The sequence below is a fragment of the Marinomonas foliarum genome (genome assembly GCF_003337275.1).
Taxonomy (GTDB): Bacteria; Pseudomonadota; Gammaproteobacteria; order Pseudomonadales; family Marinomonadaceae; genus Marinomonas; species Marinomonas foliarum.
On the sequence record NZ_QPJQ01000002.1, the window covers coordinates 1 to 57,671 of the forward strand.

54 protein-coding genes (1 of these 54 running past the window's edge) are annotated in these 57,671 nt (G+C 43.7%); 17 read left to right on the forward strand and 37 right to left on the reverse strand.

Annotated features, from left to right (window positions below; translation table 11 throughout):
* Nucleotides 1–401: 401 nt before the first annotated feature.
* The 9 genes from DFP77_RS01040 to DFP77_RS01080 all read right to left on the reverse strand — a co-directional run bounded on the left by DFP77_RS01040 (nucleotide 402) and on the right by DFP77_RS01080 (nucleotide 10,674).
* Nucleotides 402–1,508 (reverse strand): TRAP transporter substrate-binding protein, encoded by a 1,107-nt coding sequence (locus DFP77_RS01040; RefSeq protein ID WP_114410452.1) that lies wholly within the window; start codon nucleotides 1,506–1,508, stop codon nucleotides 402–404.
* A gap of 301 nt (nucleotides 1,509–1,809) precedes the next feature.
* Entirely contained in the window at nucleotides 1,810–2,919 is a 1,110-nt protein-coding gene (locus DFP77_RS01045; protein WP_114410453.1) for a TRAP transporter substrate-binding protein, read from the reverse strand.
* A 152-nt stretch (nucleotides 2,920–3,071) separates the two neighbouring features.
* A complete protein-coding gene (locus DFP77_RS01050) occupies nucleotides 3,072–4,184 on the reverse strand; it encodes a TRAP transporter substrate-binding protein (protein ID WP_114410454.1) in 1,113 nt (370 codons plus the stop codon).
* A 264-nt stretch (nucleotides 4,185–4,448) separates the two neighbouring features.
* Complete coding sequence (locus DFP77_RS01055; protein WP_114410455.1) at nucleotides 4,449–5,507, reverse strand: oxidoreductase; 1,059 nt, start codon at nucleotides 5,505–5,507, stop codon at nucleotides 4,449–4,451.
* Nucleotides 5,508–5,753: 246 nt separating this feature from the next.
* Nucleotides 5,754–6,386, reverse strand: coding sequence for a TIGR00725 family protein (locus DFP77_RS01060; RefSeq protein ID WP_114410456.1), 633 nt, complete (start codon nucleotides 6,384–6,386; stop codon nucleotides 5,754–5,756).
* Nucleotides 6,387–6,559: 173 nt separating this feature from the next.
* Nucleotides 6,560–7,813 (reverse strand): extracellular solute-binding protein, encoded by a 1,254-nt coding sequence (locus tag DFP77_RS01065; protein ID WP_114410457.1) that lies wholly within the window; start codon nucleotides 7,811–7,813, stop codon nucleotides 6,560–6,562.
* Nucleotides 7,814–7,881: 68 nt separating this feature from the next.
* On the reverse strand, nucleotides 7,882–8,709 hold the full coding sequence (locus DFP77_RS01070; RefSeq protein WP_114410458.1) for a carbohydrate ABC transporter permease: 828 nt from the start codon (nucleotides 8,707–8,709) through the stop codon (nucleotides 7,882–7,884).
* Entirely contained in the window at nucleotides 8,706–9,605 is a 900-nt protein-coding gene (locus DFP77_RS01075) for a carbohydrate ABC transporter permease (protein WP_114410459.1), read from the reverse strand. Before DFP77_RS01075 ends, DFP77_RS01070 begins: the two co-directional genes overlap by 4 nt.
* Nucleotides 9,589–10,674 carry an ABC transporter ATP-binding protein gene (locus DFP77_RS01080; RefSeq protein WP_220235510.1) on the reverse strand — a complete coding sequence of 362 codons (1,086 nt, stop codon included), beginning with the start codon at nucleotides 10,672–10,674 and terminating at the stop codon, nucleotides 9,589–9,591. The genes DFP77_RS01075 and DFP77_RS01080 overlap by 17 nt, the downstream gene beginning before the upstream one ends.
* 431 nt (nucleotides 10,675–11,105) lie before the next feature.
* Here DFP77_RS01080 and DFP77_RS01085 point away from each other — a divergent pair, with 431 nt between their 5' ends.
* Nucleotides 11,106–11,882 carry a DeoR/GlpR family DNA-binding transcription regulator gene (locus DFP77_RS01085; protein ID WP_181858473.1) on the forward strand — a complete coding sequence of 259 codons (777 nt, stop codon included), beginning with the start codon at nucleotides 11,106–11,108 and terminating at the stop codon, nucleotides 11,880–11,882.
* 107 nt (nucleotides 11,883–11,989) lie between these two features.
* Here DFP77_RS01085 and uvrD read toward each other — a convergent pair whose 3' ends face one another.
* The gene (uvrD, locus tag DFP77_RS01090; RefSeq protein ID WP_114410462.1) at nucleotides 11,990–14,203 is read right to left on the reverse strand and encodes a DNA helicase II; all 2,214 of its coding nucleotides are present in this window, start codon (nucleotides 14,201–14,203) and stop codon (nucleotides 11,990–11,992) included.
* A gap of 186 nt (nucleotides 14,204–14,389) precedes the next feature.
* Here uvrD and DFP77_RS01095 point away from each other — a divergent pair, with 186 nt between their 5' ends.
* The 3 genes from DFP77_RS01095 to DFP77_RS01105 all read left to right on the forward strand — a co-directional run bounded on the left by DFP77_RS01095 (nucleotide 14,390) and on the right by DFP77_RS01105 (nucleotide 16,798).
* Nucleotides 14,390–14,584, forward strand: a complete 195-nt coding sequence (locus DFP77_RS01095) for a PA3496 family putative envelope integrity protein (protein WP_114410463.1) — start codon at nucleotides 14,390–14,392, stop codon at nucleotides 14,582–14,584.
* 240 nt (nucleotides 14,585–14,824) lie between these two features.
* Nucleotides 14,825–16,021: an amino acid aminotransferase gene (locus tag DFP77_RS01100; RefSeq protein WP_114410464.1), complete on the forward strand. Its 1,197-nt coding sequence runs from the start codon at nucleotides 14,825–14,827 to the stop codon at nucleotides 16,019–16,021.
* Between the two features lie 153 nt (nucleotides 16,022–16,174).
* Nucleotides 16,175–16,798: a DsbA family protein gene (locus tag DFP77_RS01105; protein ID WP_114410465.1), complete on the forward strand. Its 624-nt coding sequence runs from the start codon at nucleotides 16,175–16,177 to the stop codon at nucleotides 16,796–16,798.
* 34 nt (nucleotides 16,799–16,832) lie between these two features.
* Here the strand turns inward: DFP77_RS01105 and DFP77_RS01110 are convergent, their stop codons facing one another.
* Nucleotides 16,833–18,404 carry an aminotransferase class I/II-fold pyridoxal phosphate-dependent enzyme gene (locus tag DFP77_RS01110; protein ID WP_114410466.1) on the reverse strand — a complete coding sequence of 524 codons (1,572 nt, stop codon included), beginning with the start codon at nucleotides 18,402–18,404 and terminating at the stop codon, nucleotides 16,833–16,835.
* Between the two features lie 207 nt (nucleotides 18,405–18,611).
* Here DFP77_RS01110 and DFP77_RS01115 point away from each other — a divergent pair, with 207 nt between their 5' ends.
* Nucleotides 18,612–19,829, forward strand: a complete 1,218-nt coding sequence (locus DFP77_RS01115; RefSeq protein ID WP_114410467.1) for an aminotransferase class V-fold PLP-dependent enzyme — start codon at nucleotides 18,612–18,614, stop codon at nucleotides 19,827–19,829.
* 6 nt (nucleotides 19,830–19,835) lie between these two features.
* Nucleotides 19,836–20,240: a SufE family protein gene (locus DFP77_RS01120; RefSeq protein ID WP_114410468.1), complete on the forward strand. Its 405-nt coding sequence runs from the start codon at nucleotides 19,836–19,838 to the stop codon at nucleotides 20,238–20,240.
* Nucleotides 20,241–20,270: 30 nt separating this feature from the next.
* Here DFP77_RS01120 and DFP77_RS01125 read toward each other — a convergent pair whose 3' ends face one another.
* The 4 genes from DFP77_RS01125 to tcdA all read right to left on the reverse strand — a co-directional run bounded on the left by DFP77_RS01125 (nucleotide 20,271) and on the right by tcdA (nucleotide 22,908).
* Complete coding sequence (locus tag DFP77_RS01125) at nucleotides 20,271–20,855, reverse strand: LysE family translocator (protein WP_114410469.1); 585 nt, start codon at nucleotides 20,853–20,855, stop codon at nucleotides 20,271–20,273.
* Between the two features lie 54 nt (nucleotides 20,856–20,909).
* Nucleotides 20,910–21,740, reverse strand: a complete 831-nt coding sequence (locus tag DFP77_RS01130; protein ID WP_114410470.1) for an AraC family transcriptional regulator — start codon at nucleotides 21,738–21,740, stop codon at nucleotides 20,910–20,912.
* Between the two features lie 73 nt (nucleotides 21,741–21,813).
* Nucleotides 21,814–22,125 carry a N(4)-acetylcytidine aminohydrolase gene (gene yqfB / locus DFP77_RS01135; RefSeq protein ID WP_114410471.1) on the reverse strand — a complete coding sequence of 104 codons (312 nt, stop codon included), beginning with the start codon at nucleotides 22,123–22,125 and terminating at the stop codon, nucleotides 21,814–21,816.
* 3 nt (nucleotides 22,126–22,128) lie between these two features.
* Entirely contained in the window at nucleotides 22,129–22,908 is a 780-nt protein-coding gene (gene tcdA / locus DFP77_RS01140; RefSeq protein WP_114410472.1) for a tRNA cyclic N6-threonylcarbamoyladenosine(37) synthase TcdA, read from the reverse strand.
* 114 nt (nucleotides 22,909–23,022) lie between these two features.
* Here tcdA and DFP77_RS01145 point away from each other — a divergent pair, with 114 nt between their 5' ends.
* Complete coding sequence (locus tag DFP77_RS01145; protein ID WP_110576200.1) at nucleotides 23,023–23,763, forward strand: TrmB family transcriptional regulator; 741 nt, start codon at nucleotides 23,023–23,025, stop codon at nucleotides 23,761–23,763.
* A gap of 84 nt (nucleotides 23,764–23,847) precedes the next feature.
* On the opposite strand, the gene DFP77_RS01150 is transcribed toward DFP77_RS01145, so the two are convergent.
* The 14 genes from DFP77_RS01150 to DFP77_RS01215 all read right to left on the reverse strand — a co-directional run bounded on the left by DFP77_RS01150 (nucleotide 23,848) and on the right by DFP77_RS01215 (nucleotide 37,354).
* Complete coding sequence (locus DFP77_RS01150) at nucleotides 23,848–24,267, reverse strand: F0F1 ATP synthase subunit epsilon (RefSeq protein WP_114410473.1); 420 nt, start codon at nucleotides 24,265–24,267, stop codon at nucleotides 23,848–23,850.
* Nucleotides 24,268–24,330: 63 nt separating this feature from the next.
* Nucleotides 24,331–25,707: a F0F1 ATP synthase subunit beta gene (gene atpD, locus DFP77_RS01155; protein ID WP_114410474.1), complete on the reverse strand. Its 1,377-nt coding sequence runs from the start codon at nucleotides 25,705–25,707 to the stop codon at nucleotides 24,331–24,333.
* Nucleotides 25,708–25,736: 29 nt separating this feature from the next.
* Entirely contained in the window at nucleotides 25,737–26,597 is an 861-nt protein-coding gene (atpG, locus tag DFP77_RS01160) for a F0F1 ATP synthase subunit gamma (protein ID WP_114410475.1), read from the reverse strand.
* A gap of 81 nt (nucleotides 26,598–26,678) precedes the next feature.
* Nucleotides 26,679–28,223: a F0F1 ATP synthase subunit alpha gene (atpA, locus tag DFP77_RS01165; RefSeq protein ID WP_114410476.1), complete on the reverse strand. Its 1,545-nt coding sequence runs from the start codon at nucleotides 28,221–28,223 to the stop codon at nucleotides 26,679–26,681.
* Nucleotides 28,224–28,261: 38 nt separating this feature from the next.
* Nucleotides 28,262–28,798: a F0F1 ATP synthase subunit delta gene (locus DFP77_RS01170; RefSeq protein WP_114410477.1), complete on the reverse strand. Its 537-nt coding sequence runs from the start codon at nucleotides 28,796–28,798 to the stop codon at nucleotides 28,262–28,264.
* 11 nt (nucleotides 28,799–28,809) lie between these two features.
* Complete coding sequence (locus DFP77_RS01175; protein WP_110576211.1) at nucleotides 28,810–29,280, reverse strand: F0F1 ATP synthase subunit B; 471 nt, start codon at nucleotides 29,278–29,280, stop codon at nucleotides 28,810–28,812.
* A 57-nt stretch (nucleotides 29,281–29,337) separates the two neighbouring features.
* Nucleotides 29,338–29,595: a F0F1 ATP synthase subunit C gene (gene atpE / locus DFP77_RS01180; protein ID WP_087610906.1), complete on the reverse strand. Its 258-nt coding sequence runs from the start codon at nucleotides 29,593–29,595 to the stop codon at nucleotides 29,338–29,340.
* A gap of 66 nt (nucleotides 29,596–29,661) precedes the next feature.
* Nucleotides 29,662–30,489: a F0F1 ATP synthase subunit A gene (gene atpB / locus DFP77_RS01185; protein ID WP_114410478.1), complete on the reverse strand. Its 828-nt coding sequence runs from the start codon at nucleotides 30,487–30,489 to the stop codon at nucleotides 29,662–29,664.
* Nucleotides 30,490–30,543: 54 nt separating this feature from the next.
* A complete protein-coding gene (locus DFP77_RS01190) occupies nucleotides 30,544–30,945 on the reverse strand; it encodes an ATP synthase subunit I (protein ID WP_114410479.1) in 402 nt (133 codons plus the stop codon).
* Nucleotides 30,946–31,108: 163 nt separating this feature from the next.
* Complete coding sequence (locus tag DFP77_RS01195; protein ID WP_114410480.1) at nucleotides 31,109–31,993, reverse strand: ParB/RepB/Spo0J family partition protein; 885 nt, start codon at nucleotides 31,991–31,993, stop codon at nucleotides 31,109–31,111.
* Between the two features lie 45 nt (nucleotides 31,994–32,038).
* On the reverse strand, nucleotides 32,039–32,806 hold the full coding sequence (locus tag DFP77_RS01200; RefSeq protein ID WP_114410481.1) for a ParA family protein: 768 nt from the start codon (nucleotides 32,804–32,806) through the stop codon (nucleotides 32,039–32,041).
* 3 nt (nucleotides 32,807–32,809) lie between these two features.
* Nucleotides 32,810–33,436 (reverse strand): 16S rRNA (guanine(527)-N(7))-methyltransferase RsmG, encoded by a 627-nt coding sequence (rsmG, locus tag DFP77_RS01205; RefSeq protein ID WP_114410482.1) that lies wholly within the window; start codon nucleotides 33,434–33,436, stop codon nucleotides 32,810–32,812.
* Nucleotides 33,437–33,487: 51 nt separating this feature from the next.
* Nucleotides 33,488–35,377 (reverse strand): tRNA uridine-5-carboxymethylaminomethyl(34) synthesis enzyme MnmG, encoded by a 1,890-nt coding sequence (mnmG, locus tag DFP77_RS01210; protein WP_114410607.1) that lies wholly within the window; start codon nucleotides 35,375–35,377, stop codon nucleotides 33,488–33,490.
* Between the two features lie 918 nt (nucleotides 35,378–36,295).
* Complete coding sequence (locus DFP77_RS01215) at nucleotides 36,296–37,354, reverse strand: NAD(P)-dependent alcohol dehydrogenase (protein WP_114410483.1); 1,059 nt, start codon at nucleotides 37,352–37,354, stop codon at nucleotides 36,296–36,298.
* A gap of 186 nt (nucleotides 37,355–37,540) precedes the next feature.
* On the opposite strand from DFP77_RS01215, the gene DFP77_RS01220 reads away from it, so the two are divergent.
* The 3 genes from DFP77_RS01220 (at nucleotide 37,541) to acuI (ending at nucleotide 40,240) form a co-directional block, all read left to right on the forward strand.
* Entirely contained in the window at nucleotides 37,541–38,419 is an 879-nt protein-coding gene (locus DFP77_RS01220; protein WP_181858474.1) for an AraC family transcriptional regulator, read from the forward strand.
* 91 nt (nucleotides 38,420–38,510) lie between these two features.
* Nucleotides 38,511–39,182, forward strand: coding sequence for an acrylate utilization transcriptional regulator AcuR (gene acuR / locus DFP77_RS01225; protein ID WP_258861040.1), 672 nt, complete (start codon nucleotides 38,511–38,513; stop codon nucleotides 39,180–39,182).
* A gap of 74 nt (nucleotides 39,183–39,256) precedes the next feature.
* Nucleotides 39,257–40,240, forward strand: coding sequence for an acrylyl-CoA reductase (NADPH) (acuI, locus tag DFP77_RS01230; RefSeq protein WP_114410485.1), 984 nt, complete (start codon nucleotides 39,257–39,259; stop codon nucleotides 40,238–40,240).
* A 71-nt stretch (nucleotides 40,241–40,311) separates the two neighbouring features.
* Here the strand turns inward: acuI and mnmE are convergent, their stop codons facing one another.
* The 4 genes from mnmE to rpmH form a co-directional block, all read right to left on the reverse strand.
* On the reverse strand, nucleotides 40,312–41,691 hold the full coding sequence (gene mnmE / locus DFP77_RS01235; protein ID WP_114410486.1) for a tRNA uridine-5-carboxymethylaminomethyl(34) synthesis GTPase MnmE: 1,380 nt from the start codon (nucleotides 41,689–41,691) through the stop codon (nucleotides 40,312–40,314).
* A 137-nt stretch (nucleotides 41,692–41,828) separates the two neighbouring features.
* Complete coding sequence (gene yidC / locus DFP77_RS01240) at nucleotides 41,829–43,484, reverse strand: membrane protein insertase YidC (protein ID WP_114410487.1); 1,656 nt, start codon at nucleotides 43,482–43,484, stop codon at nucleotides 41,829–41,831.
* Nucleotides 43,485–43,578: 94 nt separating this feature from the next.
* Nucleotides 43,579–43,977 (reverse strand): ribonuclease P protein component, encoded by a 399-nt coding sequence (gene rnpA / locus DFP77_RS01245; protein WP_114410488.1) that lies wholly within the window; start codon nucleotides 43,975–43,977, stop codon nucleotides 43,579–43,581.
* An 8-nt stretch (nucleotides 43,978–43,985) separates the two neighbouring features.
* On the reverse strand, nucleotides 43,986–44,120 hold the full coding sequence (gene rpmH / locus DFP77_RS01250) for a 50S ribosomal protein L34 (RefSeq protein WP_084035504.1): 135 nt from the start codon (nucleotides 44,118–44,120) through the stop codon (nucleotides 43,986–43,988).
* A 513-nt stretch (nucleotides 44,121–44,633) separates the two neighbouring features.
* Between rpmH and dnaA the strand changes: the two genes are divergently transcribed.
* The 4 genes from dnaA to gyrB all read left to right on the forward strand — a co-directional run bounded on the left by dnaA (nucleotide 44,634) and on the right by gyrB (nucleotide 50,943).
* A complete protein-coding gene (gene dnaA / locus DFP77_RS01255) occupies nucleotides 44,634–46,184 on the forward strand; it encodes a chromosomal replication initiator protein DnaA (RefSeq protein ID WP_114410489.1) in 1,551 nt (516 codons plus the stop codon).
* A 32-nt stretch (nucleotides 46,185–46,216) separates the two neighbouring features.
* Nucleotides 46,217–47,314, forward strand: a complete 1,098-nt coding sequence (dnaN, locus tag DFP77_RS01260; protein ID WP_114410490.1) for a DNA polymerase III subunit beta — start codon at nucleotides 46,217–46,219, stop codon at nucleotides 47,312–47,314.
* 98 nt (nucleotides 47,315–47,412) lie between these two features.
* Entirely contained in the window at nucleotides 47,413–48,519 is a 1,107-nt protein-coding gene (gene recF, locus DFP77_RS01265) for a DNA replication/repair protein RecF (protein ID WP_114410491.1), read from the forward strand.
* Nucleotides 48,520–50,943, forward strand: a complete 2,424-nt coding sequence (gyrB, locus tag DFP77_RS01270) for a DNA topoisomerase (ATP-hydrolyzing) subunit B (RefSeq protein ID WP_114410492.1) — start codon at nucleotides 48,520–48,522, stop codon at nucleotides 50,941–50,943.
* 105 nt (nucleotides 50,944–51,048) lie between these two features.
* Here gyrB and DFP77_RS01275 read toward each other — a convergent pair whose 3' ends face one another.
* Both DFP77_RS01275 and DFP77_RS01280 read right to left on the reverse strand, forming a co-directional pair.
* Complete coding sequence (locus tag DFP77_RS01275; protein ID WP_114410493.1) at nucleotides 51,049–52,044, reverse strand: FRG domain-containing protein; 996 nt, start codon at nucleotides 52,042–52,044, stop codon at nucleotides 51,049–51,051.
* A gap of 80 nt (nucleotides 52,045–52,124) precedes the next feature.
* Complete coding sequence (locus DFP77_RS01280; protein WP_114410494.1) at nucleotides 52,125–52,970, reverse strand: SDR family oxidoreductase; 846 nt, start codon at nucleotides 52,968–52,970, stop codon at nucleotides 52,125–52,127.
* A gap of 83 nt (nucleotides 52,971–53,053) precedes the next feature.
* On the opposite strand from DFP77_RS01280, the gene DFP77_RS01285 reads away from it, so the two are divergent.
* Nucleotides 53,054–53,467, forward strand: a complete 414-nt coding sequence (locus DFP77_RS01285) for a winged helix-turn-helix transcriptional regulator (RefSeq protein ID WP_114410495.1) — start codon at nucleotides 53,054–53,056, stop codon at nucleotides 53,465–53,467.
* Nucleotides 53,468–53,622: 155 nt separating this feature from the next.
* On the opposite strand, the gene DFP77_RS01290 is transcribed toward DFP77_RS01285, so the two are convergent.
* Both DFP77_RS01290 and DFP77_RS01295 read right to left on the reverse strand, forming a co-directional pair.
* Complete coding sequence (locus DFP77_RS01290; protein ID WP_114410496.1) at nucleotides 53,623–54,906, reverse strand: NAD(P)/FAD-dependent oxidoreductase; 1,284 nt, start codon at nucleotides 54,904–54,906, stop codon at nucleotides 53,623–53,625.
* A gap of 118 nt (nucleotides 54,907–55,024) precedes the next feature.
* The gene (locus DFP77_RS01295) at nucleotides 55,025–56,515 is read right to left on the reverse strand and encodes an aldehyde dehydrogenase (protein ID WP_114410497.1); all 1,491 of its coding nucleotides are present in this window, start codon (nucleotides 56,513–56,515) and stop codon (nucleotides 55,025–55,027) included.
* A gap of 213 nt (nucleotides 56,516–56,728) precedes the next feature.
* Between DFP77_RS01295 and aguB the strand changes: the two genes are divergently transcribed.
* Complete coding sequence (gene aguB, locus DFP77_RS01300) at nucleotides 56,729–57,607, forward strand: N-carbamoylputrescine amidase (RefSeq protein WP_114410498.1); 879 nt, start codon at nucleotides 56,729–56,731, stop codon at nucleotides 57,605–57,607.
* An 8-nt stretch (nucleotides 57,608–57,615) separates the two neighbouring features.
* Nucleotides 57,616–57,671, forward strand: partial view of an agmatine deiminase gene (aguA, locus tag DFP77_RS01305; RefSeq protein WP_181858475.1) — the 5' end (the start) only. It continues 1,021 nt past the right edge of the window; 56 of the gene's 1,077 nt are visible here — the first part of the coding sequence; the start codon lies at nucleotides 57,616–57,618; its stop codon lies beyond the right edge, outside the window.

Here is a 57,671-nt window from a genome sequence, read left to right on the forward strand (position 1 = left end):
CGGTATCGGCGAAGGAAAGCTGATTCATGTCATTCGGTCTTGAGGTAATGGTCAGATCGGCATTGTCTCATATTGGGGACTTAATCGCAGTTTCCCTAACTTGCCCCACGATTTTATTGTTCTCATTTATTATCCCTAGGAGACTAATTTACCTTTATTTTTATAAGAAACTTGGCTCGACACTACAAGCAAGCAACAACGAGTTAAAACTAACTCTATAGCCATACCTTATGCGCTAAGTGGTTTTAATAGTATTAATTGCAATATAAAGGCTCAAGGCTTTTTTATGGGTATTGTTCATCTAAATTAATAATACCCATAAAAAAAGCTCCGTTATATTTGCTAACGAAGCTTTTTATATCAATGACCTAGGTATGCCTGCAATATCCTATAACAAGTAACTATTCAAGCTCACGAGCATTGATATAAGCGCGCTCAGATACTTCGTGCCACGCTCTTACTTTCGCGCCAAACTCCTTAAATGAGTCATAGACTTTCTGACTTAATGGATCTGCAGCTGCTACTTCTTCTAATGTTTCAGTAGAAGCTTTTTTCAGCGCTATCAATACATCATCAGGGAAAGATTTCAACGTCACGTTATGTTCATTGATTAACGTCTGGAGTGCCGCGTTATTCAATGCGGTGAATTCATCCAACATTTCTGCGTTTGCTTGGCGAGTCGCAGCACGTACGATTAGCTGAAGATCTTTTGGTAAGGCTTCAAACGCTTCTTTATTGTAAAGCGCTTCCATTGTAGAACCTGGCTCATGCCAACCTGGGTAGTAATAGTATTTAGCTGCTTTATAAAGACCGAATGCAAGGTCGTTATATGGGCCAACCCACTCGGTTGCGTCAATCGCGCCCGTTTGCAAAGAGGTGAAAATCTCTCCGCCAGGCAAGTTCACAGGTATGCCACCAATTTTTTTAATAACTTCACCACCAAGGCCTGGAATACGCATTTTTAAACCTTGAAAGTCTGCCAAAGAATTTACTTCTTTGTTAAACCAGCCACCCATTTGTACACCGGTATTACCCGCAGCCATTGGGATCAAGTTAAATGGTGCGTAAATTTCTTCCCACAGTTTCAAACCGCCACCGTGATGAATCCAAGAATTGATTTCTTGTGCAGTGAAGCCATAAGGAACCGCAGTAAAGAATTGCGCTGCAGGGGCTTTGCCTTTCCAGTAATACGCTGCACCGTGACCCATTTGTGCTGTGCCACGAGAAACCGCATCAAACACTTCCAATGCAGGAACCAATTCACCTGCCGCATACACTTTTACATTGATACGACCGTTAGACATCTCGTTGATGCTTTTTGCTAGGCTTTCTGCGCCAGTCCCTAAACCAGGCAGGTTTTTAGGCCAAGTTGTGACCATTTTCCAATTAACGACATCGGCTTTTTTCTCGACTTGAGCAGTTTCTTTTTCTTCAGATCCACCACAGGCAACCAACGTTGCTGCAGCCAAACCGACTATTGCCAGTTTACCCCACGCTTTTATTATCATTTTTTATCCCTCAGGAGACTGATTACATTTATTGTTATAAGACTTAGCTTTCAAACCAAAGCAACACTAATTACTTTTCATTTCTTCCTTTTGTATTGAGGAAGAAATTCGAACTTTTATACATATTTTCTGCACTAAGTATTTTGAATAGTATGAATTGCGCTGTCAGCGCTCAAGTCTTTTTTGATATTTCTTTCTTTCATCGCTCGATTCATCCCCTCAGTAAAACAAAAAAGCCCCGTTATCAAAGATAACGAGGCTTTATCAACATTAGTGCTTTTAAAATATAAAGCTTAGCGTCTTAATCGTCCGCACGCGCATTAATATAAGCTCGCTCGGACACATCATGCCATTCACTTACTGGAGCCATAAAGTTTTTGAAAGACTCATAAACTTTTTGGCTATTAGGGTCATTAGCCGCGACTTCTTCTAATGTTTCAGCCGACGCTTTCTTAAGTGCTTCCAACAGATCTCGTGGGAACGGCTTAAGAATCACATTATGTTCATTGACCAAGGTTTGCAGTGCATCATTATTGCGCGCGGTAAACTCGTTAATCATGTCTAAGTTAGCCTGTTTAACCGCTGCACGAGCAATAGCTTGTAGATCCTTAGGCAAAGCCGCAAACGCGTCTTTGTTAAAGATAACTTCAACAGCAGAACCTGGTTCATGCCATCCCGGGTAATAGTAGTATTTCGCCGCTTTATACAAGCCAAATGCTAAATCATTATAAGGGCCAACCCATTCGGTTGCGTCAATCGTACCCGTTTGAAGCGCCGTAAATACTTCACTACCCGGTAAGTTGATAGGTGATGCACCGACTTTTTTCAGTACTTCGCCACCTAACCCAGGCATACGCATTTTCAAACCTTTGAAATCCTCTAGGGAATTGATTTCTTTATTGAACCAACCACCCATTTGCACGCCAGCATTACCAGCAACCATAGGGATCAGGTTAAAGGGAGCGTAGATATCCTCCCACAACTCTAAACCGCCGCCATAGGCAATCCACGCATTAAACTCTTGTGCATTAAAACCAAAAGGGACAGTTGAGAAAAACTGCGCCGCAGCCACCTTCCCTTTCCAGTAATACGCCGAGCCGTGGCCCATTTGTGCCGTGCCACGAGAAACGGCATCAAACACTTCTAATGCAGGTACAAGCTCGCCAGCAGCATAGACTTTAATATCCAAACGCCCGTTAGACATTTCTTTAATATTCTTCGCCAGCGCCTCTGCACCCGTCCCCATTCCTGGGAGGTTTTTCGGCCAAGTTGTCACCATTTTCCAATGAATAACATCCACTTTTTGCTCTGCCTTTGCGGTCCCTTTTTCTTCTGTCCCGCCACAAGCAGCCAATGTTGCTGCCATCAAGCCGACAAGTAAGGCTTGATTCCACTTTTTAATTTTATTCATGCGCTTATCCATTAATGAGTGAATCACACTCAATATTAATGACTTAGCCTAATGAGCTGCATTAGGCTAGCAATATAAAATAAGCCCTACCATCAATGGATAGCAGGGCTTATCAAGATCACTTGTTCTCTATTCTATGAATAAGAAAAGCATTAGTCGGTTGCGCGAGCATTAATAAAGGCACGCTCAGAAATATCATGCCATTCGCTCACAGAGTGTAAGAAGCCGGTAAAAGAGTCATACACTTTTTGGCTCATTGCATCGTTAGCCGCCACTTCTTTAAGTGTTTCGTCTGATGCAACACGCAAAGCTTCCAAAAGATCTTTCGGGAACTTTTTCAAAGTAACATTATGCTCATCAACCAACGTCTGCAAAGCCGCATTGTTACGTGCTGTTAGCTCGTTCAGCATATTCAAGTTAGCTTGCGCAGCTGCAGAGCGAACAATCTCTTGCAAATCTACAGGCAAGGCATTAAAGGCGTCTTTGTTGATCAGCGCTTCAACTGCAGAACCTGGCTCTTGCCAACCTGGGTAATAGTAGTATTTCGCCGCTTTATACAAACCAAAGGCTAAATCGTTGTAAGGGCCAACCCACTCTGTCGCATCAAGAGCACCAGTTTGAAGAGCGGTAAACATCTCGCTACCAGGAAGGTTAACCGTCACAGCACCAACCTTTTTAAGCACTTCGCCACCTAGGCCAGGCATACGCATTTTCAAACCTTGAAAATCCGCTAAAGAATTGATTTCTTTATTAAACCAACCGCCCATTTGCGCACCTGTGTTACCTGCCGCCATAGGGATAATGTTGAATGGAGCATAAACTTCTTCCCACAGCTCTAATCCACCGCCAAATTCAAGCCAAGCGTTAAACTCTTGTGCTGTCATACCAAATGGTACAGACGAAAAAAACTGTACAGCAGGCGCCTTACCTTTCCAGTAATATGCAGAACTATGACCTATTTGCGCAGTACCACGGGAAACAGCATCAAATACTTCCAGTGCTGGAACTAACTCTCCTGCTGAGTAGACCTTAATGTCCAAACGACCATCAGACATTTTTGTAATATTTTTTGCGAATGCTTCAGCACCCGTTCCCAAACCTGGAAAGTTTTTAGGCCAGGCTGTGACCATTTTCCAATGAATGGTTTCTACTTTCTTTTCAACTTTTGCCGTTTCTTCAGCTTTCTCTGATCCACCACAAGCAACCAAAGACACAGCTAGCAAACCAGCGAACGCCAATCTGCCCAATCCCATTAAATTACGCATTATTTTCCCTCAGGAGCTAGATACTTGATAACAATAACTCTGTCTGTGACACAAGAAAGAGATGCCCTACATCAATCAATCTTAGAGACAGGATCAATAATCCACGAATGCTAAAACACCGCTCATTATTGTATTTTTATTATAAAATCAGACAGAAAAATGCCCTTTTGATGCATAAAACATCAAAAAGGCAAAAGATGATAAGAATTGTAAGAACCTTGCTCAACCCTTTTTTGCGATTTCTTTCGACTAAATTGACGAAAGTTAGAAATTCGGCGTATAACCCCAAGACATGCGCTGACCGCTTTCTGCAGATTGCTCCGCCAAACAAATCAAATAAATCAACTGGCAGGCTTGTTCCATAGCAACAGGAGCCTCGCCTTTCCCCAGAATGGCATCACGTAACTGGGCATAAAACGCCACATAATCACCTTGTGTTGACGCTTCGTTAATCCTCTCTATATCATCTTGGGAATGCGCCACAAAACGAGTATTGCGCTGCTGTGTCGCTTTGGATGGAAAGTCTGCGTCCCAAGGCATTTGACCTGCTCGTAAGGCCTCTTCTTGTGGATCCAACCCCACACATTGCCAACTGCCCTTGGTAAATCTTGCATTGAAACGGCGCATTTCACCTGCCTCAAACGGCGTTGATGCTAAACGCACACGCTTATCGTCATAACCCAACTCCACCTCAAACCAGTCATGGGCTTGGCTACCTTCACGTAGCTTATCGATACTCGCGTGTAACCACTTCGGTGGACCAAATAAACATAACGCCTGATCTAAAATATGCGGGCCTAGATCCCAGAAAATCCCAGTACCAACACCCGGCTCCTCACGCCAGCGAGCTTGAGCGGCAGGACGAAAGCGATCAAAGCGCGAATCCAAATGCTTCAACTCACCTAATTCACCACTTTTGATCAACGCTTTAAGACGCAAAAAATCACCATCAAAACGACGATTTTGATACACGCAAAAGACCAAACTTTTTTGTTTAGCAAGAACACACAATGCTTCTATCTGACTTAGACTGGTCACAGACGGCTTCTCTAACAAAACATGTTTGCCGTTTTCCAATGCCTTTTTTGCTTGATCAAAATGCAACGAATTCGGTGTAGTGATCACCACCAAATCTACATCCGATGCAGCAAACACAGATTCTGCAGACGATACCACCGACACGTCTGGCAACACAGCCCTAACCTCATCTACCTTAGAGCTGCAAACATACGCCATCGTCATGTCAGGATCATTCATCACAAAAGGCGCGTGAAACACCCGCCCCGACAAACCAAAACCAATCAAACCAACACGAATAGACATGCCACACTCCTCATCAGCCAAATACTTACAACTCTAAATAGTCTACATCCAATTGAAAAAAATTGCCGTAAATAAAAATCCCCGCAGTAAGCTCTGCGGGGATTTTAGTGAAGCCCCTACAACAGTTGAGATTGCTGCTACTTAGACTTCTCCCTGTCTAGCTGCTTATATAATCGACAGGTTTACATGAAAAAAACTATTAATCTATACTGAATAGGAATGTTGGAAAATACAAATCCTCATAAGTTACAGATGCAACCCAAACCAAGCACGAACGGCAGCATATAATGCATCGTTAACCGTATTGAATTTTACCACTCCTTCAACCTCCGGAGCATCCGACAAAGCTAGAACGCAACGATCAAAGTGCATTCCAAATGCCATTTCAGTTAATGTGCCATAACTTCCACCGATTGCTATCAGCACCGGACAAGTACGACCAATAATAGCATTACGAGCAGGACCTAATCCTGTCACGATAGGGATAGTGATATAAGCATTCGCAGCTGACCAGCACTCATCTGGCAATATACCGATTGTTAATCCGTTAGCATTGAAAGCTCCTCTACTACTGGCTTCCATTACGCCAGTTTTACCACCAGTTAGGAGCGGAAGTCCCATTTCTGCGACAGCACGACCCACCTCCTCGGCAAAGAATAGTTGTTCATCTGTAGCATTTACCTTTGGTCCAATGACTCCAATCGGTAATGAGACCGTCCCCATTTCCAGTGCGAGAAGAATAGCCTTGTGATCTTCTACGTATTCAGCATTGTTAGGGATATCTTCATCACGGATCCATGTTCTGGATTTCGGCTGCCAACATTGGCCAGAGTAATAAATTTTATTGTTGACAGAGTCGTATTTAAATTGGTCGAGCATGAACAGTCCTTGAGATTGTAAGGATATTTACTTCCAAATTTATTAATTTAATATACGTAAGAGCACTTACATTTTTGACGATTACTTTTTATAGCCGAAGACTATTTGTAGCTTAAGAAAGGTGAGAACCTATAGGGGTTGTAAAATTAACGCCTACCGGACTCACCATTTTATTACTTCATACCAAGAAGATCTCGCATGGTTTCAGCCAATCCTTTCATTTCCTTGGATGGATCAGCACCCTCAGTTACTTCAACCAGAGAAGCGCTGACTAATTCAGTAGCAGCAACCCCTTCAGCACCAGGGTAGGCAAACCAAGGGCCGGCATAGTTTGCAATCTGGGTATGTGCAACAAGCGCGTTAGGGTTCTTTTTATAGAAATCACCAAGATATACTTTATCTTCAATCAATATCGAATTGGCTGGCGCGTAACCTGTATTTTCAACAATGATTTTTTGCCCTTCTGGGCTGGTCACAAAAGCCATGTATTTCCATACAGCTTGTTGCTTAACTTTGTCTTTTGCCAACATGACGATAGCAGAGCCTCCGGTAGGGAAATAAACCTTTGATTTATCATCTGAGGCGATAGGAGTAGGCTTAACTGTAAGATTAAACTTGTCACCTGCTCCTTCTGTAAAGCGAGCCTGTAACGATGAACTCTCGAACATTATGCCGAGAGCTCCAGCAGGAAAAGCTTGACGGGCGTCATTTTCCGAATAAGTCTTCATACCAGCTTCTTTAGAGAAACGCTGATAAAGACCAGCCGCAGTAATACCTTGCACGTTATCAAACGTAATATCCGTTTCATCTTTATTCATAGGTCGACCACCATATGAGCCAAGTAACGATTGGAATCGCCAGTCATGAGGGGAAACCCAAATCCCATCAATATTGCTCCCAAGCGCATTTATCTTAGCCGCTAAGTCGATAACACCATCAAAGGTCGTGGGGAAATTATCCATTGAGCCACCCGCCTTTTTAACCAACTCAGGATTAACATACATCACCATCGTAGATGCTGAAGTGGCTAAAGCATATTGTGTATCTTTATAGCGTCCCAGAGATAAAAGCGCAGGCGTGTAGCCCAATAACAAAGGGTCATCTCCAATGAAGCTATCAATTGGCTGAGCCAGTCCGCGGTCTTCTAGCACTCGCCATAAATTAAGCCCCACATATGCAACATCTGGTGCTGTTCCAGCAATGGACTCACGAAGTAGTCGCTGAGAGCCATCACCATAACTCTCTGCTGGACCATCAATAATGACATTTATATCTGGATTCTTATCCATGAATGCCTTGGACAATATCTGTTGCGTGTCCGACCAAATGGTAGGGATCGCGTAATGAACACGAATTTCAGTCTCAGCCGCTTGTACTGATATAACATTAGATAAAGCAATTACAGTCGATAACAGAATTTTTTTCACGTGTGTAACTCCAGTATTTTAAGAAAGACAAGGCACAGTCGTTTCTGGGCCAATTAGACTTACGAACTTCACCCTTTTATCCCCCCAGAAGCGAGACCTTGAATGAATTTGCGTTGCGCCATAAGGAAAAGAATGACTAGTGGTGCTGTGACGATAAATGCAGCGGCCATGAGCGGACCAACGTTGTCACCAGACTCCTCATCACGAAAGTACAAAATACCCCGTGGAGGGGTCGCTAGATTGGGATCCGTTGTGGCAATCATTGGCCAGAACAAATCATTCCAATGAGTTGTCACCGAAAAGATAGCGAAAGCGGTTGCGGCTGGAAGCGCCAAAGGAAAAGCAATACGCCAAACAATGGCTGTTTCACTAAGCCCATCAACCCGCGCAGCATCAAACAAATCAGACGGCAGCTGCGCAAAGAACTGCCGGAAAAGAAAAATGCCAAACGCTGTAGGGATGAAAGGCAAAATCAGAGCCCAATAGGTGTTGAGGATGCCAACTTGAGCAAATCCAAGAAAGATTGGAATCGCCGTCACATGAAAAGGCACCATCAGCGCAATCATAACCAAACCAAAAATCAGCTTACGCGCAAGAAAGCGTCGTTGCGTCAAAGCGTAGGCACACGGTACAGCAAACATCACCTGAAACACTAATATGCCAAGTACGACCACCGTACCATTCCACAGAAATAACGGGATATTGGTTTCCGTCAGAGCAAAGATAAAGTTGCTCCATTCTAGACGTGAAGGCAAAAGCTGTATTGAGGTCGAAAAAATTTCGTCACGTGGCTTAAAAGCCAGAGACAACATCCACACAAAAGGTAATAGAATCACGGCGGCACCGGCCACCAAAAAGCTTGACGAAATAATGCGGCTAATAAAAGTTGGTTTCATTTGTAGTGCACTCGCTTTTCAATGACCCAAAACTGCAACAAGGTTAACATCAACAAAAAAGCGAAAAACACCATGGTAATCGCACTGGCATAACCAGCCTTGAAATAGACAAAACCCTCGCGATATAACGCATAAACAAGTGTATCGGAGGCAAAAGCAGGACCGCCTCGAGTCATGGTAGCAACTGTTTCAAATACACGAAATGCATTGGTTGCCGTAATTACCATAACGAACAAGGTTGTGGGCCCCAACATTGGCCAAGTAACAGTCCAAAAGCGCGACCAGCTACTGCCAGCTCCATCTACTTCGGCAGCGTCATACAGCTCAGATGGGATAGCAGCGAGACCAGCCAAAAACAGGATCATGTTGTAACCAACGCTGCTCCAGACACCTATCATAGACAAGGTATAAAGCACCAAACCACGATCACTCAGCCAATTATGAGGCTCAGCACCAAAAGCAACTAATACCTGATTAATAAGACCAAGTGACGGATGCAACAGCATTTGCCATGCGACTGACATAGCCACTAGTGTGGATGCTATTGGCAAAAAGTAGACCGTTTTCAACACATTGGAAAACCTTGGGGCCCAGCTTCCCATGCGAAATAAGCCCATCGCTACAAGTAGCCCAAAGCCAACCGAAAACGGAATAACAACGGCAACATAGATGAGTGTATTGGTAATCGCACGACGCCCAATACTCGAAGAAAACAGTTTTATATAATTATCTAACCAACTCCAATTGAACGTCTTAGCACCAAATTGGTAATCCGTGAAAGACAAAACGGCAACAATCGCAACGGGCAGAAAAATAAAAAGAACCATAGCAAGCGTGGCGGGGCCAACCAGCCAGAGATTCGTCAGGGTCTGACGTTTTTCAAGTGACAGCTTCATGTTTGACCCCCGACTTACGCTTTCCCGTTACTGCATCGAATAAATGCACACGCTGGGGCTCGTAAGCAAGGCGTATATCACTGCCAATCGTCGGTACAATATAGTCGCCCGGCGCTATCGCACGGAATTCGGTGCCTCGTCTGCTACGTAAACTCAGCATGATCTCGGAACCCAGATACTCAGAAGCTTCTAACTTGGCAGACAATGAACCTGCTGTGTTAGGAGTAAGATCTTCTGGACGAAGGCCGACAATTGAGTCTCCGACATTAATACCATCACCTGGTTCAAGAAAATTAATCGCGTTATGACCAATAAATGCCGCAACATCACGGTGTACAGGACGCTCATACAGATCACGCGGTGAACCAGCCTGAGCAACCTGACCCCCTATCATCACTACAATCTGATCAGCCATTGCCATTGCTTCAGTCTGATCATGCGTGACATACACAAAGGCTTTACCAGTAAGACGATGCAGCGAGCTAATTTCACTTCGCATGCGAATTCGAAGCCGTGCATCAAGATTGGAAAGCGGTTCATCTAACAGAAACAGTGCAGGGTCACGTACCAATGCTCGCCCAAGAGCAACACGTTGTTTTTGTCCGCCTGAAAGTGAGCCAGGTTTTCGATCTAATAACTCCTCTAATCCCAACGACTTCGCTGCATCTACGACTTTGTTCATGATCGTACGACGAGCCTCCGTCGCACCGGGTACAAAGGAGCCAAGGAGCGGCATACGACCCAAATTGGATAAATGGCGCATGGTAAGAGGTAGCGCAATATTCTGAGCAACGGTCAAATGCGGATAGAGGGCATACGACTGGAACACCATCGCAACATTACGCTCATAGGCATTTTGGCCCCTCACATCACGACCATTAAGCAGCACTTCACCTGAAGTAGGCCGGTCAAGACCAGCCATGATCCGTAAGCTGGTGGATTTACCGCAGCCTGATGCTCCAAGTAACGCAGTAAAGCTCCCTTGCTCAACCTTTATTGACACATGATCAAGTACGGTATTGGAGTCAAAACAACGTGTAACATCACGTAATTCCATAATAGAAGACATTCTTAGATCGAACCATTTTTGTAAATTAGATTACAAATATAGACTTTAAAAATGTCACTTTAATTACATTTATAGAATATTATCACTATAATTAATAAATTTTTATAAGTGCTATCCAAGTAAGGTAAAACTCATGGTAGCCTTGTTAAAGGCTATCTCTACAGCCATATCAGTAGTATGTTCATTTACTCTATACAGTGCATATATTAATTCCACTACGATTACCTTAAGCCATCAAACTTTTTGACATAGTTAGACAACGACGCGTTTAAATTAACAGTATACGAACATTCGTTAAGAGTTTTACAATCACTCCGTCCAGACTTATTAATTCTAAAAATGTAAGAATAATTACATTTTGTATTTTTTAAATCACCAAGTCATCAAGAAAATATTTTTTGACTCGAAAAGTAATGAGCGGAAGTTTAAAAATGACAACAGAGCAACTAAATAAAAGACAGAAAGAGGCACTTTCAGTTATAGAAGAAAGTGGTTTCGTTACGATTGAAGCTCTCGCATCCATGTTTGAGGTATCTCAACAAACAGTCAGAAGAGACATCATTCTGATGGATAATCTGCACTTAGTAGAGAGATTCCATGGGGGAGCAGGAACGCTATCATCTTCTAAGAGGTCAGGCTATATACAGAAACAAATAGTTAACACCTCTGGAAAAATAGCAATAGGTCATACTCTTTCATTAGTTATACCATTGAAAGCAGACATCTATCTTGATTTTGGCACAACAGTAGAAACAGCATCTTTAATCGCAGTAAAAGGTAAAACTCTCAACATACACACTTCGTCATGCGCTACCGCAATGAGCTTTCAGAAGTCAGGCAATGAAAATATTTATGTCATTGGCGGAAAAATAAGTGGTAAAGATGGTTCATTAACAGGGTCTCAAACTACTGAGCAACTAGACAAAATGCGTTTTGATTACGCCTTAATAGGGTGCTCAGCAATCGAAACTGATGGGTCTATTCTGGATTTTGACGCGAATAAAATAGCCATGAAAAAACTTGCCATGAAGAGAGCAAAACGGAAGATTCTACTGGTTGACAGCACTAAATTTGGGAAAACATCTAGAGAATGCTTTGCCCAAATTTCAGATTTTGATTTGATAATAATCGATCAACAGCCTCACCACTCTTTTAATCCTGCACTTGAACAAGCTAAAGAGATAAGAATGGAATCGCCTCCTGATTAACATAACTCAAAAAATGAGTTAGAGACTTATACCAACATCCAAAGCCGATACAAATATTCTCTTACTCATTATCACTTTAACCAAGGACTAACTAAGTTAAACCAAAGCTACAAAACTTCCAATTTAGCAAACGACAACACGAGCCACTTGGTGCCTTCATCGTCGAAGTTAACCTGAACGCGGGCTTGCGGGCCTTGGCCTTCATAGTTGATCACTAAGCCTTCACCAAACACCGGATGATTCACTCGATCGCCCATGTTTACCGTGACTTCTGGCGCTTTGTAATTGTTCAAGGTGCGGCTGTTTTGTAGTTTGTTCTTTTCAAAGTTGTAATCAGGACGTTGCAAAGACACAGGACGGCTAACTTGTGAGCGAAGACGTACTTCTTCCAAGCATTCCTGCGGTAACTCTTTGATAAAGCGCGAAGGGCTGTTAAACGATTCACTACCAAACAAACGACGCGATTCCGCGTAGGTGATGTAAAGCTTTTCCATCGCCCGAGTAATACCCACATAGCAAAGTCGACGTTCTTCTTCGAGACGACCCGGCTCTTCAAAAGACATCTTGCTTGGAAAAACGTTTTCTTCCACGCCCGTTAAGAATACCAGTGGAAACTCCAGTCCTTTCGCCGAATGTAATGTCATCAACTGCACTGCATCTTGGTACTCGTCCGCTTGCGCATCGCCCGCGTCCAATACCGCTTTGTCCAAGAACGCCATCAACGGAGAACTAAACTCTTCGTCCTCGTCGCTCCAGCTGAATCCGCCAGCCGCACCAACCAACTCCTTTAAGTTTTCGATTCGCGCTTCGCCTTTCTCGCCTTTTTCTTTTTCATGGAAAGGAATCAAGCCTGCTTCTTCAATAATTTGTTCAAAAATATCGTTCAAGTTCAAATCGGGTTGCTGAACGGTCGTGCTCAAGCCTTCGATTAGATGTAAAAATGCTTTAATGGCATTCGTTGCTCGCGCTGTCATTAAGGACTGACGTACCACTTCCTGCGCGGCTTGCCACATAGAACAGCCATTATCACGTGCAATTTCACGCAAGGTACCAATACTGCGTTCACCAATACCACGAGGCGGTACGTTGATAACTCGTTCCATCGCGCCATCGTCATTCGGATCCAATGCCAAACGGGCATAAGCCAAAGCATTTTTGATCTCAAGACGATCGTAGAACCTGTGTCCACCATAAATTCGATAAGCAATCTGTTCCCTAACAAGGCATTCCTCAATAACTCGAGACTGAGCATTAGAGCGATACAAAATCGCCATGTCCGTCAGAGACGTTCCCTTGTCACGCCATTGTTTGATAATGCCAAGAATAAAGCGCGCTTCGTCTTGTTCGTTAAATCCCGCATAGAGAGAAATTGGATCGCCTTCACCGCTGTCGGTCCAAAGCTCTTTCCCTAGGCGATCATCATTGTGTTTGATCAAGCCGTTGGCGGCGTTCAAAATATGACCAGTTGAGCGATAGTTTTGCTCCAATCGGATGGTGCCAACGTCTTTAAAATCTTTGGTGAAGTTTTGAATATTTTCAATTTTCGCGCCACGCCAGCCGTAAATTGACTGGTCATCATCGCCCACGGCGGTAATCGTGCCTTCACTGCCGACCATGATACGTAACCACGCGTATTGAATGGTGTTGGTATCTTGAAACTCGTCCACCAGCACATGACGAAAACGATCTTGATAATGACGCAATAACGCTGGCGTGCTGAGCATCAGCTCATGAGCACGAAGCAGCAATTCGCCGAAGTCCAATAATCCACCACGTTCACAAGCTTCTTCATAATGGTAATACAGCTCACGCATGCCTTTGGAAAAAGGATCATGACTGTCTGGCACATGGGCTGCTCGGCGGCCTTCGTCTTTTTGCGCGTTAATAAACCAAGACACTTGCTTAGGCGGCCAGCGCGTGTCGTCGATATTGAGTTCACGCATAATGCGTTTGATTAATCGTAATTGGTCGTCACTGTCCATTATCTGGAAGTTTTCTTTTAGTCCCGCATCGCGCCAATGGGCGCGCAATAAACGATGCGCTAAACCGTGAAAAGTACCAACCCACATACCTTGAGGAGGCACTCCCACCAGTTGTTCTATACGACCTTGCATCTCACGAGCCGCTTTGTTGGTAAAAGTCACTGCCATCAGGCTGTAAGGTGACAGTTCATAAGCATGCATTAACCATGCAATACGGTGCACTAAGACTCGGGTTTTACCTGATCCCGCCCCCGCCAGAACAAGGCTATTCTGTAAAGGTGCGGCAACGGCTTCACGCTGCTTGTCATTCAGTGAATCGAGGATAAAAGAAACGTCCATTGCATTCCGCCATGATTAATTAATAAATTTGTCATAAAAAACACGTAAAAATAGGTTGATTTTTGATCGATTTGAGTTTTTTATTAACTTGAAAAATATGTTGTCTGTCTATTTTGACTTTTTTTAACAGTCGATGACAGTGATCTGTGTATTTCAATGTCGTCGAACGTCCAAAAGGGTATAACGATGAGCGATTTTGCTGAAACATTAACTGAAGTAAAAACCGACATAATGCATGCTTCCATTAGTTTGGAGAACGAAACAAAAGAACGGAATCAAAAGGAAGACGCAGCGCGTATGTTAAAAGCCAGACGTGCAATTGAACAGCATTTAGAAGAAAAACGTCTGCATCAGGATATCTCAAACGGTTGGGACGATTAATTTCACCCTACTGATCTGAGGTACTAGGCAAACAAATCAGACCTAACATCAGGTTAGGTCTAGACGGTTTATTCTCTCAAAAAAACCAATCGTCTTTTTTGCGACCAATTCGTACGCTAATTCCTTCCCCTTTTACTCCAACTTATGGCGGTCAGCCACGTCTTGGAGTACCATACAGTCTGATTTTTATATCTTCTAATCCATAATAAAAAAAGACAATAACCCTTTTGGGGAGTTACCATGTTTGAACATATCCAAGCTGCTCCTGCAGACCCAATTCTTGGTCTAAATGACGCTTACAAAAATGATTCCAATCCCGATAAGATCAACTTGGGCGTTGGCGTATACAAAGACGAACAAGGCAATACACCAATTTTGAAGGCCGTCAAACAAGCCGAGGAACGCTTGTTGGCTCGAGAAACAACCAAAAGTTACCTCAGTATCGAAGGCGCACCCGCTTATCGATCTGCCGTGCAAGCGCTTTTATTTGGTAAAGATCACCCTATTATTACCAAGCAACTTGCTCAAACAGCCCACACTCCTGGCGGCACAGGCGCATTACGCGTTGCAGCAGAATTTATTAAGAAACATTTACCAGAAGCCACAATTTGGGTCAGTAACCCAACTTGGGCAAACCACCAGTCTGTTTTCCAATCAGTCGGCTTAGAAGTCGGCAGCTACGCGTATTATGATGCCGACAGCAAATCCTTAGACTTTGAAGCCATGCTTGCCAGCCTGTCTCAAGTACCTGAAGGCGATGTAGTTCTGTTTCATGGTTGCTGTCACAACCCAACTGGCATAGATCCAACACCAGAACAGTGGTACCAGCTTGCTAAGCTTTGTAGCAAGCAAGGCTTCTTGCCATTGTTTGATTTCGCATACCAAGGTTTTGGTCAAGGCTTGCAAGAAGACGCTCAAGGCCTGCGTACTTTCTTAGAGCACGTTCCTGAGATGCTAATTGCAAGCTCATTTTCTAAAAACTTCGGTTTATACAACGAACGTGTTGGCGCTCTTACTATTCTGTGTGAAACCACGGAGCAAGCAGAAGCTACCTTTACACAAGTAAAACGCTGTATTCGTACCAACTACTCCAACCCGCCATCCCATGGCTCTGCTGTCGTTGCTGAAATCCTTAATGATGCAGAACTGTTCGCATTGTGGGAGAGCGAAGTCAAAGCCATGCGTACTCGTATTCACGAAATGCGCAGCTTGTTTGTAAATACCTTAAGAATCAAAGGCGTTAGCCAAGATTTCTCGTTCATTTCGCAGCAACAAGGCATGTTCTCTTTTTCTGGCCTTACCCCTGATCAAGTGGCTCAGCTGCGTAAAGAGTTCGGTATTTATATTGTTGGATCAGGACGCATCAGTGTTGCAGGTATGACTCACGACAACATGGAACCTTTATGTAATGCGATTGCGGCTATTTTAAAAGGCTAATTTCTTATTACTACACATGAAACATGTGCTCATTAAAAACGGCTTCAATTCACCTTGTGGCCGTTTTTTTATGCCTCTAATGTCTACTTGTTGTGTAATAGCCGAAAAGCCTGCTACTTTAGACGCCTCGTTTTTTTCGATAGAGATTTTTCAATGACTGCCACACTTATTTATTGCTATGACCCTATGTGCAGTTGGTGTTGGGGTTTTCGACCTACCTGGACCAAGCTACAAAAAGCCTTGCAACCGTTAATCGATCAAGATCAATTAACCATTCAACCTATGCTTGGCGGTCTTGCTGTTGATTCAGATATTGCCATGTCAGATGACATGAAGCTCAAGCTAGAAGCTACGTGGAAAAACATTCAAGCCACTCTCGGCAGCGACTTTAATTTTGATTTTTGGCGAACCACAACGCCTCGCCGTTCAACTTATCCAGCCTGCCGAGCGTGTTATGCGGCACGAGATACTGGATTAGAAGAAGAGATGTATCACGCTATCCAAGAAGCGTATTATCTGAATGCTAAAAACCCGTCGGACCTGGACACGCTTATTAAGTGCGCTGAGCACATAGGCATGAACCCAGAAGGCTTCCAAAAAAACATGCAACACATTAAGAATGAACGCTTGTTAGAAGAAGAAATAGAACAAGCAAGACACCTTGGCTTGAACTCCTTTCCTTCTTTAGCTTTATTGATAGGCGATAAGCTGACACAAATTCCGCTAGACTACAAAGATCACAACAATATGCTAAAAAGCATAAAAAAGGCGCTTTAAAAGCGCCTTTTTAAATTGTCTCTCTTAACAACGATTAACCAAAATCATGGTTAATCAAATCCAACATTGGGTTATAAAGTGGCTCGCTTGTTGTATGACGAGACTTTTTCTCTTCTTTCTCAGGCTGTGCTAAGTCGCTTTCTATTACGTCGACAAGTTCTTCCGTTTTTTGGTTTTCGGCAACAGACTCAGTCTCTGTTTGTTCATAGTCCTCAGGGGACTCTTCACTCATTGCCTCTTTAACTGGCTCAGCCTCAGACTCAACTTCATCATCCGTCAAATGATCCGCCAAGGCTTTTGCTAATGGCTCCACATCATCCAAGGTGACATTGACCACCAACCAGTTACTCGCATCCGCTTCATGGCTCACTAAAGCACCAGGCACTATAGCATGTCGAAAGCTGGCTAATAATGCCGTCATACTGGAAACCTCTAATGGTTTCGACAAACGCATCCAAAGTGACATACCACCTTTGCTGGCAGCAAAGCTGACTTTCTCGCCAAGTCGCGCTTCCAAATGCGCTTTAACACGTTCCGAATTAGCCCAAACATCTCGAGCACGTCTGGTTAATGAACGTTTGCTATTTGGCTGTAATGCATCACTTAGTGCCGCTTGCTGGGCATTGCTCAACGCCATGTCTGCGCCTAAAAAGGCCCCTTCCAACAAAGCTTGATGCTTACCTGGCAAACACCAGCTTGCCGAACGGTCTACGCCTTTTGATTCCACACCGCCGATGTAAACAATATGATCAGACGAGTCCAATGATTTATAGGTCATCATGGAGCCAGCGCGATACGCCAAATGAGAACATAAGTCCCACTCAATCACTGGTAACTTGGTTTCTTCGATAATTGCCAACCAACGACGTAAACTTAAATTACTCACCAACTGACCCGTAGGGAATGAGAACTGCCCAGGTAATACAATCAGACGAATGGATTTATCGCGTAAACAACGGATAGCTAAGTCTAAATCAACGCCACGCTCACCTGCTGTCAGGGTTATTACTTGTCGCCCTAAGCTCTGCAAGGTGGTGGTAATTCTAGGGTCGCAAGGTGTTAACACCAACACGTTATCACCACGTTGAGTCAGTGTTTGCACGGTTTGAGTAAACATAGCTAAAGGCGAATACCCTAGCCAAAGGTGAGAAGCATGCGCTTTGATACCCAGCCCTTTTAAATGCTCACTAACGGCTTCACGAGCCGCTAAATGGCCTTTTCCTAGTACTGGGAGATGATCTTCTTCTTGGCGTGATACAGAGTTTAAGAACGCTTCGCTTTGATCCACCAAAGCACCACGATGCGCAAGACACGACCAAGCAGGTTTGGTACCATCATTGGTTAACTCTCGTAGAGAATCACCTGCCAGTAACAAAGCTGGTTTTGTCTCACTGCGGTGACAAACAAAATAGCCCGATTTAGGACGAGATTCGATCCAACCATCTTCGCTTAATAACTCATAGCCATGAATGACCGTATTTAAACTAAGGCTCAACTGTTTCGATAAAGCTCGCAAGGATGGCATTTTATCACCGGGCACTATGGCCTCTTGCGACATCTGATACAAAAACCAATCCACCACACCTTTATATAAAAAATCCGCCACCGTTTTGTACCTTTTCTAGTTTGTCATCTAGTATCTGTTCTCAATCATTATAGCTGTCTTTAAAAAACGCAAGTAAAAGCCCAATAATTCACGATTTTGATGGGGGTTAAGGTACAATTTCATCAATTTAAGGCTGATTACATCGCTTTTAATCAATCTATCATCGGTTAAAATCAGCTCATTGTTCAAACATAAAGTAGAGTATCCATGGCTTTTGACCCTTCCTCGCTTCGTCACCTTTTCCCTATTCTGGCGCAATCGGCCTATGATCATCCATTAACCTATTTGGATAATGCAGCGACTACTCAAAAACCTTTGCCTGTATTGGATGCGATTCAGGACTATTATCGAAATTTCAACGCCAATGTTCATCGAGGTGCGCACTTCCTGAGCGACCGAGCTACAAACCGTTTTGAGCAGGCCAGAGAAATTGTCGCCAGCTTTATTAATGCCCCCGAACAAAGCCACGTGATCTGGACAAAAGGCGCGACAGAAGCCATCAACACTGTCGCATTTGGCTTAGAACATATACTCGAAAGCGGAGATGAAATCCTCATCACCAGTTTAGAACATCACGCTAATTTGGTGCCTTGGCAGCAATTGGCCTTTCGTACGGGCGCTCGATTACGTATTCTGCCATTAACGTCCAATGGCGAATGGGAACCTGAATTCAGCCATTACTTCACCGATCGCACGCGTATTTTTGCCGCGACGCAAATTTCCAATGCCATTGGCGCCAGCACACCGCTACAAACTATGCTGGATCACGCCAAGCAACAAGGCGCATTTACCCTTGTCGACGGTGCTCAAGCCGTGGCGCACTATCCTGTTGATGTACAAACACTTAATTGCGACTTCTATGTTTTCTCTGGCCACAAGATGTACGGACCAACTGGCATTGGTGTGTTATATGGCAAAAGTCATGCATTGGAAGTCTTGATGCCCTACCAAACTGGCGGGGAAATGGTGCGTCATGTTTCATACCAAGCGACTGAATTCAATGTTTTGCCTTATCGCTTGGAAGCAGGAACGCCACATATTGAAGGCGTTATTGGATTGGCGACGGCCTGTGATTTTCTGAACGCGCAGGATCGTCTCGCCTTGCTAGCTTGGGAGCAATCCCTCGCCGCTCACGCTTATGCGCGTCTACATAAAGAAGGCAGTATCGAGATTTATTCGCCCGAGAAAAACACAACTTTGGTTTCCCTAAGTGTACCCAATATTCACCTCTTAGATTTGAACACTTACCTAGATAGCCAAGGCGTCGCGGTTCGAGCTGGCAGTCACTGTGCCCATCCGTTAATGGCACAACTTGGCGTTGCCGGAACGTTAAGAGCCTCTTTTGCTTGTTACAATACCATGGAAGAAGCCAACCGTTTCTGTGATGTATTACTCGACGCCATAGACCTACTAAACGATGAGTAACCCGTGATGACAGACTCTTTAGAACAACAAAAGCCAGTAAATATAAAAGCCCAACTGAAAAACTGTCGCAGTAAAGAAGAAACCTTTAAAACACTGGTTACCTTAAGCAAAACACAGCCAAGACTGTGCGCTGAAGATAAAACCGAAGACAACAAGGTAAAAGGCTGTGAAAGCGCCGTTTGGCTTATTATTGTAGAAAAAGATGGTCTACGTCATTTCAAAGCCGACAGCGACGCCAAACTCATGCGTGGCGTACTCGTCGCCATATTGAGCTTAGTAGAAGGAAAAACGCTAGCGGATATTCAACAAATGGATCTAAGAGCAGAGCTAGCGGAACTCAACTTATCAAGCTACCTAACCAGCTCTAGAAACAATGGGGTATTGGCGATTTTGAAGAAGGTTAAGAGCTGAAGCAAATACAGGCGTAGCTGTACTCAACTCTTAAGCGATAAAACCCGCTATACCCAAACCAATAAATAATAACCCCGTAATACGATTAATTAGTACTATATGGTGTTTCAGTAAGTGGGACACCTTATCAATCGCAGATGAGATCAACACATGGATGATCAAGGTAATCACCACCAGCTCGATCGTAAGCAATATAGCATAGGTCACAAAATGCTCATTTGATGGCACGAACATCGGAAACAAAGCACCAAAGAACACCAGTGTTTTGGGATTCAATAACGAGATCAGCACTCCATTTTTAAAGCTGTAACCCTTTGCCGATATGGTCATTTCACTGTTAGCGTAATACAGTGCTTTGCAGCCTAAATAGGTAATATAAGCGCTGCAAAGCCACGTCATAATTTGAAACGCTTGCTCACTCGAGTGAATCACGGCTAATAGCCATGTATTAGCCAGTAAAGAGGCCAACATCAACCCTATGGCAATGCCAAAGATCACCGGTAACGTACCACGAAGATTGTGATTAATGCTGTTGCTGACAACCGCTAAACCACCAGGTCCTGGGGAAGCGGCCGATGCAAGACAAATGACTAAAAACGCTAGCTGACCTTCCATTTCTGATCCTATTGAGCCATAAAGAAAGTGCTACTGTAAGTTAGACAGATTGTCTTATCTTGTAAAAAATTGCTGTCGGTACGCCGATGGAGTAATTCCCATCGCACTCACAAAAGCTTTAGTGAAGTGGCTTTGATCATGAAAGCCACAACGATGCGCTACATCTATTGCACTCAACCCTACTTTAAGTTGTGCTCTGGCATGGTTCAGGCGCTGCTGAATTTGATATTGATGCGGTGTGAGCTGAAAGTAACGCTTAAATTCTTTGATTAAATGAAACTTACTGATACCCGCTTGTTGCGCCACGGTTTCCAGAGAAACTTTATGATGATACTGATCGGCAAGGTAATCACGTACCCGCTCGACGTTTGATTGAGCCGGTCCAAGCACTCTTGGCGATTGGCCGCGCTGCATCGCGTGTTTTTGCAGCAGATTGACTAAAAATAACTCCCAGTGCACTTCCAAATCCAGCGTTTCAGCACCCGATTCGAGCTTAACCAATAATAACTGCATTTGGCGACTCAAGCGTTCATCTTGCAAAATGCTCCCATGGAAGCTCGGCGCACCAGATCGCCCAAACAACTCTTGATATAACCCGCTCATACGATCTAACGAAGGGTATAAAGCACGATAACGCCAACCTTCACCACGACCTTTAGAGCCCGTATGCAGTTCATCAGGACTAACAATAGATAACTCCCCTGGTAAAGCATTATGCGTCGTTCCTTTGTGACTAAAGTGCATAACCCCCGCATCAACAATAGAAATGACATAATCAGCGTGAGCATGTTTACCAAACACCGTATCCGTGAATTGCGCATGAATCACCTCAAGGCCATCTAGAGATTGGCTACTAGTAACATGACAATATTCACCTTTATGCATGGATAAACATCCTTCTCATTACATTCGTAGCTACCAGATAATCAATAGTCATAACTTTCTGCTTATTTCTGCATCATAGTAGCTGATATGAGATCAGATATAACTGCTGTATCCCAGGGTAAATGTTTTGAATCACTTCCCTCAATTCATCCAAGATCATATTTTCTTGCTCAGCATGATAATCCGTTAAAGCGTCAAACAAGACAGGCTCGACAGACAATATTTTTAATCGACAAAACTCTCGACCGTCTTCGAAGGTAGACACAGTGACAACCGAGTTAGGAACATAATGCTTTTCCGCTTCATCACGCAAGGTAATCGTCTTCTTGCCCGATAGAATATCGGTCTCAAAGCGTTCAAAGAAAGTCATGGTTGTCGGTGTCATTACTTAATTCGCCTTTTGAGCCAGTTTTTCCAATACTCTCGACACCGCGACAAACGCGAAGGAAGCCGTTACTGCGGTGCTGGCCCCAAATCCGGTGTCACAATTCATTTTGGTTTCCGTATCGCCTTTTAAACGCTGATGAGACACGGTGCCGTCCCCTTGCGGATAACGTAATTGCTCGGTGGAATAGACGCATTCGATATCAAAGCGGCGTTTCGGATTGCGGGTAAAGTTGTAATAACGTCGCAGAAAATTTCGCAGTTTGGCGGCTAACGGATCTTTTTCAGTTTTAGCGAGATCACCAACTAAGATTTTAGTTGGATCGATTTGGCCACCCGCACCACCGACTGTGATGACTTTACGCTTGTTGCTCTTACTCCACGCCATTAGAGCCGCTTTTGGTTTAATGCTATCAATGCAGTCAATAATATAGTCAAACGGCGTAGAGAGCAGCTCAGAGATGTTTTCAGGGGTTATAAAGTCTTCGATGCAAGTTACTTGGCATTCTGGGCTAATCAACTTGATACGTTCCGCCATGACATCCACTTTTGATTGGCCAATGTTGCCATCTAAAGCATGAATTTGACGGTTGGTATTGGTGATGCAAACATCGTCCATATCAATCAGCGTGATGTGACCAATACCAGAACGAGCCAGAGCTTCTACTGCCCATGAGCCAACGCCACCAATACCGATGACACAAACGTGAGCTTGAGTAAAAAGCTCGTACGCTGCATCGCCATATAAACGGCGGATGCCACCAAATCGTTGATCGTTTGTCACTTTTCTCTCCTCGCAGCCAGATCGTCCTGCGCTTTTTATGTCAATAAGTGTATTCTGTGAACTTAGAAAATACAGATTACATTCTCTAAATAATTACTATGTACTGTGAGCCATATGATTCAGCAAGCTTTTGAAATGCTTGGTTTAACACCAAGAGAAACGCAACTTTACCAAACGCTATTAAAGCTAGGGCCGTCTTCCATTCGAGATATTGCCGAACACAGCGGCATTAACCGCGGCACAACCTATGAGTCGTTAAAACAGCTGCAAAGCAAAGGCATTGTGAGTTATTTTCCAAAAGGAAAACGTCGACTTTTTACCGCTGAAAACCCTGATATTCTATTAAACCTAGCGGAAGAAAAACGTAACCGCCTGAACAAGACCATCGATAACCTAAAAAACACGATTATTCCGAATTTGCATCAGCAGCAACCGGATTATCATCAAACACATGTACGCTATTACGAAGGCGATGATGGTATCGAGTGGGTTTTGCGCGATATTTTAAACGTGGTGTCGCAACAAGACCACAAAGAATATTGTGTGTTTTCGTCTAAACCGATTCGTCCCTTTTTGTATCGACCTTTTCCTAACTACACAAAGCAGCGTGTAAAGCTTGGTATTAACGTAAAAGTAATTGCTCTGGGGGATGGTGGCGAAGAAGCGGAATTATCAGAACGTAAGTGGATTAAAACGGAAGGGTCGGTTGATGCCAGTTATATCGCTATCTACCCACCAAAGTGTGCAATCATCTCTTTGGCGAGTAACAACTTCCCTTCTGCCGTGGTGTTGGAGTCAAAAGACATAGCCAAAGCCCAGCAGATCATCTTCGATACTTTGTGGAAGATGCTCTAAAAAACAACATTGCACTCAAATAACAGGCAATAAAAAAGCAGCTCGAAAGCTGCTTTTTTTTGACTTCAAACTCAACGTTGCCGCTTACTTATGTTCGCGGAACTGCTGAATCGTACGCAAACGCGCAACAGCTTCTGCTAATTCCGCAGTTGCACGAGAATAGTCGACATCAGCTTGCTGATTAGCTATGAGCTCTTTCGCATGCTCTTTCGCTTTCACTGCAGCTTCTTCGTCTAGGTCTCTTGCACGAGTGGCTGTGTTAGCCAAGACGGTGACACGGTGCGGTTGAACTTCTAGGAAGCCACCGGACACGAAGATAACCTCTTCGTCACCATTTTCTTTAACCACACGAACAGGACCAGCTTCTAAAGTCGTCAATAATGCAGCGTGACCAGGCATAATACCTAAGTCACCATTATATCCTGAAGCCACAAGAAATTGGACCGAGCCGGAAAAAATCTCTTGTTCAGCGCTTACGATATCGCAGTGTACTGTGATAGCCATAAGTTGCCTCTCTTAGTCATACTTAGTAAAAGCGCCGTTAGACGCTTTTACTACGCGTGATGGTTAAAGTTTCTTAGCTTTCTCGACGGCTTCGTCGATGCTACCAATCATGTAGAACGCTTGCTCTGGAAGATCATCAAACTCACCATCCAAGATGCCTTTAAAGCCACGAATCGTGTCTTTCAAAGAAACATACTTACCAGGTGCGCCTGTAAATACTTCTGCTACGAAGAAAGGCTGAGACAAGAAACGCTGGATTTTACGAGAACGGTTAACCGTTTGCTTATCTTCTTCAGATAACTCGTCCATACCCAAGATTGCGATGATGTCTTTCAATTCTTTGTAACGTTGCAATACCATCTGTACGCCACGAGCTACGTCGTAATGCTCTTGACCGATAACAAGTGGGTCAAGCTGACGTGAAGTAGAATCTAGAGGATCGATCGCTGGGTAGATACCCAAAGATGCGATGTCACGAGACAATACAACCGTTGCGTCCAAGTGAGAGAAGGTTGTTGCTGGAGATGGATCTGTCAAGTCATCAGCAGGTACGTATACCGCTTGAACAGACGTGATAGAGCCAGTCTTAGTAGAGGTGATACGTTCTTGAAGAACACCCATCTCTTCAGCAAGTGTAGGTTGGTAACCTACCGCAGATGGCATACGACCTAGCAATGCAGATACTTCTGTACCCGCTAGCGTGTAACGGTAGATGTTATCTACGAAGAAAAGTACGTCACGACCTTCGTCACGGAACTTCTCAGCCATTGTCAAACCAGTCAAAGCAACACGAAGACGGTTACCTGGTGGCTCGTTCATTTGGCCGTATACAAGAGATACTTTGTCAATTACGTTCGAGTCAGTCATCTCGTGGTAGAAGTCGTTACCTTCACGAGTACGCTCACCAACACCAGCGAATACAGAGTAACCGCTGTGCTCGATAGCGATGTTACGGATAAGTTCCATCATGTTTACGGTTTTACCTACACCGGCACCACCAAACAGACCAACTTTACCACCTTTCGCGAAAGGACAAACAAGGTCGATAACCTTGATACCTGTTTCTAGCAATTCGTTGCTAGAAGACTGCTCAGCATAAGAAGGAGCTGAACGGTGAATTGACCAACGCTCTTCTTCGCCGATTGGGCCTTTTTCGTCAATCGGATTACCTAGAACGTCCATAATACGTCCTAGTGTTTGAGTACCAACTGGTACAGAAACTGGCTTGTTTGTGTTTTCAACAACCAAACCACGTTTAATACCGTCAGTAGAACCCATTGCGATGGTACGAACAATACCGTCGCCTAGTTGTTGTTGAACTTCCAACACCAACTCTTTACCCTCAATGGTCAGGGCATCATATACTTTTGGCACGCTATCACGTGGAAATTCCACGTCCATAACAGCACCGATAACCTGTACGATGTGTCCGCTACTCATGTTCGGATCCTCTTAAATACCTAAATACCTTAAACCGCTGCCGCGCCGCTGACTATCTCAGAAATTTCCTGAGTAATCGCTGCTTGACGAGCCTTGTTGTACACCAACTGTAATTCATCAATGATATCGCCGGCGTTGTCTGTTGCGTTCTTCATCGCAATCATACGAGCTGCTTGCTCACACGCAATATTCTCAACCACTGACTGATATACTTGAGATTCAATATAGCGAACCAATAATCCGTCTAAAATTTCAACAGGCTCTGGTTCGTAGATGTAATCCCAGTGGTGCTGTAACTCTGTATTCTCTTCCGCTTTTAATGGCAAAAGTTGTTCAACCGTCGGGTTTTGAGTCATGGTATTCACGAACTCATTTGAAACCACATAAAGACGATCAATACGACCTTCATCAAATGCGTCTAGCATCACCTTAACACTGCCGACTAAGTCGTCAGCTTTTGGTGCATCACCTAAACCGGTGAAGGCTGCTGCTACATTTCCGCCGTAGTTACGAAAGAATGAAACGGCTTTACTACCAATCGCACAGATGTCGATTTCAACACCAGAATCAGCAAACTGTTTCATATCTTTAATGGCTTTTTTGAACACGTTAACGTTCAAACCACCACATAACCCACGGTCAGAAGAGACTACGATATAACCAACACGCTTCGCCTCACGCTCGGTAAGGTAACGGTGTTTATACTCAGGATTCGCGTTGGCCAAATGACCAACTACTTGGCGAATTCGTTCCGCATACGGACGAGAAGCGGCCATACGATCCTGAGCTTTACGCGTTTTACTTGCTGCTACTTTTTCCATAGCACGAGTAATTTTACGCGTATTGTTAATGCTCGAAATCTGAGTGCGTATCTCTTTTCCGACTGCCATAATAGAACTGCCCTTGTGAGAATGTTATTTCACAAACTGCAAGAAAGTGGTGACAGGCTAATTAGCTTGCCACCAAACTCATTACCAAGTTTGCGTCGCTTTAAACTTCTCGATTGCCGCTTTAAATGTCGCTTCAATCTCGCCGTTAAAATTACCAGTTTTGTTAATGTCAGCCATAAGATCAGTGTGTTCACTGTTCATGTAACCTAACAATGCTTTTTCAAAGCTAGCAATTTTGCTTGTTTCAACATCTTCAAGGAAGCCATCATTAGCAGCGTAAAGAACTACGCCCATATCAGCTACAGACATAGGAGAGAACTGCTTTTGTTTCATCAGTTCAGTAACCTGTTTACCGTGCTCTAGCTGCTTACGAGTCGCTTCGTCTAGGTCAGATGCGAACTGAGCGAAAGCCGCCAATTCACGGTACTGAGCCAATGCAAGACGAATACCACCGCCAAGTTTCTTGACGATCTTAGTTTGTGCTGCACCACCTACACGAGATACCGAAATACCGGCGTTCATCGCTGGACGGATACCCGAGTTAAACGCGCTCGTTTCCAAGAATATCTGACCATCTGTGATGGAGATAACGTTGGTTGGTACGAATGCAGATACGTCACCACCTTGAGTCTCGATGATTGGCAATGCGGTCAAAGAACCTGTTTTGCCTTTCACTTCACCATTGGTGAATTTCTCTACGTACTCAACGTTTACACGTGATGCACGCTCAAGAAGACGAGAGTGAAGATAGAATACGTCACCTGGGTAGGCTTCACGACCTGGCGGACGACGTAGAAGCAAAGAGATCTGACGGTAAGCCCAAGCTTGCTTGGTCAAATCATCATAAATGATCAATGCATCTTCACCGCGGTCACGGAAATATTCACCCATAGTACAGCCAGTGTATGGCGCTATGTAAAGCATTGCTGCTGGATCAGATGCGCCAGCGGCTACTACTGTGGTGTATTCCATTGCGCCAGCTTCTTCAAGCTTACGAACAACGTTAGCAATAGTAGATTGTTTCTGACCGATCGCTACGTACACACATTTAATGCCAGAATCTTTCTGAGCAATAATGGTGTCGATTGCTAGAGCTGTCTTACCAATCTGACGGTCACCGATGATCAACTCACGTTGACCACGACCAATTGGCACCATGGCGTCAATTGCTTTGTAACCCGTTTGGATAGGCTGATCAACGGACTGACGTTCGATAACGCCTGGTGCCACTTTCTCAACTTTATCCGTTAATTTTGCATCGATTGCGCCTTTGCCGTCGATTGGGTTACCCAATGCGTCAACAACACGACCAAGCAATTCAGGACCTACTGGAACTTCCAGTATACGACCTGTACATTTCACTTTTTGACCTTCTACAAGGTCTTGGTATTTACCAAGTACTACTGCACCGACAGAGTCACGCTCTAGGTTCAAAGCAATACCATAAACACCACCAGGGAATTCAATCATTTCCCCGTACATAACATCTGCCAGGCCGTGGATCAGAACGATACCGTCTGCCACGCTGACAATTGTGCCCTCATTTTGGGCATCAGAAGATACATCGAGGTTCTCGATGCGCTTCTTGATAATCTCGCTGATCTCAGATGGATTCAGTTGCTGCATGCTAAATTCCTCAACCCTGGTTTCGATTTAACGAAACACTAGGAGTTTATCGCCTCGGCCAGTTTCGCTAGTTTACCGCGAACTGAACCGTCGATGATTAAGTCACCTGTACGAATAACCACGCCACCAAGTAGGCTTGCGTCTGTTTCACTGGTTAAGTTGACTGTACGATCCAACTTTTTCGCCAATGAAGCGGCTAATGCTTGTGTTTGTTCTGCTGTAAGTTCAAATGCAGACGTAAATTCAACATTTACGGCTTTTTCGAAATTCAGTTTGAACTGTAAAAATAGCACAGAAATCATAGGAAGAAGCGATAAACGCTTATTCACTGCAAGGGTAAGCAAAAATGCTTTACCTTGCTCTGTAGCTACTTCTGCACAAACGTCCGCTAGAGCGTTTGCCTTCTCTTCCGCACTAAAAGCCGAATTTTTAAGTGCCTGTTTAAGCTTAGGTTCTACTGTTACAGCAGCTAATATGCTTAACATATCAGCCCACTCAGTAATTTGACCTTGCTCTTTAGCAACTTCAAAAACGGCTTTCGCATACGGTCGCGCGACTGTTTTTAATTCAGCCATTAGACCCTCGCTTAAAGCTCTTTGGCGAGCTGTTCAACGATCTCGCTATGTGCTTTTTCGTCAATGGTGGCTCCCAAAATCTTCTCGGCACCAGCAAATGCAAGAACAGAAACTTGAGCACGCAATGCTTCTTTAGCACGCATAACGTCTTGCTCGATCTCTGCTTGAGCTGCTTCGCGCAGACGTTTGCCATCGGCAATCACCTGCTCTTTCGCCTCGTCGATCATTTGGTTCGCACGTTTGTTGGCTTGTTCAATAATCTCGGCCGCGTTGTCTTTGCTTTCGCGTAAAATCTGGTCGGCTTGTTCTTGTGCCAACTCAAGATCACGGGAAGCGCGGTTCGCTGCTTCTAAACCGTCTGCTATTTTTTTGCTACGCTCTTCGAGCGCAGCAATCACTGGTGGCCACACAAATTTCATGCAGAACCAGACAAAAATGGCAAACGAAATAGCTTGGCCTATAAGTGTGAGATTCAAGTTCACGCTAATATCCTCGCTCTAGTCGTTCAAAAAATAAATCACTTACAATCAAGCGACGTATTAGCCAGCAACCTGAGCAATGAATGGGTTAGCGAAAGTGAAGAACAACGCAATACCAACACCAATCATAGATACAGCATCCAAAAGACCTGCAACGATGAACATTTTGGTTTGTAGCATTGGCGCAAGTTCTGGTTGACGCGCACTTGCTTCAAGAAATTTGCCACCCAAGATAGCAAAGCCAATTGCTGTGCCCAATGCAGCCAAGCCGATAAGGATTGCTACAGAGATAACAGTTAAACCAACTACAGTTTCCATTTTAACTCCTAGATTTTACAGTTTTAGATTCAAGTTTAAAAAAATATTACTATATATAACAATATCTTAGTGTTCTTCGTGAGCCATGCTCAGGTATACAATAGTCAACATCATGAAGATAAAAGCTTGCAGTGTTATGACTAGTATGTGAAAAATTGCCCATGGTACAGACAAAGCCCACTGAACACCCCAAGGCAAAAGAGCAATCAAGATAAAGATCAATTCACCGGCATACAAGTTACCGAATAATCGCAATGCCAATGACACAGGTTTTGCTAATAACCCAACCACTTCCAAAACAAAGTTAAATGGAATCATGATTGGAGTATTAAAAGGCTGTAATGTAAGTTCTTTCATGAACCCACCAACCCCTTTAATGCTTATGCTATAGAAAATAATCAAGAAGAAGACAGACAAAGACATACCTAGTGCAGCATTGATATCTGTTGTCGGCACTATCTTAAAGTATTCAATACCGAAAACATCCGTAGCAATTCTAGGAATGAAGTCAATTGGTACCAAATCCATTAAGTTCATCAAAAATATCCACACAAAAATGGTTAACGCTAATGGAGCGATAACTTTGCTTTTGCCATGAAAACTTTCTTTGACTGAGTTATCAACGAACTCAACCATAAGCTCTACGAAATTCTGTAGGCCTGTAGGAGTCGCTACTGACGCTTTCTTCGCTGCAAAACGAAACATTGCTAAAAACAAAATACCCAAACCAATAGAGAATCCCATTGTATCTAGGTGAATCGCCCAAAAGCCCATGTCTGCAGCTTGCTTAGATGTCTCCGCAATACCCCAGCTACCATCAGGATGCTGACCAAAGGTCAAATTCTGAAGGTGATGCTTTATGTACTCCGAAGCTGTTGGATTTTCACTTGCCATATTTATATCCACGCTCTTTTAATGATAAAAACCACGCGCCCACTGTTCGTTAAATTAACGAATAACAGCAGGGCTGAGCCAGTGACTCAAAATTGCTAAACTAAAGCCCGCAAAAAAGCTTCCAGCGGCCAGAGGTTTCACCAGAATAAACACCAGTGATAGCAGTAAGACAGTTAAAACCAGCTTACCAGCCTCTCCTCTATAAAAAGATTTAACAACCTCTTTCGCAGGCAAAATTCTTTTATGGCCGAACACCCGCCAAGCCATATAAACATTGGGTAGTATGCTGGTCAGCCCTCCTAATAAAAAAGAGTACCCATACAGACCATTAACGATGTAAAAGATTCCCAAAGAAACAAAAAAAGTGAGCATTAATTGCAATAAAAGAAAACGAAACACAGCCTTCTTTTTAGCGCTAATCATTGCACTGGCGCTTAGTGGCTTATTTGCCTCCATTACAAACTCTCTTTTTGCACAATAAAAGTGCAATCAATGTGATGATTTACAAAATTCGAGGCATTATATGGGTTATGGCGGCTGTGTTCAACTTAAAACGGATAGTGGGATCAGTTTCTACTCATCTTGTCTAGATAGAAAAAAGCACTTGTCACGAATTGCTTCATTTCCCAGCCAGGAGCTCGCTAACCAAGAGTTCTAGGTGCTCAGGGTTTCTATACTCAATGACAAGCTTACCTTTTCCTTTTGCTGAAGGCTGTATTTTCACCGCTGCATTAATCTTTTGGCTAATGCGTTCAGCTTCTGCACTTAAATCAGGCAGAGATGGTTTGTTATCTTCATTTTTATCAACGACTTGAAAGTTTTTCACTAATCGTTCCGTCTCACGAACAGACAAAGATTTAGTGACAACTTGTGACGCTGCTTGAATTTGTTTGTCATGCTCTAATGGCAATAACGCTCGAGCATGGCCCATTTCGATATCACCATGTTCTAATAAACGACGTACTTCTGGTGTTAAACCTAGTAATCGCAATAAATTTGCTACTGTCGAGCGAGATTTACCAACGGTATCGGCAACTTCTTGTTGAGTAAGGTGAAAATCTTCAACTAAACGCTGTAGTGCCAAGGCTTCTTCAACGGGGTTTAGGTCTTCGCGTTGAATATTTTCGATCAGAGCAAGCACGACAGCATCAGCGTCCTCGACATGGCGCACAATCACAGGTACTTGTGTTAAGTCCGCCAATTTGGCAGCTCGCCAACGGCGTTCACCGGCGATGATTTCATATTGATTATGACCATTTGGTCGTACAACAATCGGCTGCATGATGCCTTGGGTACGAATGGAAGCAGCCAAATCTTCTAATTGTGAAGGATTCATGTCACGACGAGGTTGGAATTTCCCTTTAGAAAGCCATTCTACTGGTAAATAAGTCAGACCTTTAATTTGCTCATTGTTTGAGCCACTTTCAGCCTCATTAGTTGGCGTCGATTGTGGTGCCAATAATGCATCTAAGCCACGACCTAGGCCTCTTTTTTTCATCGTCATTTCATTAACCCTAATTGGTATCAAAGTACGCTTATAACACAATAATTATGCGACAGATTTTCTAATAAACTCACCGGCCAATGCTAAGTAAGCAATAGCGCCTCGAGATTGTTTTTCATAATGTAAAACTGGCAAGCCGTAACTTGGTGATTCCGCCAAACGAATATTTCGAGGAATCACAGTATCATACACTTTGGAACCAAAATGTTTATGGAGTTGGCTAGAAACATCGTGAGTTAAACTAGGACGAGGATCATACATGGTTCGTAAAATACCTTCGACCTCTAGAGAGGGATTTAATGCCTGAGTAATACGCTCAATTGTTTGCAGTAAAGCGGTCAATCCTTCTAGCGCGTAATACTCACACTGCACCGGAATCAAAACTCCCTGTGAAGCAGCTAACGCATTAACAGTCAGCATATTCAATGCAGGCGGACAATCCATCAATATATAATCAAAGTCATTGTCGACTTCATACAAACCAGCACGTAAGCGTGTTTCTTTACTTGGTAAATCTAGTAAAACGACTTCCGCACCAGTTAAATCACCATTAGCAGGCAATACCCAGTAGTCCCCAGGCATGCTTTTTTTCATGACTTCTTTTACGCCATGAGAACCAATCAATACATCATAAACACTGGTGTCTAATTCTTCTTTGGTAAAACCGCTACCTGTTGTTGCATTACCTTGTGGATCAAGATCAATTAACAGCACTCGACGTTTCATCGCCGCTAAGGATGCTGCTAAATTAACGCAAGTAGTGGTTTTACCAACGCCACCTTTTTGATTGGTTACTGCTATGATTTTTGCCATGCTTTATCCTTTACGCGTCATCACAACCATGTGACGCTCCGCCTGAACATTTGGCACATTTAGAGGTTCTACAGACACTACATCAACGCCTTTGGGCAGTGTCGCTATTTCTTCGCTAGGATAAACACCCTTCATAGCCAAAAAGTTACCCGAGTCTTTCGGAAGCGGCAACGTCCAATTAATCATATCTTCTAAAGAGGCAAAAGCTCTTGAAATAACATGATCGTAAGTGCCTTGAAAAGCATGCTTTTCAACACGTTCATTGGCTACGGTTACGTTATGAGTACCTAACTCCATCTTAACTTGTGTTAAGAAGCGTGTTTTTTTGCCATTACTGTCTAATAACGTAAATTGTTTATCTGGATAACATATAGCAAGCACCATACCAGGTAAACCCGGTCCAGTGCCGACATCTATAATATTTTCACCGGTGATAAAAGGTAATGTCGCCAAACTGTCTAACAAGTGTAATGTGATCATTTGCTCAACATCACGAATAGCAGTTAGGTTGTAAGCCTTATTCCACTTTTCGAGCATGGCTAAGTATTTTACAAGTGTCTGAATGGTTTCATCAGATAGAACAGCGCCCATTTGTTGGGCGCCTTTTTGAATAGTGTCAAAGTGTGTCACAGTCGATCCATTTCTATAGAGATAGCAATTAAGGATTATCGGCTGATGATTCTAGGCACTTTTGCGCGCAATCGCACGTTTTTTCAAGTGAATTAATAGTAAGGATACTGCAGCTGGCGTCACACCTTGGATTCGAGATGCTGCCGCAAGCGTTGCAGGGCGCTGTTGAGTCAGCTTTTGCTTGATCTCATTCGAAAGACCTTCCATCTTGGTATAATCCAAATCTTCAGGTAGCTCGGTATTTTCTTGACGACGTAGACGCTCAATATCTTCGGCTTGACGAGAAATGTAGCCCGCGTATTTCACAGCAATTTGTACTTGCTCAGAAACTTGTTCGTCCACAGGCTCATCAAGAGCATTTTTCAAATTCGCTACATCGGAATACACAATGTTCGGACGCTTTAGTAGATCCAACAAGCTGTATTCATGAGTAATTGGCGTTTCCAATTTAGGATTGATACTTTCCGCTTCTGGTGTATTTGGCACAACCCAACTCGATTTAAGACGTTGCGTTTCTACTTCTATTGCTTCACGTTTTTTACAGAAGGCAGCCCAACGCTCATCAGAAACCAAACCAAGCTCACGACCTTTTTCAGTCAAACGCATGTCAGCATTGTCTTCACGCAAGATCAAACGATATTCGGCACGACTAGTAAACATGCGATAGGGTTCTTTTGTACCCATGCTAATCAAGTCATCAACTAATACACCTAGATAGGCTTCATCACGACGCGGCGTCCACGCTTCTTTATCTTGAGCTAATAAGGCAGCATTTAGACCAGCCAGTAACCCTTGTGCGCCAGCTTCTTCATAACCTGTTGTTCCATTGATTTGTCCTGCAAAGAACAAACCTGGCATGTGTTTGGTTTCTAAAGAATATTTTAAATCCTGAGGATTAAAGTAATCGTACTCAATAGCATAACCAGGACGAGTGATGTGGGCACTCTCCATGCCTTTCATCGAACGTACTAGCTCAATTTGTACATCAAATGGCAAAGATGTCGAAATACCATTTGGATACAGTTCGTGTGTCGTTAAACCTTCTGGCTCGATAAAGATTTGATGAGAGTTCTTATCGGCAAAGCGTACTATTTTGTCCTCAATAGAAGGACAGTAACGTGGCCCAATGCCTTCTATAACACCAGAGTACATTGGTGAACGATCCATACCAGCACGAATTATGTCGTGAGTTTGTTCATTAGTATGAGTAATAAAACACTCAACTTGACGAGGATGCATTGCACGATTGCCCATATATGACATAACAGGATCAATGTCATCACCAGGTTGTGCCTGCATCAGAGAAAAATCGACAGTACGTGCGTCAATACGAGGTGGTGTTCCCGTTTTTAAGCGATCAACACGGAATGGTAAAGCTCGAAGTTTTTGCGCTAAGCCAATAGATGGCGGATCACCAGCACGGCCACCTGAGTGGTTTTGTAAGCCAATATGGATAACGCCACCTAAAAAGGTACCGGCCGTTAAAACAACGGTTTTACTATTAAAGCGAATACCTGTTTGAGTAATCACACCACGAGCAGCACCATCTTCAACAATCAGATCTTCAGCCGATTGTTGAAAAAGCCATAAGTTTTCTTGGTTTTCTAACTTATGGCGAATAGCCGCTTTATATAAAATGCGATCAGCTTGAGCTCGTGTGGCTCGAACAGCAGGTCCTTTACGAGAGTTCAAAGTACGAAACTGAATCCCCGCTTGATCTGTTGCTAATGCCATAGCGCCGTCTAAAGCGTCTATTTCTTTAACCAGATGGGACTTCCCTATGCCACCAATGGCGGGGTTACAGGACATTTGTCCTAAAGTTTCAATGTTGTGAGAAAGTAACAAAGTTTTAACGCCCATACGAGCTGCTGCTAAAGCTGCTTCTGTACCAGCGTGTCCGCCACCAACCACAATCACATCAAAGCGACTTGGGAAATCCACAGGAACCTCGGTATTACTAAATAAAATGAATAAAAAACGATCAATCATCGATTGAGGCCGCTTAGTATATAGGCTAATTTCCAAAAAGAAAGAGATCGAAACTCTCTTAACCCGGTCATCAATATTAATATATTTAAGTAAGTATATAAGGTCTTTTATGTTTGTTATGTTTATATAGCAAGCTAATTTCTGTGTATAAAGATAAAAAATCTATACTTATTAAGTGTTTATAAAGATAACATCTTGTTAAGACAGGGCGGGTTATCTTGTGGTGTGGATAACCTAAACCTGTGCATAAAATAGGGACTTATACAGAGTCGATTTTTAAGGTCCAAGTTGTTAAAAACTGTGCAAAACTTCCTATCAAGCTATCACCATACTTATCAACAAGCTGTTTTTTGTTTCTTGAATGCTTTAAGTTGTTGTTTATTATGTTTTTTTATGTTTTTCTCCACAAAAAAAGCCCTTTTTCTAAAAAAAATAATCCACAAGAAAAAAAATAAAAAATTTTATTTTTTTCTAGATAGCCAGTGTGAATAATTACCTTAGATCCTGATTTTTGTTGATGTTCGAGCCATTGTGGAGAAAGAAAGACAATCTTGAAAAAATCTACCTGTGAGTAACTATTTTGCCTTTATGATCATCTTCACTGTATAAAGCGACAAATGAGGATGAGGCTATATTTGAGAGAGTGGCTTGTATTGAATTATCAAAAGCGATATCGGCATTCAATGAAACAATGGAGAGAAGTTTCTTGTGCAGTGGCGACGAGGTTAAGAAGAAAACGAGTTGATTACAGGCCTTAGCGCCCTCGCCCTGTTGCGTTTTTTAGTTATTAAACTGGACCGCGATAGAAAATAGAGCAAAAAAAAGCGCCTATCAAAGGCGCTTTTTAAGGTAAGAAGCTATAAAGCGAGGTTAAGCTTCTTCTTTCAAGCTTTTCATATCGATAATGAATCGGTATTTCACATCGCCTTTTTTCATGCGCTGATAAGCTTGGTTGATATCCTGGATATTGATCATCTCAGCATCACATTCAATGTTATGCTCTGCACAGAAGTCCAACATTTCTTGTGTTTCTGCAATACCACCGATCAAAGAACCAGTGAGTACACGACGTTTCATCACCAAGTTGGCCGCATGAACCGCTGGTTCCATTGGTTCGATAAGACCGACTAAAATGTGCGTTCCATCGACTTTTAAGCAACCCAAGTACGGGTTCAAATCATGTTGAACGGGAATGGTGTCTAATAAATAGTCGAATGTCATTGCGGCTGCTTTCATTTGTGCTTCGTCAGTTGAAACGATCACATAATCTGCGCCTTGTTTTTTCGCTTCTGCAATTTTACTTTCTGAACGAGTGAAAATAGTCACTTCTGCACCAAAGGCTTTTGCGAATTTCACGCCCATGTGGCCTAAACCGCCCATTCCTAAAACACCGACTTTATCGCCTGCCTTAATGCCGTGATGACGTAGTGGAGAATACGTTGTGATACCAGCACATAATAAAGGAGCGGCTTTACTCAGTTCTAAAGTCTGAGGAATAGATAAGACGAACTTTTCACGCACTACTATGTGATCTGAATAACCACCGTAGGTTAAAGTTCCGTCGATTAGATCGTGAGCACCATAGGTTCCGACTGGACCATTATCGCAATATTGCTCTAAGTCCGCGGCGCAATGGGAGCAATGCTGACAAGAGTCGACCATACAACCTACGCCGACAATGTCGCCAATCTTATATTTGGACACTTTACTGCCAACTTCGGTGACTTTACCGACAATTTCATGGCCAGGAACGATTGGGTAATTACTTGGTCCCCAATCACTTTCCGCCGTATGAATATCAGAGTGACAAACACCACAATAAAGAATGTCGATATTTACATCGTCTTCACGAAGCGCGCGACGTTCAAATGAAAAGGGTGCTAAAGGGGTTGTTGCAGAGAGTGCAGCATAAGATTTTGCTTGGCTCATAAATAGTTACTCCAGTGTTAGAACATGAAATATGTGTTACCTAGTGTAGAGTAAGCTTTGATGTTTTGTGTTGTGCATTCTTGCTATTGTTTTGCCTATTTCTCTAAATAGTTAAAACATAACTTTTCCTACACAATCTTGTATGGATAATAACTTCATTGATTTTTATAGATAGATGGATCAAATATGACCGATAGAAATTTAGTAGATTTGATCAAACCTCTAGTAAGTTCGGAAGGTTTTTCTGATACGTTAATTGCCAATGTGCGCTTGATGAAGTGTGCGAAATCCTTACCTAGAATACCTTTAATTTATAGTCCTGGACTTACTATTATTGTCCAAGGTCGTAAAATTGGTTACTTGGGTGATCGTGAAATTCATTATAATTCTGGCCATTATTTAGTTCAAACACTGCCTTTACCCTTTGAGTGTGAAACCTTTGCTAGCGAAGATGAACCTCTTCTTGGAGTGTCTATTGATATAGATCCAGTTTTGTTATCTGAGTTAGTTTCTGTTTCTTCTGAAAATGATTTAAAGCTATCTGTATCCCATTTCCCCATGTCTTCAGTATCAATGAGTGATGAAATGATTGAGTCTGTATCTCGCCTTATCAAAGCTTTATACGACCCAAATACTGCAAAAATAATGGGGCCGAGTCGAGTTCGAGAGGTGGTTTTTGAAGCTTTGCAAAGCTCGCAAGGGGATGCGTTACGTGCCTTGGTGCTTAATCAAGGACGCTTTTCGCTGATAGTGAATTCCCTTAAACAATTGCATCAGCAGCTGGATCAAGAAGTCCGTGTGGAACAGCTTGCAGAAGATGCCAACATGAGTGTTTCAAGCTTCCACCATCATTTTAAAAACATCGCAGGATCGTCTCCATTACAGTACCTGAAGCGTTTGCGTCTATTGAAAGCACAAATGCTGTTAAACCGAGGTCACCTGAATGTCAGTCAGATTTCTTTAGAAGTTGGCTATAAAAGTATTCATCAGTTCAGTCGAGATTATAAACGCTACTTTGGTGCGCCTCCGACAAAAGACAAGCTAAGAGAAGACGCCGTAATATAATTTTTTTCCTTATTGAATTTACTTTGTTGAATTTAATAGACAGGTGGTCTAAATTAATACCTATCGTATTTTATTGCCTAGGTATAAACACTTGCTCTCTATCCTTGATGAACCAGATACCACCGTTAATCTGCCGAATAAACCTCGTCGTGGTCGTCCTAAAAAACAACCAAGCGATTCTTTGGATACCAAAGAGGCTTTGCTGCGTGCTGGAATGCAAATATTGACGGAATCTGGCTTTATTCGCAGTGGTATTGATCCGATTTTAAAATCGATTGGTGTGCCAAAGGGGTCTTTCTATCATTATTTTTCTAGTAAAGAAGCCTTTGGTTTGGCAGTCTTAGAGCGTTATCGCCGTTATTTCGAAGCTAAGTTAGATGGTTTCTTACTGGACGAGGCTTTTTCTCCGCTAGAGCGATTACAGCGTTTTGCTCAAGACGCCCAAGACGGCATTGTCCGGCACGAATTTAAACGTGGTTGTTTAGTGGGTAACTTGGAACAAGAATCCAGTCTGCTTTCTGAGGCGTTTCGAGAACAACTGCAAGCAACCTATCAAAGCTGGCAAGTACGAGTGGCGACCTGTTTATTAGAAAGTCAAAAACAAGGTGAAATTGATCTTACAGGCAATATTAACGATATTTCTCAAGCATTTTGGATTGGCTGGGAAGGCGCTGTTCATCGGGCTAGATTAGTCAAAAGCACACAACCACTAAGCTTGTTCATGGCGTTTTTTATCCAAGCAATTCAAATTAATACAAATTAATGACAATAGCCAAGTGAAGCTACTTGGCTTTTTTGTCCATATAAATAGACGAACGGTCTAAAATTGGAGGATTTATGTTCAAAGGTTTATTGATCACCCAAGAAGACAAGAAAAGCACAGCATCCGTGGTTGAACTGCAGGAAGATCAGCTGCCAGAAGGTGATGTGTTGATTGAAGTGCATTACAGCACCTTAAATTACAAAGACGGCTTAGCTATCACTGGTAAGTCTCCTGTTGTGCGTTCTTTTCCTATGGTGCCTGGAATCGATCTAGTCGGTAAAATTCTACAAAGCGATTCTGAGCGCTTCTCTGAAGGCGATTTCGTCATACTGAATGGTTTTGGTGTGGGTGAAATGCATTGGGGCGGTTTGGCTCAAAAAGCACGACTCAAAAGCGAGTGGCTCATTCCGCTTCCAAAAGGTATAGATGCCAAGCATTCTATGGCAATAGGTACAGCGGGTTATACCGCTATGTTGTCGGTAATTGCTCTTGAAAAACAAGGTGTTACGCCTGATTCAGGCGAAGTATTAGTGACAGGCGCCAACGGTGGCGTTGGCAGTTTTGCGATTCGCCTACTGAACCGTCTTGGCTATCACGTTGTTGCTTCTACTGGACGAATGGAAGAAAGCGACTATTTGAAAAGCCTTGGTGCGAGCGACATCATCGACCGGAATACACTGTCTGAGCAGGGCAAGCCGTTGCAAAAAGAGCGTTGGGCTGGCGTCATCGACTGTGTTGGCAGTCACACTTTAGTTAATGCCTGTGCCACTACCAAATACGGCGGTGTGGTGACGTGTTGTGGCTTAGCACAAGGCATGGACTTCCCTGCTTCTGTAGCACCTTTCATTTTACGAGGCATCAAGCTGATTGGTATCGACAGCGTCATGCGGCCATTACAAGACCGCATTGAAGCATGGCAACGTTTGAGCGAACTGCTACAGCCAGAAGATTTTGACAGCATGAGCGAAGAAATCGGCTTGGACGATGTCGTAGAAACGGCTAATAAATTACTTGAAGGCAAAGTACGAGGTCGTGTATTGGTGAATGTTAAGGCTTAGATTCAAATATACAACTAACTGAAAAATGGCAAAAAAAGGTTGATGAGCAAGTGTTCATCAACCTTTTTCCATTATTTCCCAATACAGAACGAGCCAAAGATGCGGCCTAGCAGGTCATCGCTGGTGAAAGCACCGGTGATTTCGCTAAGCGCTTGTTGGGCTTCTTTCAGATCTTCAGCCAGCAATTCCCCTGCGCCGTAACCGTGCAGTTGCTCATAGCCTGCGTCTAAAAAGCGGTTAGCTTTGTTGAGGGCTTCTATGTGACGACGACGAGCGATAAAGCCCCCTTCAGTCGTGCTGTCGAAGCCCATGACGGCTTTGAGATGTTCGGTCAGGTCGTTAACGCCCTCTCCTGTTTTTGCCGATAGAGAGATCACAGAGACGCCTGAGACCATTTCGATGCCTGTGCTTTCTTTGGTTAAGTCGACTTTGTTACGCACCAAGGTTAGGTGTTTAGTATCGCCTAGTTTCTCCATAAATTCTGGCCAGATTTCACTTGGGTCTTTTGAATCAATAGATTGGCTGTCGACCATCATTAAGATGCGATCTGCTTTACTGATTTCGTCCCATGCGCGCTGAATACCAATGCGCTCTACTTCGTCTGGGCTGTCGCGTAAGCCTGCTGTGTCGATAATGTGCAGCGGCATGCCATCTAAGTGAATATGTTCACGCAAGACATCACGAGTGGTGCCTTCGATGTTAGTGACAATGGCGGATTCTTTGCCAGATAAAGCGTTTAGTAAGCTAGATTTACCCGCATTGGGGCGCCCTGCAATAACCACGCTCATGCCTTCGCGAATCAAGGCGCCTTGGTTGGCTTCTTTAAGCACTTCGATTAGCTTGTTTTTAATGTCTGCCAGTTCAGTGGCAACTTTGCCGTCACCGATGAAGTCGATTTCTTCTTCTGGAAAATCAATTGCAGCTTCAACGTAAATACGCAGGTGAATCAAGGCTTCGACCAATTCATCAACGCGTGTAGAGAAGGCACCTTGCAAGGAGCGTAGCGCACATTTAGCGGCTTGCTCCGAAGTGCTGTCGATCAAATCGGCAATGGCTTCCGCTTGGGTTAAGTCCATCTTGTCGTTCATAAAGGCGCGTTCAGAGAATTCACCTGGGCGGGCTAAACGTGCGCCAAGAGCAACACAATGGCTTAGCAGCATGTCCATAATGACCGGACCACCGTGACCTTGTAGTTCAAAGATGTCTTCGCCAGTAAACGAGTTTGGTCCTGGGAAATATAAGGCGATGCCTTCATCAAGTTGTTCTTGATTCGTTGTTTTGAATGGCACGTAATGGGCGTAACGTGGTTTAGGTTCAAATCCCAAAATTTGTTGGGCGATGGCAAGGCTTTTGGGGCCTGATAAACGAATGATGCCTACGCCACCTCGGCCGGGAGCTGTGGCTTGTGCGGCAATGGTGTCTTGGTCTGTGGCGTATTGGAAATCAGTCATAATCAAACTCTGTGCAATAAAAGTAATGTATCTAGGTTGGTGCCATTGTCCGTTAGCTGAGGGATCAAGGCAATCTAAACGTAAAAAAGGCCTCCCAATGGGAAGCCTTTTTAATCAAAACCTAAGCCTATTTAGTATCAGGCTTCTTTTTCGATGCGTTTTGTAATCACATATTGTTGCAATATGGATAAGGTGTTGTTCGTTACCCAGTATAGAACCAAACCAGCTGGGAACCACAAGAAGAAGATGGAGAATGCCACTGGCATGATCTTCATGATTCGAGCTTGCATTGGATCTGGAGGCGTAGGGTTAAGTGATTGTTGAACAAACATACTAATACCCATCAAGATTGGCAGGATAAAGAATGGGTCCATCACTGATAAATCGTGAATCCACAGGAAGAACGGCGCATGGCGCAATTCAACAGATTCCATCAATACCCAGTATAACGAAAGGAAAACCGGCATTTGTACTAAGATTGGCAAGCACCCACCCAGAGGGTTGATTTTTTCTTTCTTGTACAGCGCCATCATTTCTTGCGACATCTTCTGACGATCATCACCATACTGGTCTTTCAGTTTGGCAATTTCTGGGCCGAATTTACGCATTTTCGCCATAGAACGGTAGCTTGTTGCTGATAGCTTGAAAAAGACTGCTTTTACACAGACCACAACCAAGATAATCGCGATGCCCCAGTTAATAACGAATGACTGAATTAGAGTAAGCAACCAGAATAGTGGTTTAGCCAACCACCATAACCAGCCGTAATCGACGGTCAAATCTAGGTTTGTAGCGGTTTCTTCAAGGTGGTCTTGTAATTTTGGACCTACATAGAAAGTAGAGCTCAATGTACCTTGTTTGCCTGCTGCAATTTCTACTGGCGTACCAGTGAAACCAATGATGTTGAAGTCGCCATTAGTACGAGCTTGCAATGTCACTTTTTGACCTTGCTCTGGAACCCAAGCAGACACGAAATAGTGCTGAAGTACCGCAACCCAACCTTGAGTCGTGGTTGTTTTAACAGGCTCTTCTTTCATATCAGAGAAAGAGATCTTGTTGTATTTCGTCTGTTCGTCAGAAATCGCACCACCAAGGTAAGGCTGTAGGCCCATGCTCGTTGCTTGGCTTGGATCTGGCGTATTATCACGTTTGATCTGAGCAAATAGATTACCACGCCATGTATTAGATGAAGCGTTGTCTACTGTGATCAATTGACGAATACGGTATTTACCCTTCATAAAGCGGAAAGTTTTTGTATATTTCACGCCTTGAGCATCTGTGTAGTAAAGGTTCACATCAAGAGAATCTTCACCTTCCGCTAAGGAATAAGCGGTTTTTTCAGATTGGTAAACTGGACGACCTTCAGGAGAAGCGTCTGGACCATTTTGTCCAACTAGGCCACTTTGAGTCACATAAGTGCGCTCGCTGCCATCTTCTAAAATAACAAATGGATCAGGCTTGCCTAATTCTTTTTTATATTGAAGAAGAGCGGCTTCAACCAAATCACCACCGACTGGATTGATCGCAACACGAAGGGTATCGGTTGTGACTTGAATCAACTTCCCAGGTGCGATTTTTGTCACACTTTGTGGGATTTCGGCATTGGCTTCGGTTGTGCTTTGAATTGCCGAAGGCAAATCATCGCTCATTTGAGAGTTTATCTCAGATTGAGATTGTGTGCTTTGAGCTACGCTTTGAGTGGACTGAGGACCATAATCTTGGCTCCACTGTAAAAACAGTAGGTAGCCACTGATAAAAAGCGCACCCCATAAAAAGTAACGTCTGAAATCCATGGTATTCAACTAATTTGTTTGGTTGGACAATAGGTTCACAGAACCCTTATAAAAATCACGCGCTATTAAACCAGCCTTTGGCAGTTTTTTCAGCCTATTTCTGTCTAGTTTGGTCGCGTTTTTTATTTTGAGCAGGTTTTTGAGCTTTTTTTGCCAATTGATCCCACGCTTTGTCGAGTCGTTTGTGCAAATCAGCATTTTCCAGCTCTTTGATACCTTGTCTTGCTAGGAAGACAATATCAAGACCTGAAAGTGGTATTTTGTGGTGACGAAAGGAATCACGCACCAAGCGTTTGATACGATTCCTGCCTACCGCGCGTTTATCCGTTTTTTTGGACACAATAAGACCCAGTCGAGCTTGGTCATCATCTCGTTTTCGTGCCAATAAAAGGAATTCGCCTGCGAAGACTTTGGAGGAGGTGTCGTTAAAGACAGATTGATAATCCCCGGCATTCAGAAGTCTGACATGCCGAGGAAAACAATAGTCGGTCATTAGCGTGCTTATGCGCTTAGAACCTTGCGTCCGCGAGCACGACGACGAGCGACGATTTGACGTCCGCTTTTAGTAGCCATACGAGCACGGAAACCGTGGTTGCGTTTGCGTTTTAGAACGCTAGGTTGGAAAGTTCTTTTCATCTTAATTCTCTCACTGAATGCAGTGTTTGAGTTTTGAGGGTTAGCGGTCGCCAAGCCTCTACATTTGATTGGTCAAATCAGGGCGCGGATTTTAGAGCCTTTCCTCAGTAAATTCAATGCTTCTAGGCGCAAAATTATTAAATAAATAGCTTCACAATTCATTAAGCACTTACACACAGACTTCTACCTTAGTGGTGGATAAAGAAAAAATCATTTTGATATCTTATCCACAGAAGGTTTTTTTAATTAGTTATTGTGTATAAAAATCAAAAAGATAAAAAATATCTTACTTGTGCAAAACATAAAAATAAACCAATGTTAATATGTGTATAACTATCTCCTTTATGCACACGAGAAATATTTTATCTACCGATGTGCATAACCTCTTGTGTTATTAACATTTTTGAATTTATAGAGTTGTGTGCCTTATTTTCCATTTATATGTGGATAACTTTTATTGTCCGATGTAAAATCCGCTTCTTGTCTGTCACTCAACCAGGGAGTACGTTTACAGTGTCTTTGGAGCATTGGAATCTTTGCCTGCAGCGTTTGCAGGGTGAGTTTTCCACATCTCAGTTCAACACTTGGATTCGTCCATTACAGGCTGAAATGATGCCTAATGGAGAATTGCGCCTGAGCGCACCAAACCGATTCGTGTTGGATTGGGTGAGTAACAAATATCAAACGCGCATAAAAGAGTTATTGTCTGAATTTGCGGGTGATGACCTTGCTCCTGCTTTAAAGCTGGAAGTTAAAGCTCAAAACTTCGCTCAAACGAATCAGATGTCGCCGCCACCGCCTCCAGTTTCAAGCGAACCGGTTATCAGCCCTTTAAATAATGAAGTCGCAAGAGAATCTGGTTATCGTCCTGGCTTTGGTTTAATGGATGAAGAAGATGGGCCGCCACATGCCGATCTCGAATTTGAAGCGCCATTAACTTTGTCTGGCACAGGGTTACGCGGTGAACTTGAACCTTATGAACAGGGGCAACTGCCGTTAACGGCGCCCAAACGTAAAGTACAAGTTGAAGGTGGTATTAACCACGGCGCGAACCTGAATAATTCTTTTACCTTTGATAACTTCATCGAGGGTAAATCGAACCAGCTGGCTCATGCCGCAGCCCTACAAGTTGCTGAAAATCCAGGCGGTGCTTATAACCCCCTCTTTATATACGGTGGGGTTGGATTAGGTAAAACTCACTTAATGCAAGCCGTCGGTACTGAGATGATGCGTCACAATCCGAATGCTAAGGTGGTTTACCTGCATTCCGAGCGTTTTGTTGCCGATATGGTAAAGGCTTTGCAGTTAAACGCGATTAACGACTTTAAACGTTATTATCGTTCTGTGGATGCCTTACTTATTGATGATATTCAATTTTTTGCCGGTAAAGACAGAACCCAAGAAGAGTTTTTCCACACTTTTAATGCCTTGTTAGAAGGCGGACAGCAGATGATTTTGACCTGTGACCGCTACCCTAAAGAAATTCAAGGTCTGGAAGATCGCCTGAAATCGCGTTTTGGCTGGGGTTTAACTGTCGCTATCGAGCCTCCAGAATTAGAAACTCGTGTGGCTATTTTGATGCGTAAAGCAGATGAAAGTGGCATCAAGTTATCTTACGATTCTGCTTTCTTTATTGCGCAGAAAATCCGCTCCAACGTGCGAGAGCTAGAAGGTGCACTAAAACGTGTTATCGCTAACTCGCATTTTACTGGGCGCGCTATTACGCCTGATTTTGTGCGTGAGTCGTTAAAAGACCTTTTGGCCTTGCAAGACAAGCTAGTTAACATTGATAATATCCAGCGAATTGTCGCGGAATATTATAAAATTAAGATCAGTGATCTGTTGTCCAAACGTCGTAGTCGTTCAGTGGCTCGTCCTCGTCAAGTGGCGATGTCATTAGCAAAAGAATTGACCAACCACAGTTTGCCAGAAATTGGTGATGCGTTTGGTGGACGAGATCATACGACTGCATTGCATGCGATTCGTAAGATCAAAGAGCTGCAAGACACCGATTCGGATATCCGTGAAGACTATAAACAATTGATGCGAATCCTGACCACCTGATGGTCTAAGACTTTGAGTTTACGAGGAAAATAATGAAATTTTCAGTCGTCCGCGAGACACTTCTTAAGCCACTTCAACTAGTGGCAGGCGTTGTAGAGCGCAAGCAAACTATGCCTGTCTTGGCCAATGTATTGGTGGAAGTGAAAGACCAAGTATTAACACTGACTGGCTCTGACTTAGAAGTTGAGTTAGTTGGACATGTGCCATTAGATGAGTGCGAAGAAGGCCGTATTACCGTGCCTGCTCGCAAGCTAATGGATATTTGCAAAAGCTTACCAGACAGCGCTGTGATTGAATTCACATTGGACGATCAAAAAGCGGTCATTCGCTCAGGTCGTTCACGTTTTAGCTTGTCTACTTTGCCAGCCGATGAATTCCCGAATATCCAAGATATGCAAGGTGATTTGTCTGTGTCTATCGCACAAAACAGCGTGCGTCGATTGATCGACCGTACTGGTTTTGCCATGGCGAACCAAGATGTGCGTTATTACCTTAACGGCATGCTGTTAGAAGTGGCTGATGGTCAATTACGTGTAGTAGCAACCGATGGACACCGTTTAGCAACGGCTGTTGAAGACGCCCAAGTAAGTGGCGATCTGACGCAAGTTATCGTACCTCGCAAAGGTGTACTGGAATTAAACCGCTTGCTTAACGATACCGATGAAGTGGTTGAGCTAACGATAGGCACAAACCATATTCGTGCCAAAGTCGCGGATTATGTGTTCACTTCTAAGCTAGTTGATGGCAAATTCCCTGATTATCATCGCGTTATTCCTCGTAACAACGAAAAAATAGTTATTGCAGATCGTTTGGAATTACGCCAAGTATTCCTACGTGCATCGATTCTTTCTAACGAGAAATACCGTGGCGTGCGTTTGATTCTTTCTAATGGCATGTTGCAAGTCTTTGCTAATAACCCAGAGCAAGAAGAAGCTGAAGAATCCGTATTGGTGCAATACCAAGGCGACAATATGGAAGTGGGCTTCAACGTGGGTTATTTATTAGACGTATTGGGTGTCGTAGACTCTCAGGAAGTACGTTTATCCTTAAACGACTCGAACAGCAGTGCCTTGATCGAAGAAGCTCAAAGTCACGCAGCACAATACGTTGTGATGCCGATGCGTCTATAATTATCAGCTAGATGAATAGACCTATCACCCTCCAAGCGTTTGAAAGAATCAAATGCTTGGAGGGCTGTCTTCCCTCCCCCAATTAAGGTTTAAGAGTTATGCCGCTGGTGCGTTTGGACATCTCTCATGTTCGCAACCTTTCTAGTGTGCGCTTTGAACCTTCGCCCCAAGTGAATGTGATCGTTGGCAAAAATGGCAGCGGTAAAACCTCGGTCTTAGAAGCTATTCACCTTTTGTCTTTTGGCCGATCCTTCCGTAGTCATAAGCACAAAACCTATATTCAGCACGAAAACGAAGCATGTATTGTCTTTGCCCAATTACATCAAGATCAAGGCAGCCCAGTGCCCGTTGGCTTGCAACGCTATCGTGATGGTCAGATTGATGTGCGTATTCAAGGACAACGCGCTCAGTCGGTTATTGAGCTGGCAGAACGTCTTCCTGTACAGCTGATTAACCCCGATGCGTTCCGATTATTAGAAGGATCACCAAGCATTCGGCGCCAATTTATTGACTGGGGAGCCTTTCATTTTGATAAAGACTTCATTCAAGCGTGGCGAGGCTGGCAAAAAGCATTAAAACAGCGGAATACCTTGCTCAGACGTGGTAAAATATCCCACAGTTTATTAGCGGCATTTGATCAGGAATTGATCCGGCTGGGCGAGCAAGTTAATCAATCTCGAAAAGACTATGTGGAAAAGCTAACGCCACATTTCGAGAAGGTTTTATCGCTCTTAACCACAGAGCTTTCAGTGAGTCTTCAGTTCTTTCAAGGCTGGGATGCACAGAAAAACTTAGCCATGGCTGTGGAAGCGGGACGCGAGCGAGATATTGAGCTTGGTTATACGCATACAGGCCCCCAGCGAGCTGATTTACGTGTGAAAACTGCAACGGGAGATGCGTTAGACACCTTGTCCCGTGGCCAGCAAAAGTTGGTGGTTTCTGCACTGAAGATTGCTCAAGGACAGTTATTGATCGATATGGGTCGCCCTCTGGTATTTTTAGTGGATGATTTACCAGCTGAGTTGGACGCCAACCACAGACAGAAACTTTGTCAGTTGTTGGAGTCATTAAACAGCCAAATTTTTATTACCAGTGTCGAGCCTGATACAACGGATTTTACTTGGGCCGATACAACCGACGTTCGTCAATTTGCTATGAATAATGGCGAATTGTCTTTATTGAGCAAAGGTTTGCAGGAGAGTTAAATGAGTGAAAATAATTACGAAGCGTCCAGTATCAAGGTGCTCAAAGGGCTAGATGCCGTACGTAAACGCCCAGGAATGTATATCGGCGATACGGACGATGGCACAGGCTTGCACCACATGGTATTTGAAGTCGTGGATAACTCCATTGATGAAGCCCTTGCTGGTCACTGTGACACGATTACCGTTCTGATTCATCCTGATGAATCTATTTCCGTGTCTGATAACGGCCGTGGTATTCCGGTTGATATGCACGAAGAAGAAGGCGTGTCTGCTGCCGAAGTTATCATGACGGTACTTCACGCTGGTGGTAAGTTTGACGATAACTCATATAAAGTTTCTGGTGGTCTTCATGGTGTAGGTGTTTCGGTTGTAAACGCCTTATCTGAAGAGCTCACCTTGACGATTCGTAAGAACGGCAAAGTGTACGAGCAACATTACAAGCATGGTGTACCACAAGCTCCTCTTGCCATTATTGGAGACTCTGACGGCAAAGGAACTACGGTTCATTTCAAACCTTCTGCTGATACCTTTACTAACATCTTGTTTTATTATGACATCCTGGCCAAACGCCTACGTGAATTGTCATTCTTGAACTCTGGCGTTGCCATCAAATTAAAAGACGAGCGTTCTGGTAAAGAGGAATTCTTTAACTACGAAGGCGGATTGCGTTCTTTTGTTGAGCATTTGAATACCAACAAAACGCCAATCAACGATATTTTTCACTTTATTTGCCAACGTGATGACCTAGAAGATGGTATCGCTGTAGAAGTGGCATTACAGTGGAACGAAGGCTTCCAAGAAAACATCTACTGTTACACTAACAATATTCCTCAGCGCGATGGCGGTACCCACCTTGCGGGTTTCCGTGGCGCGTTAACGCGAACGTTGAACAATTTTATTGAAAAAGAAGGTCTTGCGAAAAAGCAAAAAGTCGCAACGACAGGCGATGACAGCCGCGAAGGTTTGACTGCGATCGTATCGGTAAAAGTACCGGATCCGAAGTTCTCTTCTCAGACCAAAGACAAGCTCGTATCTTCTGAAGTAAAAACGGCCGTAGAACAAGAAATGGCGAAACGTTTTTCTGAGTATTTACTTGAGAAACCTGGTGAAGCCAAAATCATCGTTAACAAAATGATTGATGCGGCTCGTGCCCGTGAAGCTGCTCGTCGTGCTCGTGATATGACTCGTCGTAAAGGTGCGCTAGACATCGCTGGCTTACCTGGTAAATTGGCCGATTGTCAGGAAAAAGACCCAGCGCTTTCTGAAATCTACCTAGTGGAGGGTGACTCGGCAGGTGGCTCGGCAAAACAAGGTCGTGATCGTCGTACACAAGCCATTCTGCCTCTGAAAGGTAAAATCTTGAACGTCGAAAAAGCCCGTTTTGATAAAATGCTGGCGTCTGTTGAAGTAGGCACCCTGATTACTGCATTGGGTTGTGGTATCGGCCGTGACGAATTTAACGCTGATAAATTGCGTTACCACAGCATCGTTATCATGACCGATGCCGACGTCGATGGATCGCACATTCGTACCCTGCTGTTGACTTTCTTTTTCCGTCAAATGCCAGAAATCATCGAACGTGGTCACATTTTCATTGCCCAACCACCGTTGTTTAAAATCAAACGTGGTAAGCAGGAGCAATACATCAAAGACGAAGCGGCATTGGATCAGCATTTGATCGAAGTCGCTTTGGATGGCGCTCATATGCACGTCAACGAAGATGCTCCAGGCATTCAAGGGGAGCACCTGGCAAAATTGATGCGTGACTACATTCACATTGAAGCCGATGTTGAGCGTTTGTCTCGTGTGTACCCAAGAGATGTAATGGGCAAACTTCTGTACTGTAAAGCACTGACACAAGAAGATTTGACCAACGAAGCAACGGTAATGGAATGGGTTGAAGCCATCCGTAGCCAAATGCCACAAGACGCTCGTACTGGTTTCCGCTTTGATTTCTCTGTAGAAAAAGATGAAGAACGTAAGGTTTATTTACCTGTAGTCGACATTATGTCTCACGGTGTGTCTAACCGTTATCGCTTTGAAGGTACCTTCTTCAGCTCGCCTGAGTACAAACGTATTGTGACCATGTCTGAAACTGTTGAAGAGTTGTTTGGCGAAGAGTCTTACATCCAGCGTGGCGAACGTCGTGAAACAGTGAAAACTATTAGCGACATGAAAGCTTGGTTGATGAAAGAAGCCTCTCGCGGCATGACGGTACAACGCTATAAAGGTTTGGGTGAGATGAACCCTGAGCAACTTTGGGAAACTACTATGGACCCAGATGCTCGTCGCATGCTGCGCGTAACTATTGATGACGCCGTAGCCGCTGACCAAATGTTCACTACCTTGATGGGTGACGAAGTGGAACCACGTCGTAACTTCATCCAAGACAACGCCTTGAACGTAGCGAACCTAGACGTTTAAGTTTTCGTTTGATCTACAAAAAAGCCCCATTTCCGATAGAAGTGGGGCTTTTAAAAATGTGTTATGGAAATAATATTATCAATTAAGTTCAAACAGAAGTGATAATTATCCTTCAAAATGTTCACTCCATCCTCTAATGCCAAACTCCAACATATTGGATTTTATATAGTTCTCGATCTCGAAAAATAGATTTTTATAATTTTTTGATTTTAATAAATCTGTGTAATAGTCATTAGAAATAAAGTATTCTTTATCTAAAGCTCTTTTGAACTGAGCATAAAAATCTTTTTTATGCTCTACAGAAAAGTGTAATAGCGATTCGTTTGATATTGTTAATAATATTTCATCAATCAAAAGTTTAATAGAATCTTTTGGGAAAAGAACAGTTCCGTTTTTAAATTCATTAAATATTTCAATAGCTTCTTCTGTTGTAAATTCAATTTTTTCTAGAGATACAAAGCTTTGTAGATTAAAGTCTTCGTCTTTATTAAGCTTTATAGCAATTCCGGATTGTTCTTTAGACCTAGGTAATGGTTGGTTTCCAATAAGACAAATTTTATTACGATCTTTTTCTTGTACCTTTGTAAGATCAATTTTATAAATGTATGCGTTACCAGCTTTCCTTGGAAAATAGTGACCGTCTTTGAATTCACACATAGCAAAAAACTTAGCAATGCTTTTGTTTTTCGAAACGTCTAAGAGAGATGTCGGAAGCTCATAGTGTTGGCATAGTCCTTCTACTTCCACACTAAAACTATGCTGATCATTAATAAGAAGGTAGTGGTTTACTAAGTTATTAATACGTACTTTCTTTAGTATACGTTCAAATTCATACCTTCTTATCAAGGATAAATCATCAATATCTGGTCTAAAAATAGAAGGTTTACACGGAGAATGATAATGGTTTTGGCCCCGATAATAGATAGGAGAGAACTCACCTTCACCTAAAGGCATAATTCTATATTGATTGCTTCCTATATCTACAGCATAATCCTTGTTCCCTTCAACTAGACCAATACGACTGAATTCTTTTTTAGTTATAAAATCTAAATACATATCGAGAGAAAATATTTTCTTTCCTTCTAATTTCTCAAGCTTCATCAAACAATCCCTAAATGTAGAGCGAAACTAGTTTATAGGGCTTAATTTGCAGGCTGTCAAATTAAGCCCTATTTGACAACTTACAACGCCTTTTTGATGCAGTCTTCAATCGATGTGGTTGGGCGGCCAATGAGCGTTGATAAATCTTTGCTGTCGCTGAACAAGGCACCTTGGGACGCGCCAATTTCTGAGTTAGCCAGGATGGCGGCAAAGCCTTCTGGTAAGCCAGCGGCAACGAGGATTTGGGTGAATTCCGCTTCAGGAACGTTTTGATAAGCGACGGTTTTACCTGATACCTTGCTGATCGCAGCGGAGTATTCGCTTAACGTGAAAGCGTTATCGCCAGCCAGTTCATAGACTTTGCCCGCTTGTCCGTCTTTTACAAGTACGGCCGCGGCCGCAGCAGCATAATCCGCACGTGCAGCAGTAGCCAGTTTGCCGTCTCCAGCACAGCCAACAACGCCGTATTGCAATGCGGTTGCTACGCCCATTGTGTAGTTTTCAGAGTACCAACCATTGCGAAGTAGCACATAAGGAACGCCAGATTCCGCCAATAATTTTTCGGTGGCTACGTGCTCTTGTGCAAGGATGAGTGGCGAGCTATCCGCGTTTAAAATACTGGTGTAAGCCAGCAAAGAAACACCGGCTTGTTGAGCGGCATTAATCACATTGCTGTGTTGGGCGGTGCGCTGGCCGACTTCACTGGAAGAAATCAGCAAGACTTTTTCAACATCTTGCATAGCCGTCACAAGTGACGCCACATCGTTGTAATCTGCCTGACGAACTTGAACGCCCTTTTCTGCCAAATCTGCCACTGTTTCTGGGTTACGAACCGCAGCAATAATATTGCTTGCTGCTGTTTTTTCTAATAGTGAAGTAATGACAAGACGGCCAAGTTGACCCGATGCACCAGTTACTAAAATCATACTTTTCTCCTTTGAGTTTTAACTTGATGGAAGTAGAATAAATCACTAACAAACTTTTAGTAAGTACGTACAAAAAGGTAAGTATGGAAAATATTTTGCAAGAGTCTACAAATGGGATGTCGCGCTTATTTGAAAAAGGCGATGTCTTTTCAGACAAATGCCCTTCTCGCGATATTTTGAAACACGTGACAAGTCGTTGGGGGGTTTTAGTGCTGTTTGCACTCAAAGATGGTGAAACTCAACGCTTCAGTGAACTGCGCCGTAAAATTGCTGGTGTGAGCGAAAAAATGCTCGCGCAAACTCTGCAAGCGCTAGAGCAAGATGGCTTTGTATTGCGCACATCCTTTCCCGTTGTTCCGCCACATGTGGAATACAGTTTGACGGAATTAGGTCTGGAAGTTGCGGATCGTGTTGCCAATTTGGCAGATTGGATAGAAGATAATATCAGTGATATTTTGGCGGCTCAGTCCTTACAGAAAGAAACTGTAAGCGCATAATCTAGCGTATTGGACAATTAACTTTTTGTTTCTGTGAAGGCTAAGGTAAGTCTATTTTTAAAACGCTTAGAAGTAAGTGAATACTTACATTTTATCGAGAGGAAAACACACTGCTCGAAAGCAGTGTGTTGGTTTGAAACAAGATAGCCGTGATCTTAAATTCCGAATTTATCGCGCAGGTTGTAATACACAGCACCCGCAGCTGTATAAGGAATACGCAGCATTCGCCCACCAGGGAATTGATACTGAGGCATGCTGGCAAACACGTCAAAGCGTTCCATTTCTCCATCAATGGCATCGGATAAGATTTCTCCCATCAGATGGGAGTTGGTCACACCGTGGCCAGAGTAACCTTGCGCATAGTAGAGATTATCGCCAATTTTCCCCACTTGTGGCATACGCATCATGGTCAGCAGGAAGTTGCCTGTCCACGCAAAATCGATCTTAGTGTCTTTCAATACCGGATAGGTTTTCAACATTTTTGGCACTATGATGGATTCAATCTTGCCCGGATCACGCGCGCCATAAGTGGTGCCGCCTCCGTAAATCAGACGGCCATCGCCAGATAGACGGTAGTAGTCTAATAAGTAGTTACAGTCTTCAACACAATGATCTGTTGGTAACAGTTGTTTTTGGATTTCGACCGGTAATGGCTCCGTGGCGATCACCTGAGTGCCGCATGGCATGGCCTTCTTCTCTATTTCTGGCAATAAACCAAACATATAAGCGTTACCAGCAACGACAATAGTATCAGCAACCACTGTGCCCTTCTTGGTGACGACTTTGCCGGGTTTACCTTGTTCTAGACGAATCACTTCGGAGTCTTCGAATATCTGACCACCAAGCTCCTCAAACGCTTTGGCCTGTCCAAGCACCAAGTTCAGCGGTTGAATGTGACCACCCTTTTTATCCAATAAACCACCCACATAGCGGTCTGAACCGATATGATTTTGAATGCTGTCAGCGGTTAAAAGCTCTAACTCGTTATGTCCATGGCTTTCCCACAGAGCTTTTTTGGCTTTCAATTCTTCAAATTGCTTTTTGTTGCACGCTGCAAAGACGTTACCGTGCTTGAGGTCACAATCGATGTTGTATTTTTCGATGCGATGACGAATCAATTCAGAGCCAGCAAACGCCATTTTGGCCATTTTCTGACCAATGTTATCGCCGTAATTTTTGTAGATGTAGTCGATGTCGCGGTTAAAGCTGTTAACGATTTGACCGCCATTACGGCCTGATGCGCCAAAGCCAATTCGAGTGCCTTCAACCACAATCACGCGCTTGCCTTTTTCCGCTAAGCTAAGGGCGGTCGATATGCCAGTAAACCCAGCACCAACGACACAGACATCACAACGATGCTCACCCGTTAGCTGTGGACGAATGGCTTTATCATTTGCGGAGGCCGCGTAGTATGAATTTGCATGAGTAGGGGATGACATAGAGAACCTCTCCTATAGCGTGTAGATGCGTTAATCCGTGCGTCTACAGTAGTGTAAAAAAGCGGGGCTATTAACGCCCCTATTAATCCAACAATGGCTTGCGAGTCTTAGATTTGGTTTATTTCAGACTGATCCAGGTGTTTTTAATTTCAGTGTATTTTTCCAGCGCATGCCACGATTTATCTCGGCCGTTTCCAGACGCTTTAACGCCACCAAAAGGCACCGTTGTATCGCCATCGCCCCACGTGTTTACCCACACCATGCCAGACTCTAGTAGACGGCTGACACGGTGCGCACGGCCCAAATCATTGGTCCAGATCGATGCGCCTAAGCCGTATTTCGAATCGTTCGCCAATTCAATGGCTTCGGCTTCGGTGTCAAACGTCATCACCGCCAAAACAGGGCCAAAAATCTCTTCTTTCACGAAGGTCATTGCGTGGCTTGCGTCGGTAAAAATGGTTGGTTTAGCGTAGAACCCCTGCCCTTCTTGATAATCGGGAACGCCGCCTAATGCCAACGTGGCGCCATCAGCAATCGCACTCTCAATAAACCCGGTTACGGTATCCAGCTGGGCTTTGTCGACCATGGGTCCCATTTTGGTCGCTGGGTCTAATGGGTCGCCGGGTACGTAGGTTTTTGCTGCCTCAAGCAAGGCGACCATGAAGGCGTCCTTGATGCTGCTGTGAACGTACAAACGGGAGCAGGCAATGCACACTTCCCCTTGGTTGGTGAAAATGGCCGTTGCTGCGCCTTTGGCAGCCGCTTCAATGTCTTTGCAGTCTTCAAAGACGATACAAGGCGATTTGCCTCCCGCTTCTAGCCAAACCCGCTTCATGTTGGATTGACCCGCGTATTGCATCAGTAGTCCTGCCACGCGGCTAGAACCAGTGAACGCTAAGGTGCCAATATCATGGTGCAGCGCAAGGGCTTTTCCAGCGGTGTGGCCAAAACCTGGGAGGACGTTGAATACGCCATCTGGAATCCCCGCTTGCGTTGCCAACTCGGCAATTCTGAGAGCGCTCAACGGCGATTTCTCAGACGGTTTTAGAATGATGCTGTTGCCCGCAGCCAAAGCCGGTGCAATTTTCCACATCACCATCATTAATGGGTAATTCCAAGGCGTAATAATAGCGACAACGCCCAATGGTTCGCGGCTGATCAGTGCCAAATTGTCTGGGTTCGTTGGAGCTATTTCACCGTACAATTTGTCGATGCATTCGGCCGACCAACGTAAGCTGTCGATGGAATCTGGTACGTCGATGCCGACCATTTCTGAAATCGACTTACCCATGTCCAAGGTGTCTATTAAGGCTAGTTCATCTTGGTGCTCTTCTAGCAAATCGGCCCATTTTTGTAAGATGCGTTTGCGCTTATTTGGTGCCATGTTTGACCAAATACCACTTTTAAATGCTGCTTTAGCTGCCGCAGTAGCCAGGTTCACATCGGCTTCATCACAACTAGCAACTTTTGCCAACAAGGACTCGTCCGTCGGATTGATACAATCGAACGTGTCACCGCTTTGTGCTGGTGTAAAAACACCATTAATGTAGGCGTCGGAATGCAGGCTAATTGTGTTACGAAGTGCTTGCCATTCTTGGTAAGTTTTCATACGTAATTCCTTTCTTTGGCGTCCAATAAAAACGCTAAATGAGTTGCTATGAATCTAAACTAACTGAGCAGCGTCCTTTCGTACCATATCCCCGTGGGGGTATATCGTAATTTTCCGAATTCTCTAAGATGACGAAATTGGATTTAGAACATCGTCTAGTCAGACAAAATAATGAAAAATTTCTAACAAACTGTCACTTGGAGAGCTCAGCTTATGTCAAAGATAACCGTTGCCGCTACGCAAATGCATTGCACGTGGAATCAGAAAGATAACCTTGATCGTGCTGAAAAGCTAATACGTTTGGCTGCTGCCAAAGGGGCTCAAGTTATCCTAATTCAGGAGTTGTTTGAAACGCCTTATTTTTGCATAGAGATCCACGAGCCATATCATGATTTGGCGATCACATTGGCTGAAAATATGGCGTTTAAACGTTTCCAAGAATTGGCCACCGAACTAAATGTCGTACTGCCATTTAGTTGGTTTGAGAAAGCCGGACAAGTTCGTTTTAACTCCTTAGCAATGATAGATGCAGGTGGTGAACTTCTTGGCGTATACCGTAAAACACACATTCCAGACAGCGATGGTTACTTGGAAAAGTACTACTTCAGCCCTGGTGATACAGGTTTTAAAGTATGGCACACCAAGTTTGGTTGCATTGGTGTGGGGGTTTGTTGGGATCAGTGGTTCCCAGAAACCGCTCGTTCAATGGCTCTAATGGGGGCGGATTTATTGCTTTTCCCAACGGCGATTGGCTCTGAGCCGAGCCAATCGGATCTAGACAGCATGCCTCACTGGACGAACACCATGCGTGGACATGCCGCTGCCAACCAGACACCTGTGATTGCCTCTAACCGAATTGGTACAGAGCAAGCAGAGCACCGTGATTTGTCACTGACATTTTATGGTTCATCGTTTATTTGTGATGAACGTGGTGAATTAATCGAGCAAGCAGACCGCGATAGCGAAGCGATTCTTGTGCATACGTTTGATTTGGAAAAAGTGCGCTCTCAGCGTAAAGCATGGGGGCTTTTTCGTGATCGTCGACCAGAACATTACGATGTCATCAAAACACTCGATGGCCAGGTCAAATAGGAGGCATCATGTTAACCACTCCCAAAGCGGATGATTTTTGGATGCCAGGCGAGCATAACCCTCA

What these genes read in the sequence shown, in the direction of transcription:
- dnaN (WP_114410490.1), top strand. Translation starts at nt 46,217, where the DNA reads ATGAAATTTTCAGTCGTCCGCGAGACACTTCTTAAGCCACTTCAACTA.
- DFP77_RS01195 (WP_114410480.1), bottom strand. Translation starts at nt 31,993, where the DNA reads ATGACGATGAAAAAAAGAGGCCTAGGTCGTGGCTTAGATGCATTATTG.
- DFP77_RS01100 (WP_114410464.1), top strand. Translation starts at nt 14,825, where the DNA reads ATGTTTGAACATATCCAAGCTGCTCCTGCAGACCCAATTCTTGGTCTA.
- DFP77_RS01075 (WP_114410459.1), bottom strand. Translation starts at nt 9,605, where the DNA reads ATGAAGCTGTCACTTGAAAAACGTCAGACCCTGACGAATCTCTGGCTG.
- acuI (WP_114410485.1), top strand. Translation starts at nt 39,257, where the DNA reads ATGTTCAAAGGTTTATTGATCACCCAAGAAGACAAGAAAAGCACAGCA.
- DFP77_RS01200 (WP_114410481.1), bottom strand. Translation starts at nt 32,806, where the DNA reads ATGGCAAAAATCATAGCAGTAACCAATCAAAAAGGTGGCGTTGGTAAA.
- DFP77_RS01290 (WP_114410496.1), bottom strand. Translation starts at nt 54,906, where the DNA reads ATGTCATCCCCTACTCATGCAAATTCATACTACGCGGCCTCCGCAAAT.
- DFP77_RS01125 (WP_114410469.1), bottom strand. Translation starts at nt 20,855, where the DNA reads ATGGAAGGTCAGCTAGCGTTTTTAGTCATTTGTCTTGCATCGGCCGCT.
- DFP77_RS01190 (WP_114410479.1), bottom strand. Translation starts at nt 30,945, where the DNA reads ATGGAGGCAAATAAGCCACTAAGCGCCAGTGCAATGATTAGCGCTAAA.
- DFP77_RS01295 (WP_114410497.1), bottom strand. Translation starts at nt 56,515, where the DNA reads ATGAAAACTTACCAAGAATGGCAAGCACTTCGTAACACAATTAGCCTG.
- atpD (WP_114410474.1), bottom strand. Translation starts at nt 25,707, where the DNA reads ATGAGTAGCGGACACATCGTACAGGTTATCGGTGCTGTTATGGACGTG.
- DFP77_RS01060 (WP_114410456.1), bottom strand. Translation starts at nt 6,386, where the DNA reads ATGCTCGACCAATTTAAATACGACTCTGTCAACAATAAAATTTATTAC.
- DFP77_RS01120 (WP_114410468.1), top strand. Translation starts at nt 19,836, where the DNA reads ATGACAGACTCTTTAGAACAACAAAAGCCAGTAAATATAAAAGCCCAA.
- DFP77_RS01050 (WP_114410454.1), bottom strand. Translation starts at nt 4,184, where the DNA reads ATGCGTAATTTAATGGGATTGGGCAGATTGGCGTTCGCTGGTTTGCTA.
- DFP77_RS01070 (WP_114410458.1), bottom strand. Translation starts at nt 8,709, where the DNA reads ATGAAACCAACTTTTATTAGCCGCATTATTTCGTCAAGCTTTTTGGTG.
- yidC (WP_114410487.1), bottom strand. Translation starts at nt 43,484, where the DNA reads ATGGATTTCAGACGTTACTTTTTATGGGGTGCGCTTTTTATCAGTGGC.
- atpG (WP_114410475.1), bottom strand. Translation starts at nt 26,597, where the DNA reads ATGGCAGTCGGAAAAGAGATACGCACTCAGATTTCGAGCATTAACAAT.
- atpE (WP_087610906.1), bottom strand. Translation starts at nt 29,595, where the DNA reads ATGGAAACTGTAGTTGGTTTAACTGTTATCTCTGTAGCAATCCTTATC.
- DFP77_RS01220 (WP_181858474.1), top strand. Translation starts at nt 37,541, where the DNA reads ATGACCGATAGAAATTTAGTAGATTTGATCAAACCTCTAGTAAGTTCG.
- DFP77_RS01215 (WP_114410483.1), bottom strand. Translation starts at nt 37,354, where the DNA reads ATGAGCCAAGCAAAATCTTATGCTGCACTCTCTGCAACAACCCCTTTA.
- DFP77_RS01055 (WP_114410455.1), bottom strand. Translation starts at nt 5,507, where the DNA reads ATGTCTATTCGTGTTGGTTTGATTGGTTTTGGTTTGTCGGGGCGGGTG.
- rnpA (WP_114410488.1), bottom strand. Translation starts at nt 43,977, where the DNA reads ATGACCGACTATTGTTTTCCTCGGCATGTCAGACTTCTGAATGCCGGG.
- DFP77_RS01150 (WP_114410473.1), bottom strand. Translation starts at nt 24,267, where the DNA reads ATGGCTATCACAGTACACTGCGATATCGTAAGCGCTGAACAAGAGATT.
- atpA (WP_114410476.1), bottom strand. Translation starts at nt 28,223, where the DNA reads ATGCAGCAACTGAATCCATCTGAGATCAGCGAGATTATCAAGAAGCGC.
- DFP77_RS01275 (WP_114410493.1), bottom strand. Translation starts at nt 52,044, where the DNA reads ATGAAGCTTGAGAAATTAGAAGGAAAGAAAATATTTTCTCTCGATATG.
- yqfB (WP_114410471.1), bottom strand. Translation starts at nt 22,125, where the DNA reads ATGACACCGACAACCATGACTTTCTTTGAACGCTTTGAGACCGATATT.
- DFP77_RS01280 (WP_114410494.1), bottom strand. Translation starts at nt 52,970, where the DNA reads ATGATTTTAGTAACTGGTGCATCGGGTCAACTTGGCCGTCTTGTCATT.
- uvrD (WP_114410462.1), bottom strand. Translation starts at nt 14,203, where the DNA reads ATGGACGTTTCTTTTATCCTCGATTCACTGAATGACAAGCAGCGTGAA.
- recF (WP_114410491.1), top strand. Translation starts at nt 47,413, where the DNA reads ATGCCGCTGGTGCGTTTGGACATCTCTCATGTTCGCAACCTTTCTAGT.
- DFP77_RS01130 (WP_114410470.1), bottom strand. Translation starts at nt 21,740, where the DNA reads ATGCATAAAGGTGAATATTGTCATGTTACTAGTAGCCAATCTCTAGAT.
- DFP77_RS01285 (WP_114410495.1), top strand. Translation starts at nt 53,054, where the DNA reads ATGGAAAATATTTTGCAAGAGTCTACAAATGGGATGTCGCGCTTATTT.
- atpB (WP_114410478.1), bottom strand. Translation starts at nt 30,489, where the DNA reads ATGGCAAGTGAAAATCCAACAGCTTCGGAGTACATAAAGCATCACCTT.
- DFP77_RS01085 (WP_181858473.1), top strand. Translation starts at nt 11,106, where the DNA reads ATGACAACAGAGCAACTAAATAAAAGACAGAAAGAGGCACTTTCAGTT.
- mnmE (WP_114410486.1), bottom strand. Translation starts at nt 41,691, where the DNA reads ATGACTGATTTCCAATACGCCACAGACCAAGACACCATTGCCGCACAA.
- DFP77_RS01080 (WP_220235510.1), bottom strand. Translation starts at nt 10,674, where the DNA reads ATGTCTTCTATTATGGAATTACGTGATGTTACACGTTGTTTTGACTCC.
- DFP77_RS01095 (WP_114410463.1), top strand. Translation starts at nt 14,390, where the DNA reads ATGAGCGATTTTGCTGAAACATTAACTGAAGTAAAAACCGACATAATG.
- gyrB (WP_114410492.1), top strand. Translation starts at nt 48,520, where the DNA reads ATGAGTGAAAATAATTACGAAGCGTCCAGTATCAAGGTGCTCAAAGGG.
- DFP77_RS01045 (WP_114410453.1), bottom strand. Translation starts at nt 2,919, where the DNA reads ATGAATAAAATTAAAAAGTGGAATCAAGCCTTACTTGTCGGCTTGATG.
- rpmH (WP_084035504.1), bottom strand. Translation starts at nt 44,120, where the DNA reads ATGAAAAGAACTTTCCAACCTAGCGTTCTAAAACGCAAACGCAACCAC.
- DFP77_RS01115 (WP_114410467.1), top strand. Translation starts at nt 18,612, where the DNA reads ATGGCTTTTGACCCTTCCTCGCTTCGTCACCTTTTCCCTATTCTGGCG.
- DFP77_RS01170 (WP_114410477.1), bottom strand. Translation starts at nt 28,798, where the DNA reads ATGGCTGAATTAAAAACAGTCGCGCGACCGTATGCGAAAGCCGTTTTT.
- DFP77_RS01105 (WP_114410465.1), top strand. Translation starts at nt 16,175, where the DNA reads ATGACTGCCACACTTATTTATTGCTATGACCCTATGTGCAGTTGGTGT.
- DFP77_RS01040 (WP_114410452.1), bottom strand. Translation starts at nt 1,508, where the DNA reads ATGATAATAAAAGCGTGGGGTAAACTGGCAATAGTCGGTTTGGCTGCA.
- aguB (WP_114410498.1), top strand. Translation starts at nt 56,729, where the DNA reads ATGTCAAAGATAACCGTTGCCGCTACGCAAATGCATTGCACGTGGAAT.
- DFP77_RS01145 (WP_110576200.1), top strand. Translation starts at nt 23,023, where the DNA reads ATGATTCAGCAAGCTTTTGAAATGCTTGGTTTAACACCAAGAGAAACG.